The organism is Nostoc sp. LEGE 12447, from assembly GCF_015206985.1.
Classification (GTDB): domain Bacteria; phylum Cyanobacteriota; class Cyanobacteriia; order Cyanobacteriales; family Nostocaceae; genus Nostoc.
In genome coordinates this window covers 230,687-288,357 of the sequence record NZ_JADEXT010000001.1, presented here as the reverse complement: position 1 = coordinate 288,357, position 57,671 = coordinate 230,687, and the positions used below count along the sequence as shown (strand labels likewise).

The 57,671-nt window shown below is 42.0% G+C and carries 42 protein-coding genes and 1 pseudogene (2 of these 43 running past the window's edge); 28 read left to right on the top strand and 15 right to left on the bottom strand.

The features are described 5' to 3' along the window. The 7 genes from uxaC to IQ274_RS37670 all read left to right on the top strand — a co-directional run. Positions 1 to 1,132, top strand: partial view of a glucuronate isomerase gene (gene uxaC / locus IQ274_RS01205; protein WP_193867113.1) — the 3' portion only. Its footprint begins 287 nt before the window's first position; the window shows 1,132 of its 1,419 coding nt (coding positions 288–1,419); its start codon lies beyond the left edge, outside the window; it ends in the stop codon at positions 1,130 to 1,132. A gap of 437 nt (positions 1,133 to 1,569) precedes the next feature. Next, entirely contained in the window at positions 1,570 to 2,406 is an 837-nt protein-coding gene (locus IQ274_RS01200; protein ID WP_193867111.1) for an SDR family oxidoreductase, read from the top strand. 2 nt (positions 2,407 to 2,408) lie between these two features. Continuing rightward, on the top strand, positions 2,409 to 3,674 hold the full coding sequence (locus IQ274_RS01195) for a lactate racemase domain-containing protein (protein WP_163928951.1): 1,266 nt from the start codon (positions 2,409 to 2,411) through the stop codon (positions 3,672 to 3,674). Positions 3,675 to 4,267: 593 nt separating this feature from the next. After that, on the top strand, positions 4,268 to 4,408 hold the full coding sequence (locus IQ274_RS01190; protein ID WP_175586638.1) for a fasciclin domain-containing protein: 141 nt from the start codon (positions 4,268 to 4,270) through the stop codon (positions 4,406 to 4,408). Between the two features lie 47 nt (positions 4,409 to 4,455). After that, on the top strand, positions 4,456 to 4,890 hold the full coding sequence (locus IQ274_RS01185) for a response regulator (protein WP_228057969.1): 435 nt from the start codon (positions 4,456 to 4,458) through the stop codon (positions 4,888 to 4,890). Positions 4,891 to 5,455: 565 nt separating this feature from the next. After that, on the top strand, positions 5,456 to 8,755 hold the full coding sequence (locus IQ274_RS01180) for a chemotaxis protein CheB (RefSeq protein WP_322745165.1): 3,300 nt from the start codon (positions 5,456 to 5,458) through the stop codon (positions 8,753 to 8,755). 13 nt (positions 8,756 to 8,768) lie between these two features. Beyond that, positions 8,769 to 9,689 carry an ATP-binding protein gene (locus tag IQ274_RS37670; protein WP_322745164.1) on the top strand — a complete coding sequence of 307 codons (921 nt, stop codon included), beginning with the start codon at positions 8,769 to 8,771 and terminating at the stop codon, positions 9,687 to 9,689. Between the two features lie 523 nt (positions 9,690 to 10,212). Here IQ274_RS37670 and IQ274_RS01175 read toward each other — a convergent pair. Next, complete coding sequence (locus tag IQ274_RS01175; RefSeq protein WP_193867109.1) at positions 10,213 to 12,546, bottom strand: NACHT domain-containing protein; 2,334 nt, start codon at positions 12,544 to 12,546, stop codon at positions 10,213 to 10,215. An 836-nt stretch (positions 12,547 to 13,382) separates the two neighbouring features. Further along, entirely contained in the window at positions 13,383 to 13,874 is a 492-nt protein-coding gene (gene ruvC, locus IQ274_RS01170) for a crossover junction endodeoxyribonuclease RuvC (RefSeq protein ID WP_012411616.1), read from the bottom strand. A gap of 174 nt (positions 13,875 to 14,048) precedes the next feature. Between ruvC and IQ274_RS01165 the strand changes: the two genes are divergently transcribed. Both IQ274_RS01165 and tsaE read left to right on the top strand, forming a co-directional pair. Continuing rightward, the gene (locus IQ274_RS01165; protein ID WP_163938339.1) at positions 14,049 to 15,437 is read left to right on the top strand and encodes a gluconeogenesis factor YvcK family protein; all 1,389 of its coding nucleotides are present in this window, start codon (positions 14,049 to 14,051) and stop codon (positions 15,435 to 15,437) included. Positions 15,438 to 15,444: 7 nt separating this feature from the next. Beyond that, positions 15,445 to 15,900 carry a tRNA (adenosine(37)-N6)-threonylcarbamoyltransferase complex ATPase subunit type 1 TsaE gene (tsaE, locus tag IQ274_RS01160; RefSeq protein WP_193867255.1) on the top strand — a complete coding sequence of 152 codons (456 nt, stop codon included), beginning with the start codon at positions 15,445 to 15,447 and terminating at the stop codon, positions 15,898 to 15,900. Positions 15,901 to 16,548: 648 nt separating this feature from the next. Here the strand turns inward: tsaE and IQ274_RS01155 are convergent. Continuing rightward, complete coding sequence (locus IQ274_RS01155; protein WP_193867107.1) at positions 16,549 to 17,724, bottom strand: patatin-like phospholipase family protein; 1,176 nt, start codon at positions 17,722 to 17,724, stop codon at positions 16,549 to 16,551. Positions 17,725 to 18,347: 623 nt separating this feature from the next. Next, entirely contained in the window at positions 18,348 to 19,667 is a 1,320-nt protein-coding gene (locus tag IQ274_RS01150) for a dihydroorotase (protein ID WP_193867105.1), read from the bottom strand. A gap of 270 nt (positions 19,668 to 19,937) precedes the next feature. Between IQ274_RS01150 and lepB the strand changes: the two genes are divergently transcribed. The 4 genes from lepB to IQ274_RS01130 all read left to right on the top strand — a co-directional run bounded on the left by lepB (position 19,938) and on the right by IQ274_RS01130 (position 27,430). Then, positions 19,938 to 20,591: a signal peptidase I gene (gene lepB, locus IQ274_RS01145; RefSeq protein ID WP_163928825.1), complete on the top strand. Its 654-nt coding sequence runs from the start codon at positions 19,938 to 19,940 to the stop codon at positions 20,589 to 20,591. Between the two features lie 123 nt (positions 20,592 to 20,714). Further along, positions 20,715 to 21,497, top strand: a complete 783-nt coding sequence (locus tag IQ274_RS01140; protein ID WP_193867254.1) for an MOSC domain-containing protein — start codon at positions 20,715 to 20,717, stop codon at positions 21,495 to 21,497. A 528-nt stretch (positions 21,498 to 22,025) separates the two neighbouring features. Continuing rightward, positions 22,026 to 25,598: an ATP-binding protein gene (locus IQ274_RS01135; protein WP_193867103.1), complete on the top strand. Its 3,573-nt coding sequence runs from the start codon at positions 22,026 to 22,028 to the stop codon at positions 25,596 to 25,598. Continuing rightward, on the top strand, positions 25,595 to 27,430 hold the full coding sequence (locus IQ274_RS01130) for a GGDEF domain-containing response regulator (protein ID WP_193867102.1): 1,836 nt from the start codon (positions 25,595 to 25,597) through the stop codon (positions 27,428 to 27,430). Before IQ274_RS01135 ends, IQ274_RS01130 begins: the two co-directional genes overlap by 4 nt. On the opposite strand, the pseudogene tnpA reads toward IQ274_RS01130, so the two are convergent. Then, positions 27,421 to 27,816 (bottom strand): annotated as a pseudogene (gene tnpA, locus IQ274_RS01125) (IS200/IS605 family transposase); the annotation flags it as partial. The gene IQ274_RS01130 and the pseudogene tnpA overlap by 10 nt on opposite strands. Positions 27,817 to 27,921: 105 nt before the next feature. On the opposite strand from tnpA, the gene IQ274_RS01120 reads away from it, so the two are divergent. Together IQ274_RS01120 and IQ274_RS01115 are read left to right on the top strand one after the other, a co-directional pair. Next, on the top strand, positions 27,922 to 29,127 hold the full coding sequence (locus IQ274_RS01120) for an RNA-guided endonuclease InsQ/TnpB family protein (protein WP_193867100.1): 1,206 nt from the start codon (positions 27,922 to 27,924) through the stop codon (positions 29,125 to 29,127). A gap of 147 nt (positions 29,128 to 29,274) precedes the next feature. Further along, entirely contained in the window at positions 29,275 to 30,711 is a 1,437-nt protein-coding gene (locus IQ274_RS01115; protein WP_193867099.1) for a response regulator, read from the top strand. A 245-nt stretch (positions 30,712 to 30,956) separates the two neighbouring features. On the opposite strand, the gene IQ274_RS01110 is transcribed toward IQ274_RS01115, so the two are convergent. The 3 genes from IQ274_RS01110 to IQ274_RS01100 are packed head-to-tail and all read right to left on the bottom strand — an operon-like array spanning position 30,957 to position 36,529. Further along, entirely contained in the window at positions 30,957 to 32,576 is a 1,620-nt protein-coding gene (locus IQ274_RS01110) for a response regulator (RefSeq protein WP_193867098.1), read from the bottom strand. Positions 32,577 to 32,578: 2 nt separating this feature from the next. After that, on the bottom strand, positions 32,579 to 35,803 hold the full coding sequence (locus tag IQ274_RS01105) for a PAS domain-containing protein (RefSeq protein ID WP_228057991.1): 3,225 nt from the start codon (positions 35,801 to 35,803) through the stop codon (positions 32,579 to 32,581). Positions 35,804 to 35,845: 42 nt separating this feature from the next. Next, complete coding sequence (locus IQ274_RS01100; RefSeq protein WP_193867096.1) at positions 35,846 to 36,529, bottom strand: response regulator; 684 nt, start codon at positions 36,527 to 36,529, stop codon at positions 35,846 to 35,848. A 161-nt stretch (positions 36,530 to 36,690) separates the two neighbouring features. Here IQ274_RS01100 and ldpA point away from each other — a divergent pair, with 161 nt between their 5' ends. The 5 genes from ldpA (at position 36,691) to IQ274_RS36225 (ending at position 40,968) form a co-directional block, all read left to right on the top strand. Then, complete coding sequence (ldpA, locus tag IQ274_RS01095) at positions 36,691 to 37,902, top strand: circadian clock protein LdpA (RefSeq protein ID WP_193867095.1); 1,212 nt, start codon at positions 36,691 to 36,693, stop codon at positions 37,900 to 37,902. Between the two features lie 156 nt (positions 37,903 to 38,058). Further along, positions 38,059 to 39,792 carry a R3H domain-containing nucleic acid-binding protein gene (locus IQ274_RS01090; protein WP_163928846.1) on the top strand — a complete coding sequence of 578 codons (1,734 nt, stop codon included), beginning with the start codon at positions 38,059 to 38,061 and terminating at the stop codon, positions 39,790 to 39,792. Positions 39,793 to 40,231: 439 nt separating this feature from the next. Next, on the top strand, positions 40,232 to 40,411 hold the full coding sequence (locus IQ274_RS01085) for a hypothetical protein (RefSeq protein WP_193867094.1): 180 nt from the start codon (positions 40,232 to 40,234) through the stop codon (positions 40,409 to 40,411). A gap of 5 nt (positions 40,412 to 40,416) precedes the next feature. Continuing rightward, a complete protein-coding gene (locus IQ274_RS36230; RefSeq protein ID WP_228057966.1) occupies positions 40,417 to 40,659 on the top strand; it encodes a hypothetical protein in 243 nt (80 codons plus the stop codon). Positions 40,660 to 40,689: 30 nt separating this feature from the next. Next, positions 40,690 to 40,968, top strand: a complete 279-nt coding sequence (locus IQ274_RS36225) for a hypothetical protein (protein ID WP_228057965.1) — start codon at positions 40,690 to 40,692, stop codon at positions 40,966 to 40,968. A gap of 53 nt (positions 40,969 to 41,021) precedes the next feature. Here IQ274_RS36225 and IQ274_RS01075 read toward each other — a convergent pair whose 3' ends face one another. Together IQ274_RS01075 and IQ274_RS01070 are read right to left on the bottom strand one after the other, a co-directional pair. Then, complete coding sequence (locus tag IQ274_RS01075) at positions 41,022 to 42,215, bottom strand: Coenzyme F420 hydrogenase/dehydrogenase, beta subunit C-terminal domain (protein WP_193867093.1); 1,194 nt, start codon at positions 42,213 to 42,215, stop codon at positions 41,022 to 41,024. Between the two features lie 92 nt (positions 42,216 to 42,307). Next, complete coding sequence (locus IQ274_RS01070) at positions 42,308 to 43,078, bottom strand: pentapeptide repeat-containing protein (protein ID WP_163928852.1); 771 nt, start codon at positions 43,076 to 43,078, stop codon at positions 42,308 to 42,310. A 495-nt stretch (positions 43,079 to 43,573) separates the two neighbouring features. On the opposite strand from IQ274_RS01070, the gene IQ274_RS01065 reads away from it, so the two are divergent. Together IQ274_RS01065 and IQ274_RS01060 are read left to right on the top strand one after the other, a co-directional pair. Beyond that, positions 43,574 to 43,840 carry a type II toxin-antitoxin system HicA family toxin gene (locus IQ274_RS01065; protein WP_193867092.1) on the top strand — a complete coding sequence of 89 codons (267 nt, stop codon included), beginning with the start codon at positions 43,574 to 43,576 and terminating at the stop codon, positions 43,838 to 43,840. Next, the gene (locus IQ274_RS01060) at positions 43,824 to 44,036 is read left to right on the top strand and encodes a type II toxin-antitoxin system HicB family antitoxin (protein WP_190936956.1); all 213 of its coding nucleotides are present in this window, start codon (positions 43,824 to 43,826) and stop codon (positions 44,034 to 44,036) included. The genes IQ274_RS01065 and IQ274_RS01060 overlap by 17 nt, the downstream gene beginning before the upstream one ends. 166 nt (positions 44,037 to 44,202) lie before the next feature. Here IQ274_RS01060 and IQ274_RS01055 read toward each other — a convergent pair whose 3' ends face one another. Continuing rightward, entirely contained in the window at positions 44,203 to 45,264 is a 1,062-nt protein-coding gene (locus IQ274_RS01055) for an L-histidine N(alpha)-methyltransferase (protein ID WP_193867091.1), read from the bottom strand. Positions 45,265 to 45,469: 205 nt separating this feature from the next. Between IQ274_RS01055 and IQ274_RS01050 the strand changes: the two genes are divergently transcribed. From IQ274_RS01050 to IQ274_RS01035, 4 genes are all read left to right on the top strand, one after another. Continuing rightward, positions 45,470 to 47,263, top strand: a complete 1,794-nt coding sequence (locus IQ274_RS01050; protein WP_193867090.1) for an ABC transporter ATP-binding protein — start codon at positions 45,470 to 45,472, stop codon at positions 47,261 to 47,263. 238 nt (positions 47,264 to 47,501) lie between these two features. Further along, positions 47,502 to 49,301, top strand: coding sequence for an ABC transporter ATP-binding protein (locus IQ274_RS01045; RefSeq protein WP_193867089.1), 1,800 nt, complete (start codon positions 47,502 to 47,504; stop codon positions 49,299 to 49,301). 39 nt (positions 49,302 to 49,340) lie between these two features. Further along, entirely contained in the window at positions 49,341 to 49,595 is a 255-nt protein-coding gene (locus IQ274_RS01040) for a TIGR03643 family protein (protein ID WP_193867088.1), read from the top strand. A gap of 15 nt (positions 49,596 to 49,610) precedes the next feature. Next, the gene (locus tag IQ274_RS01035) at positions 49,611 to 49,841 is read left to right on the top strand and encodes a dihydrofolate reductase family protein (protein WP_228057964.1); all 231 of its coding nucleotides are present in this window, start codon (positions 49,611 to 49,613) and stop codon (positions 49,839 to 49,841) included. A 137-nt stretch (positions 49,842 to 49,978) separates the two neighbouring features. On the opposite strand, the gene IQ274_RS01030 is transcribed toward IQ274_RS01035, so the two are convergent. Continuing rightward, entirely contained in the window at positions 49,979 to 51,970 is a 1,992-nt protein-coding gene (locus IQ274_RS01030; RefSeq protein WP_163928861.1) for an ABC1 kinase family protein, read from the bottom strand. Between the two features lie 276 nt (positions 51,971 to 52,246). On the opposite strand from IQ274_RS01030, the gene recN reads away from it, so the two are divergent. Together recN and IQ274_RS01020 are read left to right on the top strand one after the other, a co-directional pair. Beyond that, a complete protein-coding gene (gene recN / locus IQ274_RS01025; protein ID WP_193867253.1) occupies positions 52,247 to 53,995 on the top strand; it encodes a DNA repair protein RecN in 1,749 nt (582 codons plus the stop codon). A 693-nt stretch (positions 53,996 to 54,688) separates the two neighbouring features. Next, positions 54,689 to 55,009, top strand: coding sequence for a hypothetical protein (locus IQ274_RS01020; RefSeq protein ID WP_163928863.1), 321 nt, complete (start codon positions 54,689 to 54,691; stop codon positions 55,007 to 55,009). Between the two features lie 195 nt (positions 55,010 to 55,204). On the opposite strand, the gene IQ274_RS01015 is transcribed toward IQ274_RS01020, so the two are convergent. The 3 genes in view from IQ274_RS01015 to IQ274_RS01005 are tightly spaced (at most 19 nt apart) and all read right to left on the bottom strand, a layout consistent with a single transcriptional unit that may run on beyond the window. Next, a complete protein-coding gene (locus IQ274_RS01015) occupies positions 55,205 to 56,473 on the bottom strand; it encodes an MFS transporter (RefSeq protein ID WP_193867087.1) in 1,269 nt (422 codons plus the stop codon). Then, positions 56,439 to 56,912 (bottom strand): MarR family winged helix-turn-helix transcriptional regulator, encoded by a 474-nt coding sequence (locus IQ274_RS01010; protein ID WP_114083091.1) that lies wholly within the window; start codon positions 56,910 to 56,912, stop codon positions 56,439 to 56,441. The genes IQ274_RS01015 and IQ274_RS01010 overlap by 35 nt, the downstream gene beginning before the upstream one ends. Before the next feature lie 19 nt (positions 56,913 to 56,931). Then, a protein-coding gene (locus IQ274_RS01005; RefSeq protein ID WP_193867086.1) for an ABC transporter permease crosses the window boundary here: on the bottom strand, positions 56,932 to 57,671 show its 3' portion. 115 nt of this gene lie beyond the right edge of the window; only the last 740 of its 855 coding nucleotides appear in the window; its start codon lies beyond the right edge, outside the window; it ends in the stop codon at positions 56,932 to 56,934.

Below are 57,671 nucleotides of genomic sequence, written 5' to 3'. Positions count from 1 at the left end.
CCGGAAAATCTGGCAATTGTTCGCCGAACATTTTTATTTATTCCAGGGTACTCCATCAGGGTTGTGGCTCAAAGACGAATTAACTAATGTCTTTGGGGTGGATGAAGCTTTAAATTCTCATAATGCTGGACGTATCTATGATTATCTGGAAAGTTTATTAGCCTTAGCTGAGTTTTCCCCTCGTGCTTTATTCAAACGCTTTAACATCGAAGTGCTTTGTACTACCGATGCAGCCAGTGATAACCTAGAGAATCAGCGATCGCTCCATGCAGAAGGTTTTACTCAAATCAGACCGACTTTTCGACCAGATGCAGTAGTTAACCTAGATGCTCCTGCTTGGCGAGAAAATCTCACCAAATTGGAAAGCAGTATCGGTAGAGAAATTAGTAGTTACGCTACTTTTGTGCAAGCTTTAGAAGAACGTCGGGCAATATTTAAAAAAATGGGTGCAACAGCTACCGATCAAGGTGCAGCTACGCCTTATACCACACGTCTTTCTGACCAAGAAGCAGAAGCTATCTTTGCTAGAGCATTAATCGGCAAACTGAATCTAGGCGATGTAGAGCAGTTTACCGGTCATATTTTTATGGAAATGGCTCGGATGAGTGTAGAAGATGGTTTGGTGATGCAAATGCATTGTGGTGTTATGCGTAACCATAACCCAGCTCTGTTTGAGAAATTTGGATCTGATAAAGGTGCCGATATTCCCCTCAATATAGAATGGACTCGAAATCTGCACCCATTGTTGTCAGCTTATGGGAACGATCAGCGCTTCCGTTTAATTATTTTTGGTATGGATGAAAGCACTTATAGCCGAGAGATGGCTCCTTTAGCTGGCCATTATCCTACTATATTGCTCGGGCCACCCTGGTGGTTTCACGACAGCGTAAATGGCATGGAACGCTACTTCAATCAGGTAATGGAAACTGCCGGAATTTATAATACTGCTGGGTTTAATGATGATACCCGCGCTTTTGTTTCTATTCCGGCTCGTCATAATGTTTGGCGGCGGGTAGCTTGTAATTGGTTAGCTGGATTAGTAACACGGGGATTGGTTGATGAAGAGGAAGGGTATGATATGGCCCGCGCTTTAGCTTACGACCTTGCTAAAAGTGCTTACAAATTAGACTAATACAAATCAAGCTGCTAGAATTAGCCCTTTCAAAGTGACTCGTAAAATAAGATTGTTTTTTCTCAGCGCCGCGCCATTTGCTACAAGTCGGGGAACCCGCCCAATGCACTGGCTTCTCTGTGTCTCTGCGGTTTAAAAGAAATTTATTTAACCACAGAGGCAAGGCAGCGCGGTCTTCTCCCAAAGGGAGAGGCTAGCGCCTTTCCTTCTCTACGAGAGGCTGCGCCCTAAGCGGAGCTATGCCGCAGGCTTTACGGAACGCTACGCGAACGCGGAGCGTCTCGTAGAGAAGGGGGTTTCCCCCATGAGCGACTGCCGCGCAGAGGACACAGAGTAAAGACCTTAAACAGGAATTTATTAATCAAAATTTTTACCCACCTTCAAAGGGCTAGTCCTAATACTGATTTCTTTAATTACGAATTACGAATTGAAATAAGATGTCAGATTTGATTTTAAATAAACTTTTTAGCCTAAAAGATCGGGTAGCAGTAGTCACAGGCGGTTCTGGTGTACTTGGTGGAGCAATGGCAAAGGGTTTAGCCCTTGCTGGAGCGCGGGTAGTCGTTCTAGGCCGCAATGAAGCACGGGCGAGTGCAGTAGTAGCTGATATTACTGCTAACGGTGGAGAAAGTATGGCTGTACTGGCAGATGTTAGCGATCGCTCCCAATTAGAAATAGCCAGAGATAAAATCATACAGCGTTGGGGTCAAATAGACATCTTGATAAACTCGGCTGGCGGTAATATTCCTGCTGCCACAATTACCCCTGATGCCACTATTTTTGATATGCCACATACAGCTTTTGAGGAAGTAGTTAGCCTCAACTTACTCGGTACTCTATTGCCTAGCCAAGTTTTTGGTCAAGCAATGGTTGAAAGAAATCAGCCATCTGGTTGTATTGTCAATATTTCTTCTATGTCTGCCATTCGGGTGATTAGTCGAGTGGTTGGCTACTCAGCCGCTAAAGCCGGGATAGATAACTTTACTCGTTGGTTAGCCGTCGAACTTGCCCAGAAGTATGGGGATGGAATGCGAGTAAATGCGATCGCGCCAGGTTTCTTTATTGGAGAACAAAATCGAGATTTACTCTTAAATGCAGACGGTAGTTTGACCGTGCGCGGGCAAAAAATTATCGAGCATACCCCAGCCGGACGCTTCGGAACACCGGACGAATTACTCAGTACTTTGATTTGGTTATGCAGTTCTGGTTCTAGTTTTGTGAATGGGGTAGTTATATCGGTAGACGGTGGGTTCAGTATCTACAGTGGAGTTTAATCATGTATTCACTAGCTGTAACTAACGGAACACTTTCCGACGAGCAAATTTCTGGGCTAGTTCATCAAGCTTTGGCAGATCGTCAATTAGATGGACAGCGTATTTTAGTATTAATTCCAGATAGTACCCGCACTGCTCCCATCCCGCAAATGTTTCGATTGCTGCATCAGGAGTTGGGTAAAAGAGTTCCAGCTCTAGATTTTTTGATCGCTCTGGGTACACATAATCCTATGAGTGAAGAACAGATTAATCACCTAGTGGGGGTGACATCAAAAGAGCGAGAGACAACCTTTAAAAAAGTTCGCATCTTTAACCACCTATGGAATGAGCCAGATACCTTTATTTCCTGTGGAGTAATTTCGGCAGATGAGATAGCAGAAATTAGCCGGGGAATGCTACATCAGTCCGTTGAAGTCAGGGTTAACAAGCTTGTAACACAGTACGATCTAATAATGATTTGCGGCCCTGTGTTTCCCCACGAAGTTGTCGGTTTTTCTGGTGGAAATAAATACTTTTTTCCCGGTATTGGTGGTCAGGAAGTAATTGATATATCCCACTGGTTAGGTGCTTTAATAACCAGTTACGAAATCATTGGTACATCGGGAATAACACCAGTTCGGCGCTTGATTAACCGAGCCGCTAACCTAATTTCTACACCGAAACTTTGCTTGGCGATGGTGGTTGCACCCAAAACAAATCAGCTAGCAGGACTTTACATAGATAAACCAGAGTCAGCCTGGGAAGCAGCCGCAAAATTATCCGACAAACTGCATATTACTTATGTAAATCAGCCTTTTAAACAAGTGCTTTCAGTAATGCCCGAAATGTATGATGACATTTGGACGGCCGCAAAAGGAATGTACAAGCTAGAGCCAGTAGTGGCTGACGGAGGCGAAGTAATTATATATGCCCCTCACATTACTGAGTTTAGCTACACACACGGTGAAATTCTATCTCAAATTGGCTATCATGTACGGGATTATTTCCTCAAACAGTGGGATAAATTTCAAGTCTATCCCGGTGGAGTGCTGGCTCATAGTACTCACTTAAAAGGTATGGGTACATTTGATCCTATAGAAGGGGAACAAGCGCGGATTCGTGTCACTTTAGCCACTGGTATTTCTGCTGAACGCTGTGCTGCTCATAACTTAAACTATCGCGATCCAGCGACCATTAGACCTACAGAATGGGCTAACCGTGAGGATGAAGGTATCTTACTTGTGCCGAAAGCTGGCGAAATATTATACCGTCTAACCAGTGATAAGTAAGCTGTCAATTTAGAGATGGCATAGATTTGTACTAGTAGTCTGCCAACCCAAAATTGTTAGGTGAGGGCTGGGAAAAGGGGAAAGGTTAAAGGTTAAAGGAGTAAACATCTTTTCCCTTTCCCCCTTGCCCTTTACCCCGCCAAGTTTCCTTGGCGAACTACTAGCTATTCATAACCCAATCCCCAAGGATAGCTAAAATCTTTAGGGAGACATGAACATTTAATTGTGCAGATATAGCAACTGCTGATGTTGAGCTTCAGGTATGATTGCCTATCAGACGTTCCAAGGATGAATTATCTAGAGTGTTCAATATCATAATTTTTTTGCTAAATTTATACAAAATATACAAATTATACCCTAATCAAACATTTGTTGAAACATGATCTTTAACAATAGGATGTTAAAGTAAACATTGTTAATAAAAATTCTTTTGAGTGGGTCAAATAAATAGTTAATATTGGCGATGCTGCCATGAAAGCTAGTGTCTTTAGAGGAACTCCAAAAAAGAAATTATCCAATTTTTTGAATCAAAACAACTTTTCCTCCCCCAGCTAATAGCTCCCCTGCCCTAAAAGCAATGGGATATTTTTTGGTTGGAAGTCCCTAATATCCTAGTTGCTGCAATCAAAGCTGCTCAGGAAGTAGACACTTTCAAAAGTAATAGCCCGTTCACCGTTTTTGTGCCTACTGAGGAGACATTTATTGAACTTCAATCAAGCACAATAGATGTATAGCTTAAGGACATTGCAAAGCTCAATAAAGCCTCATTTTTGAAACTGTGATGTATATAAATAATAAATTTCCTACTCATCCTTCATTTCTTCAAGGGCTGCGAGTACTCCTTGTAGATAATGATGTCAATTTTTGCAATTCTTTAACAGCGATGTTGCAATCCTATGGTGTGAAGGTGCAAGAGGCATTTTTAGTCCAGCAAGCTCTGGAAATATTTGTGCAATGGCAACCTGATATCCTCTTAAATGGTATTTCCTCGCCAAAGGAGGATAGCTATGCTCTGATTCGCCAAATAAGAACACTTACGGGAGAGCGAGGCAAAGCAGTGCCAGCCATCGCTCTGACAGGCGCTGTAACTGAAGATATGTATCAACGTTCTCTCTTAGCTGGGTTTAGTCTATGCGTTGCTAAACCTATAGTTATTGATGATTTTGTTGCTGTACTTGGCATTTTAGCAATTGCCAATAATCTTCATTTGCGCTAATGCTAACTAGCTCTAATTAATGTCTTAAATATAGTAGTCTAAATTTTGATAAGTAATGATATGGCAATACGGTTCGGATAAGCATTTTTAACTTTCCTTATGCTCTGGGGAAAGGGAAAGGGATATATTCAAAGCTTTCCCCTTCATTGTCAAATTTTTAACTTCCCTAAACTTTATGAATATAGTGTTTTCTCATAAATCATTTAGGATTGCTATACTAATAAACTTGATAAATGATAGGATTAATACAAGGAACTATAAAATGTGTGTTTCATCTCAATTAGTTTTACTTTTGAATAGCGGAACTATTGGTATTGCATTTATTCTAGCTTGTTATTTTTTGGCAGTGATTTAGATCGAGAAAAATTAAAATTGTTTATAGTTTATATTTGTTGAATATTCAGATAAATATTTTTTTGTTTTTCGTAAATAAAATTAGGGTGCTGTTAAGAAAGTAGCAAAGGTCAAAAAATATATTTTCTTCCTGCCTCCTACTTTTATTTGGTAAACCAACTTAAAATATAAACCTTAGTCGCCAAAGCATTGCGGTACTAAACTTCATCCTATGACATCCGATCAACCCTCTGAGCAACCTGTATCTGAATCTACCGCTAATGAAGCGTTCGACGTAGAGCAGCAAGATATTGCAAATGCTTTATTTCCCATCGTTGGCATTGCCGCCTCTGCGGGTGGATTAGAGGCATTTACGCAGGTACTTAAGCACTTGCTTACCGATACAGGGATGGCATTTGTGCTGATTCAACACTTAGACCCTAACCACAAGAGTCTGTTGAGCGAGATTTTAGGAAGAACAACTACAATGCCCGTCAATGAAGTGCGAGACGGCGTGACTGTGGAACCTAACCAGGTCTACATTATTCCGCCTAACACTAAGATGATGCTGTCTGGTGGGGTGTTGCAACTCACGCCGCGAGAGAAAGTTCATGGTAAATATATGCCTGCTGATGCGTTCTTTACTTCATTGGCAGCAGATCGAGGGCACAAAGCGATCGCAGTTGTTCTATCTGGAGCAGATGGAGACGGTTCACTAGGGCTGAAGGCAATCAAAGCAGCTGGAGGCGTGACTTTTGCTCAGTGTGAAGACACAGCAAAATTCGATAGTATGCCCAATACTGCTGTTGCCACCGGGAATGTGGATTTTGTGCTACCGCCGCAAAAAATCGCCGAGGAACTTGTAAACCTCAGTCGCAATCCTTTTATTTCTAACTCTTTGCCACCGATCGCAGTTGATAAATTGCCCGAACAGGGAGATGCCCTGGCGACTATATTTGTATTATTGCGATCGCAAACTGGCGTTGACTTCAGCCACTACAAGCCCAACACCCTCGATCGCCGAATCCAGCGGCGAATGCTGTTGTATAAACTAGAACGCTTGGAGGATTATGCCGAGTATTTGCAAAACAATCCCAGTGAAGTCAAGGCGCTCTATGAAGAAATTCTGATCCACGTCACCCATTTTTTCCGCGATCCCGAAGCATTTGAACTGTTGAAAGAGCGAGTCTTTCCTACCATCATCGAAAACAAATCAGCAGAGTTGCCGATTCGGATTTGGGTAGCTGGGTGTTCGACGGGCGAAGAAGTGTATTCCATCGCTATCTCCTTGCTGGAGTTTTTGTCAAATAAAGTAACCTCGCCGCCGATCCAAATTTTTGCCACAGACATCAGCGAGATCGCGATTGACAAAGCGAGAACGGGTATTTATGCAGAGAATCAAATGGTGGAAGTCTCACCAGAGAGCCGCCGCAGATTTTTTAATGCCCTTGAGGGCGGTGGATATCAAATTAGCAAAGCTGTCCGTGAACTGTGTGTGTTTGCCCGACAAGACTTGGGCAGCGATCCCCCTTTTTCTAACTTAGATTTAATTAGCTGCCGGAATGTACTGATTTACTTGGACGAAACGTTGCAAAAACGGATATTGCCCATCTTTCATTACAGTCTTAATCCGACTGGCTTCTTGCTGCTAGGGACTTCAGAAAGCACAGGTAAATATTCGGATTTGTTTATTCAGATTGACAAAAAGTATAAAATCTATACCAAAAAGCTAACTGCAATTCGTCCAACTTTTTCGTTCATTACTAGCAATTATCCGATAGTAAAAGTGGACGAATCAAAGCCGACCGATGAATTCTCATCGGATGAGTTTGATTTAGAGAAAAAAACTGACCAACTAATCTTGAATCACTATGCCCCAGTAGGTGTGGTGATTAATGACAAGATGGACGTGCTGCAATTTCGGGGAGAAATCGATCTCTACCTCAAACTTGTACCTGGGAAACCGAGTCTTAACTTATTCAAAATGGTGCGCGAGGGTTTGCTCATCGAGCTACGGGCGACAATTTATCAGGCACAACGGCAAAAAATTCTAGTTAGAAGAGAAGGGTTACGGATTGAAGAGGGCGGTCTTTCAAAAATCATCAATCTTGAGGTGATTCCATTCAAGCCTGGGACTGGCGAAGAACTCTACTTTCTGGTTTTATTTGAATCAGCCCCACTCACAATTAACAACCCCAGTACAGTAAATCCTGAGAGCGAAGAGCAGTCAGACTTAGCGCAGGAGATTGTTCAGCTAAGGCTTGAACTTGCAACCGCCATCAAAGAGCGGGCTGCAACTCAAGAATATCTACAAGCGGTGATCCAAGAGCAGGAGCATATCAATCAAGATTTGAAAGTTGCCAATGAAGAAATCCTGTCGAGTAATGAAGAGTTGCAAAGCACCAATGAGGAGCTAGAAACTGCCAAAGAAGAGATTCAGGCAACTAACGAAGAACTCAACACCACTAATGAAGAACTTCGTAGTCGAAATCTGGAATTACACCAAGTCAACAACGATCTCACGAATTTACTTGCCAGTATTAATATTCCCATTTTGATATTGACTTTGGACTTACGCATTCGACGTTTTACGCCAATGGCGCAGCGACTTTTCAATTTGATTCCCACCGATGCTGGACGACCTTTGAGCGACATCAGAGCAAATCTCGATGTTCCTGAGTTAGAAACTATAATTTTGGAGGTTCTTGACACACTCAGCATCAAAGAATTAGAAGTCCAAACTCTGGGGGGACATTGGTACAACCTCCGCATCCGTCCTTATCGCACTACAGAAAACAAGATTGACGGTGTAGTGTTGGTGTTAATAGATATTGATGTTCTCAAACGCAGTGCCGCAACCTTAGAACAAGCCCGGAATTACGCTGAAGCGATTGTGGAGACGGTACAAGTGCCGTTAATCGTGCTTGATTCTGATTTGCGGGTGAACAAAGCCAATCGCTCGTTTTATGAAACATTTCAGGTTTCACCATCAGAGACAGCCCAATCTCTGATTTTTGAACTAGGGAACGGTCAATGGAACCTGCCCGAACTGCGATCGCTCTTAGAAGACATCCTTGCCAACGATACCAGTATTCAAAACTTGGAGGTAGAGCATCGTTTTGAGCGGATTGGGCAGAAAACCATGCTGCTCAATGGTTGGAAAATTATTCAAGAGGGAGATGCCCACAGGATTTTGCTGACCATTGAAGATATCAGCGATCGCAAACAGTTAGAGTTAGAGCGATCCGAGCTTCTAGCACAAGAGCAGTCAGCCCGTCAACAGGCGGAAATTGCCAACCGAGCCAAAGATGAATTCCTGTCGAACCTCTCCCATGAACTTCGTAATCCGCTCAATACTATACTGGGCTGGGCGCAACTTTTCCGTACCCGCGATTTAGATTCTTCAGCAGTCACTCGTGCCTGGGAAGTGGTGGAGCGGAGTGCTAAGGTGCAAGCTCAGTTAATCGATGATATGCTGGATGTCTCACGGATTACGAGTGGCAAGCTTCATTTAAATACTCGTCTAATGTGATCTAGTTTCAGTAGTGGATGCCGCCATTGAGTCTATCGAATTGTCCGCAGAGGCGAAAAGCATTCAAATTATTTCACAGTTGAACTCGGCGACAGTTATCGGAGATTTTGATCGCTTACAGCAAGTTCTGTGGAATTTACTTTCTAACGCGATTAAGTTTACTCCACCCGGTGGACGAGTGGGAATCATGCTCGAAGCTGTATATACTCATGCTGAAATTCGAGTCAGCGACACAGGAATTGGCATCCGGGCAGACTTGCTGCCTTATGTTTTCGATCGCTTCCGCCAAGGAGATTCCAGCAGCAGCAAAACCAGTCAGGGACTTGGATTAGGCTTGTCAATCGTCCGTCATCTTGTCGAACTTCACGGTGGAACAGTTCAAGCGCAAAGTCCAGGTGAGGGACAAGGAACCACGATTGTTGTCAGGCTGCCTCTGCGCTCAATGCCACCGGAGATTACACCGCCAAGTTATTTAGAGCCGATCGTTTTGTCAGAGACTCAGCACACATTAAATGGTAAAAATCCACCCTTGAGCCTTGAAGGATTATGCATCTTGGCTGTAGACGATCAAGCGGATAGCCGCGACTTAATCAAGTCGATGTTAGAAAATTTCGGGGCTGAAGTAGTGGTTGTGCCATCGGCAAGGGAAGCGATCGCTGCTTTAACTGAATCTCCTGGCAAATATGATGTGCTTCTAGCAGATATTGGAATGCCAGAGGAAGATGGTTTCTCCCTGATTCGTCAGGTAAGAGCGCTTGAAGCTGAAGCTGGGGGACAAATTCCAGCAGTAGCAATTACTGCCTATGCCACCGAACAAGAGCGGCAAAAGGCAATTGATGCTGGTTTCCAAATGCATCTAGCTAAACCGATTGACCTTACTCAATTAGTATTGATGATTGCAAATTTGACTGAACGAGGCACAGATAATTCGTAATTCGTAATTCGTAATTGAGGTACAGAGCAACTAATTTTAACGTGAGTTCGACGAATCTCTCCCTCCCAGCCTCCCTCTCCGAAACGGAAAGGGAGGAGTAGCGAAAAATTCAGCTTTTGCTCCCCTCTCCGTGTCGGCTACCGTGTATACACAAGTTGAGTTGGGAATCACATGGACACAAAATAACGGAAAATTATTTTTAAAATCCAAGATTATCCGTTAAACCTCTATCAATAAGCTGACACTATTGATAATTAGCTTGCTCAGTTCAAAACCTTGCCTACTAAGGCTTGTATCTTACCAGGCAAGGATTTTAGAACTTGTGTATACACAGTAGCTCCGTGTCGGAGAGGGGTTGGGGGAGAGGTCAAATAATACTTGTCGAACTCACGTTAATTTTAATTATGAAAAAGTAAAAAATGTGCGGTGTCCAGATCCTCGACTTTTCAAAGAAGTCGGGGATTTAATTTTTCACGAATGATTTAGAATTGCTTGGGTACAAGAAGCAGAAGGGAAAGACTCACTACAACTTCTCCTTTGCTCCCTGCCCCATGCCCCCTGCCCCCTGCCATTCCTGCTTGGAGAGTTCTTTTCTCGGCAACAACAAACTAGCTTCAATCTCCTGGCGCACAACGCCTGTTACCTCACAGTTGCTATTGAGGCAATCGAGAAGCAACTGATTGGCATCGTAATATTGTTGCAATACTTGCTGTTGCTGTGGGCTGAAGTGCCAGTGATGTTCAATGTTTCGATGCTTGGCGATCGCAGTTTTTAACTGTTCCATCCAAGCAGGATAACTTGTTTGCCACCATGTCTGAATGCTTTCTCTACTTTGTTCTGGATCGGGCAGTAGGTCTTTAAGTTGTTGTAAAGCTTGATGTAAGCCAGCATCTTGAGCGATCGCTAAAGCATAACTCAAAGCATCGTCGCAGGCATCGGCATCGGCAAAATTAGATTTGCATTCCATTACTAGGTTATCTAATGCCGCATCCAAAAAAATATCCTGATCAAGGATGCAGACAAGAGCAAAGGGCGATATCAAGTGAGGAGTTCGAGCCAGAGTAAGGTAAAACGCACGAATCGCAATAGGCTGGGGGGGAGTGGCAAGGGACTTGTGATTTGCCCAAGTTAGAAATTTTTGCAAATATGGATCTTGAGCCACTAGCGCATCAACTTCTTGCTTCATCAACAGTACTAAGAAATCTGCACTCCGCAGCATGGCAACCGTTAACAAAAAGATTTCGCGCCATCTGGGTTCAGTAATATGACTCACCAGACGTTCTAACGGTCGTTCTAATGCTTGTAAATTATAACTGGCAACGATTTTTCGAGCAGTCAGATATTCTTGAAACGTCAAATAAGAGAAGGAGAAAATTCCCCGCACTCGTTCTGCTAGTAATCCATGTTGTAACTCTATCGCCTGAAGTACCCCTTCACTATCTAATTGCAATTCCTCTGGTTCCGTCGAAGCATTCGGTAAATCACAGATATAATCGCTAATGTATTGTTCAACAATGCGTTGTTCAAAAAAGTAATTACCCTGGTCAAATGTCGCGCTAGCAACCTGACTCAGCAACTTCAGATTTTGTGATAATAAGAAACCTTCGTACACTTCATCCCGTTCAATTGCTTTGGTTTCATCCCATTTGCCCAGCAGGAGGTATAAACATTGCTTATAAAACGCAATTTTTTGGTTTGGGAATTTGTTCTGGTGATGAAAAACCCAGCAAGCGAGATGTAAAAACAAGGGGGAGACGGCAAGTCTACGAAATTGTAAGTTTTCCGGTAAATCTAGTTTCTTAATAAACTCAATTGCCTGTCCTTGTTTATTCTGGATGTTCGTTTTTGTAAGTGCTGTAAACCACTTCTGAGCAAAAGCAACAATTTGGTCTTGACTAAATGGGGCAATTTCAACATCTGTAAAGCGTCTAAGGTTAAAAGCTTTAGCCGCCGTGCGGCAGGTGACGACAAATATATTCTTTTGATACTTTTCAGAGAATCTGCGAATCTCATTGGCGACACCCTTCCTTTCTTGATGAAGCACTTCATCTAATCCATCCAGCAACAGCAACACTCTACCTGACAACAACAAAGTTTCCAGCACAGATGGATCTGCAATCCCACAGGTAAGGAATTCTTTGCAAATATAGTTAAGTAAATTGAACTCTCCTGCTTCTCTAGATTCGTCGGCAAAATCTCTTAAGGTGACAAAAATGGCAACCCGATTTGCAGCAAATCTACCTCGGTTGCATTGAATCGCTAGATGTTGTAAAAAAGTGGTTTTACCTGCTCCCGGTTTACCCAACACCCGTAGCTTTGAGTAAGTTTGAACTGCCGTGATCCCTGCGATTTCTATTTGGGATACTTCACCTAAACCAAAGCGATCAAATTCTTTTGATGTAAACTTTTGCAAGTCAGAAAACTCTAACCACTGAAGGCTTGCAATCTCCTCCAAAATGTTGACATCTATGTAAATGTCGTCGATTCTAACGGGGCGACTAACATCTAATAACTGCAAAGTGCCGCACTGGTCTTGAATTTTGTCAAAGCGTTGCGATCGCACAAATTGTACTAGAGCATCAATATCTAAAAATTCAGCAGCACTAAGTTCTTTTGATTCAGAAAATTCTTCTGGAGGATTAGCCGCAATCTCACGCCAATTCAACGACAACACCGAACAAATTTCTATAAAGATATGACGGTCAACCGAACGCCCAGTAAAAAACCGCCAAATTGGTTGGCGAGTCTTTAAGTTGACTTCAAAAGCCAAATTATCTTGTGTCCACCCTTTATGAGCGAACGCTTTTTTGGCTTGTTCAATCCCGGTAACTGATGCTTCGAGCGATCGCTTGACCATAGAAGCTTACACATCGGATAAAAATTCTTCAAGTTGACATTATTGCAATATATAATTTCGGAACTACTTAGAAACTAAGTTAGCTATTTTTAAGTGCTAATAATTTATTTAAAGCATCTTCGGACAATATCCTATCATTGCATTTTTCAGTAAAATTTGAGTAATTAAAGTATGTTTTATAACTTTGTATTGGGTGGCCGAGAAAGTTTTTGTATATCTATTACCTCTAGTGGTGCGGCAAGTCTCAAATTTATGTACGATTGAGTACTCATTATTGTAACACTTCTGTATACTTTTGTATAAAGTTAGCTTGTTATAATTAATGTTTAAATAACTTAGCTCAAGCTTATGATTTAGAGGTTTATGTGCCGACATGAGGCTTAGATTCTCAAGTCCTTTTATTGTGTTGCTAACTGGCTTTTTAAATATAATTGGCTCTAAGATGTATTATTAACGCAAACGTATTTAAAACATAAGATTTTTTCTTTATTTAAATAGTTATAGCGTTTTATTGTCAAGCCTACTTATTAAGCAAAATCCTTATTAACAAGAAATAATACATGTGCAATTTTGCCAGCATCAGAAATTCAATTCCGTGCAAATGCTGGATGAATAAATGGTGAAACACCACACCCAATTGAAAATTTGCTGCAAAACAATCAGTGTCGGATCTGAATCCCTCACTGATAGCGTAGCGGTAGCGAGTCCACGTACTCTTACAGAGAAGCAAGCTACGCGCAGCGTCTCGTAGAGAGCGTCTTGATTCTGATGAATGTATTCTCACTTAAGAAGTTTATTGTTTGTTCATTTTAGAACTTTATTCTTTGTGTACACACTTACAACTGATAAGAAGCGGTCAAAGCTACCGCCAAAGCATCCGCAGCATCATCTGGCTTGGGAATTTCATCTAAATCTAACTCCCGTGCTACCGCCTCTTGCACATCTAACTTATCTGCATTGCCATATCCCGTTAAAGCTTGCTTAATTTGAGCCGGAGTAAACTCTACATAAGGAAGACGACGCTGACCCAACACCAAAATTAATACACCCCGCGCCTGTGCAACCAAAATTGTACTTGACATCCGATAGAAGAATAGTTTCTCGATCGCAACCAAATCTGGTTGAAATTCCTCCATCACGGTGTGTAAATCATCAAACAAGGTACATAGCCTCAGTCCCATTTCTACATCTGCTGACGTTTTAATTACCCCGAAATCCAGCATATTTACTGTAGTTTCTGGCACCTTGTTGGCAATTTGTGTGCAGGTAATTACCCCAAACCCTAAAGTTGCCAGTCCTGGATCTAATCCTAAAATTCGTTTTTCCATTCAATTCACTTTTACTAAACCAGGGTATTGTTTAACTAGGAATACTGGCAATCTTGACCACTTGCTCTTAGTCTAATGGAATTGACAAATATAATAGTTTCACGCCTAGTGTTAAAAACCAAGTGGTGTACATTTTCTGTTAATTATTGTTTGTAGCACTGCTGTAAATCAGGTATGTCAATTGGTTTTCTCAGACAAGCCCTCAACGCCCTGCAAAAGCAGTCGCGTTCTCGAACTTCCTATCGGGTTAACCAGTGGTTCAAATGGTTATCCCCTGGACTATCGGTAAAACGTTGGTTGTTGATAAGTATTGGGGGTGTACTGCTGGCGAGTTTGGGGTTAGCTATTTGGGTTAAGCTGACCCCAATTTTTTGGATGATCGAGTTGTTTAGGGGTTTCCTTGGAGTAATCACCAACATCTTACCCAACTATATCAGTGGGCCTTTGGTGCTGCTTGGGGGATTGCTGTTAGTGCTTTGGGGACAAACTCGTACTGTTGGCTCAATTACTAAGGTACTAAGGGCAGAAGGCGGAGAAGAACTCATCGATGTCTTGCTGGCACATCATCGACTGTACCGAGGCCCGAAAATAGTAGTAATTGGTGGTGGTACGGGTCTTTCTACGTTGTTGAGGGGACTAAAAACCTACAGCGCTAATATTACTGCTATTGTCACTGTTGCTGATGATGGTGGATCTTCTGGGCGGTTGCGTCAAGAATTTGGAGTGTTACCACCAGGGGATATTCGCAATTGTTTGGCTGCACTAGCAGATGAAGAAAAGTTGTTAACAGAATTGTTTCAATACCGTTTTCGGGCTGGAGATGGGTTAACGGGTCACAGTTTTGGCAATTTGTTTTTAACGGCAATGAGTGATATTACTGGAGATTTAGAACAAGCAGTTGCAGCCAGTTCTAAAGTGCTAGCGGTACGGGGACAAGTACTACCGGCAACTCTCAGTGATGTTCGCCTCTGGGCTGAATTAACCGATGGTCGCCGCATTGAGGGCGAGTCTAGCATTCCTAAAGCTGGAGGGAAAATTGTCAAAATTGGCTGTATTCCTGATAATCCGCCGGCAGTGCCAGCAGCGATTAAGGCAATTAAAGAAGCTGATTACATCATTATTGGGCCAGGTAGTCTTTATACAAGTCTGATTCCTAATTTATTAGTACCAGAAATTGCCGATGCGATCGCTCAAACAGATGCCCCCCGTATTTATATCTGCAATATCATGACTCAGCCAGGAGAAACTGAAGGCTACACTGTTGCAGATCACATTAGAGCAATTGATGCTGCTTGTGGGGAAAGACGGCTATTTGATGCTGTGCTAATCCACAAAAAATCTCCCTCAGAGCAATCACTCATCCGCTACGCCGAACAAAACTCCCATCCCGTTTTCCTAGATAGAGAAGCCGTAACTCAACTAGGGCGAAGGATTGTTGCAGCTAATGTTTTATATGAAGATGAAACGGGTTTTGTCCGTCACAATCCGCAGAAACTAGCACAAGTGTTGTTGCGGTGGTACGGTAGAGGTCATTATGGAAAAAGGAGAAATATCACGTCTTGACTCGGTTATGAAAATTTTTCTTGCAGATACAGAGGCGACGCTACGCTTAGGTATTAGTCTCGGTGAATCCCTGACTGCTGGCAGTGTAATTTTACTAGAAGGTGATTTAGGCGCTGGTAAAACTACCTTAGTTCAAGGTATTGGTAAGGGTTTGGGAATTGCTGAATCTATTGTCAGTCCCACTTTCACCCTGATTAATGAGTACACAGAAGGACGGCTCCCCCTTTACCACCTAGATTTATATCGCTTAGAACCACAAGAAGTTGCAGCCCTAAATTTAGAAAGTTATTGGGAAGGTATTGAGGTCATACCAGGAATTGTGGCAGTTGAATGGGCGGAACGATTGCCCTACAAACCAGATAGTTATCTAAGTGTGACTTTGACTTATGGGGATGGAGGTACTCGTCAAGTCGAACTCATACCATTGAATTGTGCCCTTAGTGAAGCCATTGCTGCTATCTAAGCTCATATCCCGACCGAAGTACAAGAGATTTCACTTTTTTAGATCGCAACACTAAAAAATTTTTGCTAATAGTTGAGGGAGAACTTCACACTCCTTCTATCTGCCACTACCACGCTCACCACTGTAAATCACTAACATTGTTATCTCTATCCAAATTAAGTGAAAAATTTTTGTAACAGCAGCTTTATTGCTGCAATAATCAGTTAAAAAACTGATTTAGATAGTGTATGAATTAAGAAAAGGTAAACTGTTGTTGGGTTAAATGAGAGTTTTTGCAGCACCTAGTCAGCTTGATTTAACCTGATTGGTTCTCTACTCTCATTAAGAGAACAAATCTGGATTATTTAGCAGTCAAAGCTAATAGAAAAAAGTTAAATAACATCAAGCTATCTAGAAGTTATCTAACTTTTCCTTATACTCAATATACCCGAACTAAAGTCACAATATATACACAATAATACTGATTTATATAATAATTAAAAAATTAATTTAAGTAATTGTAAATACCAATAAATTCTTCGGTTGACATCTGTAATTATCACTGTTAGCAGTTTTAAATAAAACATCTCGTATTTTTACGATAGTTATGTAAAAATACGAGATGTTTTATCTTGTATTAGTTAACATTAATATATCTACGTGGATGCACTAGTTTTCTCTAATGAAAGAAGCGATCGCCTTTTTTATCGGTAAGCCAGAGTCATCCCTGGTATAGTAAGTAAGACCTTGATCGATGAATGCCGAGGTAGTATCTATTAACTGCTGAATAATCTCTGGACTAGTATTATCTATTTCTTGAGTAACTTTTTTGCCTGTAAATCGGTTTTTTCGCTCTTCTGGAGGTAACACAATACGAGGATCTTTATAAGTTTCTTTTGGCTTAGGTTTAAATGTCTCATTTAATTCAAACTGAAGACGCAAGTAACGTTTAGACTCGTATCCACCCATGATTTGCCGGCAAATTGTGCTATCAATCTCTGATGTAGGTTCCATAAAGATATTAGTCAAATTTTGTACCCAGTCTAAGCCTTTCCATTTACTTACTTGCTTATATTGATATGGTTCACCAGTTTGACCTGTGCCAAGAGAAAGGATAGAAATATCTTCCAATCGCAGATTATTTAGTTTATATTTTTGCTTTATTTCTGGAGATACTGTAGACTGGCTGATCCTCATAACTAAACTCAAAGCTGCAAGACAGGGATTGTTAGCAGAAACTCCTCCATCAATGTGTGGAAATTCCCAATCGCCAAACTTTTCTTTATCTACAGGTTCTAATTTATATGGCGGGAAAAAAGTAGGTGCAGAGGCAGAAGCGGTACATATCTCCCATAAATAACAGTCATCGTACCATCTGTCTCCTAGATCGGGATGACAGTTTGTAAAAAAGGTTGTATTGCGATATAGCGTATCGTAAGCCAAAATCAAGATAATAGGTTTTTCAACATCTTTTATTCTTGTGTATTTATAAGCATCTTTGAGGACACTAATAATTCCATCATGAGAATATTTAGATGCTGAAAATACATCAAGAATTGATTTGATGAAGGACGGCAAATTTTTATAGAGTTCTTTTCTATTCGCCGGAAAGATATCTTTACCTTTATCTATATACATTTTAATAAGTTCATCACTTGTCTTTCCTACAGCAATCCCCCCTGTCAATATTGAACCAGTAGAAGTGCCAGCAATGAGGTCAAAGTATTCGTGTAAGAAGTTCCCTTTACCCTGGTTTCTAATTTCTTGTTCTACTTGTTTAAGCATTCGGGCTGCAATAACTCCCCGAATACCGCCACCATCTAAAGCTAAAATTTTGAAGGACATAGCAATTCTCCTTGATTATTTCTACGGTTATCTTTTCGGGCATAGTTTCTGGTAAATACATGACCTGGATGAAGGTCAATACTTGTCGGGTTTTGGGGAAAAGGGGAAAGGGGAAAGGGGAAAGAAAAAACCTTTAACCTTTACCCCAAACCCAATTCTGAGTTAAAAATCCAAAACCCGAGCAGTATTGGGATGAAGGTCATATATGTTTCATTTTGTTTACTCCTATCCAGCTGTAAGATTTAACGAACTGCCTTCACTACGAAACACCACGCGTAGCTTGCTTTCCCATAAAGGTACGCGCAACATCTCGTTGCACACCAAGCAGGGAAAACGAAGATTAAATAGGTAATCTTATAGCCGTAAGCAGGGAGTTATTGAAGATTTGACTTCAAACACTTATAAATAAATTCAGAGTTTCATGTTGCAATTTTTGATACAGCAACAAGTCAATACCCTTTGGTTAAAAGGGTAAAGAAGGAAAAACAAAGATTTTCGTCTTTTAGCTTTAACCAAACCGCATTGGTCTAGTCTTAACTCTAGATAGATGAAAATCTTGCCTATTCAAGTATGGCTTTGATGTATAAATATCTGTCTACTACGTAAGCTTAAATAAATATTTGCTACAAGAAAGTTAAAGCTTGACCCCGGACTTGCGTATTTACCTGGCCTTTGTCATAAACTATTTCACCGCCGACAATGGTAGTTGTCGCCCAGCCAGTGAGGTTCCAGCCTTCAAATGGACTCCAATGGCATTTGGTTAAAAGTTCTTCGCGCCGGACTGGACGGTATGTATTTAAATCTACAAGCACTAAATCGGCATCATAACCAGGTGCGATCGCTCCTTTATTGGGAATACCATAAGCCACAGCTACATTCTTAGACATCCAGTTGACAACTTGGGAAACAGTACACTTTCCCTCCATCGCCGCAGTTAACATCAAAGCTAGGGAAGTTTCCACCCCAGGCATTCCTGAAGGAGTATTGGGGTATTCTTGAGCTTTTTCTTCTAAGGTGTGGGGTGCGTGATCTGTAGCGATGAAATCAATCACGCCATCGCGCAAAGCTTGCCAAAGGACTTCGTTATCGTGGGGCGATCGCAAAGGTGGATTCATCTGTGCTAAAGTACCAATCTTTTCATAAGCACTGGTGTTTAACACCAAATGCTGTGGCGTTACCTCTGCTGTCACCCAACTAGGTTTCTCCTGACGCAATAAATCTGCTTCTTCGGCTGTTGACATGTGAAGAATATGCAGACGACGGTGATATTTTTGAGAAAGTTTTAATGCCAGTTGGGTTGCCAACAAAGCCGCTTGATTATCTTGAATTTGCGAGTGAACGGCTGGATCGTGAATGTTGGCAAATTCTTGGCGACGTTGGTTGATTCTAGCTTGGTCTTCGGCATGAACAGCAATTAAGCGATCGCCTTTAGCAAATATCGTCTCCAATGCTGTTTCACCATCAACTAGCAACTGACCGTGCATCGACCCCATGAAAATCTTAATACCCGGTGTGGGCTTGGCCAAAAGCAAGTCTGGAAGATTCTCTGCTGTTGCCCCAATAAAAAAGCCATAATTAACCAAGCACTTTTGTGAGGCCCGTTCTAGCTTGTCGTTTAAAGCCTGCTGTGTCGTTGTTAAGGGGCGCGTATTGGGCATTTCTAAAAATGAAGTGACTCCACCTTTAGCGCAGGCACAACTAGCGGTGAATAAATCTTCCTTGTGTTCTAGTCCAGGTTCCCGGAAATGTACCTGCGGATCAATCACTCCCGGCAACAAAGTTAACCCTTCTGCGTCAATTTCAGTGACTACAGCTGTTTGGGAGATTTCTGGCGCAACTTCGACTATTTGGCGATCGCGGGTCAACACATCCCCAATCATCATTTCACCATTGGGTAGGACTATGCGAGCGCGACGGATCAGTAAAATTTGTGGAGATGACATAAGGCTAACTTTTTTAGGCAGGGAGCTATATATTACAGATAACTATGCTTTTAGGTTAAACTTAGTCGCGCTCTGAGTGTTAAATTTTTTGCTGACCGTTAAAAAAAAGTTTATTTTTAATCTATGAAGAACCCCATTTATCAATAATCTAAAATTGGTAGTCAAGATGCGAACATAACCAGGAAATTAAAATTTTCCCGTTAAGATTAACAGATAAAGTCTCACTAGGCGAGTTAATTACCTACATCTTTCCTTCAGTTAAGTAATTTCATGCAAAATCAAGTGTCTGATAACAACTCTAGTCAACAACCCGATAATTCCTGGATCGCAGAGCTAGGTAGAACAATTGTATTGAGTATTGTTCTAGCTCTGGGAATTCGTACCTTTGTTGCTGAAGCACGCTGGATTCCTTCTGGGTCAATGGAACCCACTCTGCATGGTACGCCAAACCAGTGGGAAGCAGACAAAATCATTGTCGATAAGTTGAAATATAAATTTGCTGACCCGCAGCGTGGAGATATCGTAGTATTTTCACCCACGAAAGAGTTACAAAAAGAACAATACCAGGATGCTTTTATTAAAAGAGTAATTGGCTTACCTGGAGAACAAGTACAACTCAGAAATGGCAAGGTCTATATTAACAACAAACCCCTTCCAGAAACTAATTATCTCAGTTCTGGTCAAAGCACAGTTATTAATGTTTGCCAATCAGGGCCACAGCCACCTTTTTTGGAAAAACCCCAGACTATACCAGATGATTCATATCTAGTACTAGGTGATAATCGTAACAATAGTTATGATGGACGCTGCTGGGGTGTTGTCCCTCGCCAGAATATTATTGGAAGGGCTGTAGTTCGTTTTTGGCCTCTAAATCATGTCGGGGGAATAGATAAAGTACCACCATATCCCCAAACAACCCCATAACAGATAATTTAGCTTGATGCTTTTGCTCAAGAAGAATTTAGTAAGGTAAATAAATCATAAAATAATTTTAGATTGGTGATTTAACAGTCCCTAATCTAAAATCTAAAATCTAAAATTGCTATGATGCCTTACCTAGCCAAGATTTTACTGTATCCAGTAAAATCACTGGATGGTGTTGAAGTTGAAAAGGTTGGAGTTCTTGCCAGTGGCGCACTACAGCATGACCGCGAGTTTGCCATCTTTGACGAGCGGGATAGATTTGTCAATGGCAAGCGTCATGCTAAAATCCATTTACTAAGGGTGCAATTTGCACTTTTCAATAGAACTATTTCGCTACAAATCCCAGGCGGCGATTCACAACAAGTTTTTCATCTGGATGACGAACGGCAAGCCCTAGAAGCAACTTTGAGTAATTATTTTGAGTTTGCTGTTACATTAAGGCAAAACTCTCTGATGGGCTTTCCTGACGATACATACTCGCCAGGCCCAACGGTAATTAGTACAGCAACGTTGACAGAAGTAGCTTCTTGGTTTCCCGATTTAAGTGTAGATGAAATACGCCGTCGGATGCGTGCCAATATCGAGATTGATGGTGTACCAGCATTTTGGGAAGATCGGCTATTTAGCGAACAAGGTGATTTAGTCTCCTTTCGAGTAGGAGATGTAGATTTTTTTGGGGTTAATCCATGCCAGCGTTGTATAGTTCCAACACGCGATTCTTACTCAGGGGAAGCTTACCCAAACTTTCAAAAAATCTTTGCAACCCAGAGGCAAGCAACTCTGCCTAATTGGGTTGCTTCATCGCCTTTTAATCACTTTTACAGATTGAGTGTTAATACTCAATTGCCTATATCCTCAGCCGGAAAAATTTTACAAATCGGTAATGAAGTTGACATACTTGTATAAGAAAATTAATATTTATTTACAATAAAAAGCACTAAGTAAATTTTCTTGGATTTTTTTTGTTATTACTATGTATTTGCATGAAAATTTTAAAATTGTTGTAGTTAGATATAGATTTTTGTGCAAGTCCAGAGGTTTCGAGACTGGAAAATCAAGACCTCAGCAATTAGAAATTAAATTTAGGATTAGGTGCTAATGGCAACCTGAATTTTAGAATGGCATACTGTAGCTTATCGGTTAAATTTCAGTTGTTCTGAGTAAATGTACTGATACATTGCCAGATAAAACTGAGCGAATTAAGCCGTAATGTTTACAAATCGGCTATGCCTACGCAAAATTTGAAAATTGGAGGTTGGAGAAACTTAACTAGTCAGACAAGTATCCAAACAAAATTTTTAATGCTTTTTTTATACTCAATTTTCTCAGAGATGTCATGATCGAAGTGATGACATACCGTAATTTTTTTGGTATTAAATATAGCTGGCATAGCAAAAATGCCCCAAATATATGCTGGGGAAAAATTAAACAACAATGTTATCCAAACTTCAGTCCGTCAAATCTCTTAATTGCTTAGTTGGCAAAGTTTACGCCAGTATGCCCCTAAAGTATGTTCTGATTGTCCCCTTTATATTGCAAATTTGCGGGGCGGTGGGGCTTGTGGGCTATCTTTCGTATCAAAACGGACAAAAAGCGGTAAGAGAGCTTGCTAGCCAATTAGAAAATGAAATCTGCGATCGCATTGAACAGCATCTTAATAACTATTTAACAACTCCGAAGCAAATAAATCAAATTAACTTAGATGCGGTTGATCTAGGTATGCTCAACCTTTCTGACTTTAAAACTGCCGGAAATTACTTTTGGAAACAAATGCAGGTTTTCAATGTTGGCTACAACAGCTTTGCCAACCCCAAAGGGGAATTTATCGGTATTGAACGTTTAGATAATGGCAAGCTGTTGATTAATGAAGTTAGTCAAAAGCATGGTATTGGGAAACTTTATATTTATGATTCAGACTTGAAGGGAAATCGTCGCCAGCTTCAGCAAGTTAAAGATTACGATCCTCGGACAGAAGCGTGGTATGCAGATGCAGTCAAGGCTGGCAAACCCGTTTGGAGTCAAATTTATCAATGGGAAGATAAACCAGAAGTTTTATCTATATCTTCCAGCTATCCTGTTTACGATAAGACCCGCAAGCTTGTTGGGGTGATTAGTGTTGATTTAATTTTGTCACAAATCAGCAATTTTTTAACCAAATTAAACACCGAACAATCGGGTAAAACTTTTATTTTAGAGCGTTCTGGGTTAATAGTGGCTTCTTCTACCGAACCACCATATAGCATCATTAATGGTCAAATAAAACGTCGAACAGCATTAGAAAGTCGAAATTCTTTAATTAGGCTCACAACCCAGTCTTTGATCAAACGCTTTGGTAGTCTTGGGTTTGTGGTGGGGAAGCAACAGCTAACTTTTAGCGCCGATGGTATGCGTTATTTTGTACAAGTAAAAAGTTGGAAGGATGAACTGGGTTTAGATTGGCTAATCGTAGCGGTGATTCCTGAAGGCGAATTTATGGAGCAAATTAATGAGAACACCCGCATCACCGTTTTACTGTGCATAGTTGCTTTTTTAGTGGCTACAAGAATCGGGATTTTAACTGCTCGCTGGGTAATTAAGCCGATTTTACAATTAAACACATCAGCTAAGAAAATTGCTCAAGGTGAATGGGAGCAAACACCAAAAATTCAGCGCTCCGATGAGTTGGGGGAACTAGCCAAGTCATTTGAAACTATGGCAAAGCAGCTGCAAGCATCCTTCAGTGTTTTGGAGGCAAAGAATGCTCAGATGCAAGTTTTAAATGAAGCTCTATCTGAAAGTCAGAGTCGGCTAACTCAATTTTTAGAAGCTATGCCAGTAGGTGTATTTATCATAGATGCTGAAGGTGAACCTTATTACACAAATCATATTGGGCAGCAAATTCTTGGTCAAGGAGCGATCGCAGAAGTTAGAAGCGAACAATTGTCAGAGGTATATCAAGCTTACCTTGCCGGCACAGATCAACTTTACCCCAGCGATCGCCTACCAATTTTGAGAGCATTGCTTGGGGAAAGTACCAGGATTGATGATATGGAAGTTCGCCATTTTGACAAGATTATTCCCGTTGAAGTTTTGGGCAACCCCATCTATGATGAATCAGGAAATTTGGCTTTTGCGATGGCTACCTTTTTTGATATCAGCCAACGCAAACAAGCAGAAAACTTATTAGCAGAATATAATCGCACCTTAGAAGCTCAAGTCAAAAAACGTACTGAAGAGTTCCAGCAAGTGATTGAGCAACTGCAAACTACCCAAGAAGAACTGATTCAATCGCAAAAAATCGCCGCCCAAGAACAGCAAGCAGCCGTTCGGGAAGCAGCGCGAAGCGCCGCCGCCAACCTCGCCAAAAGCGAATTTCTCGCGAACATGAGCCACGAATTGCGTACCCCACTCAACGCCATTCTTGGCTTCACCCAAGTCATGAGCCGAGATTATTCGCTATCTAGCGAACACCAAGAAAACTTGGCAATTATTAATCGTGCTGGCGAACATCTACTTAACTTAATTAACGACATTCTAGAAATGTCTAAAATCGAAGCTGGGAGAATCACATTAAATCGTAGTAGCTTTGACTTAATTCATCTATTGAATAACCTAGAAGAGATGCTGTATTTGCGTGCTGCATCTAAGAGCTTACAAATAGTATTTGAGTATGCACACGACATTCCTCAGTACATAGAAACCGATGAAAATAAACTATTTCAAGTCTTGCTCAACCTCTTGGGGAATGCTATCAAATTTACTGATATTGGCAGAGTAACTCTACGGCTGAGATGGGAGCAGGGCGAGGAAAATCTTTCTTATAACCCTCGTCTCTTGTTCGAGGTACAAGACACTGGTTGCGGTATTACTCCACAAGAAATTGGCTTGCTGTTTGAGGCTTTTGAGCAAACCGAAATCGGTAGAAAATCTCAACAGGGAACAGGGCTAGGTTTAGCAATTAGCCGTAAATACGTGCAACTGATGGGGGGAGATATTACAGTCAGCAGTACTCCTGGTATAGGTAGTACATTTGCCTTTGATATTCAAATTGCTTTAGCTTGTCCTAGAGAAATGCCGATAAACCAAATTAAATCTCAAATTCTATCTTTAGCGCCGACTGAAAAAGCATACCGCATCTTAGTGGTTGATGATGCTAAAGAAAGCCGTCTACTGCTAGTTAAAATTCTGACATCTCTGGGCTTTGAAGTCAGGGAAGCTACAGATGGTGTGGAAGCAGTTAGTAATTGGGAATCTTGGCAACCAAACTTGATTTTTATGGATATGCGAATGCCGATCATGGATGGCTACGAAGCTACAAGAATAATTAAAGGTAAACAAGTAGGGTATGGCACAGCCAGTAGATTACGGAGGTTCCCAAAATTTAAACAACTGACATCATCGGGGAACCAGTATCTTAACGGAGGGTTAACCGATTCAGATGACTGTGAAGTTCTCAAAACTATATACAAAGCCTCTCCCACACCAGAAATAGCTGGTGTCGTGGAACACAATCATGATGCTTCTGGTGCGGCCATTTTGCGATCGCCAAAAGCCCTAGCTCCCTGTTTCGACTTCCTGGAAACAGGGCAGGGTTGTTTGAATAAACACACAATCGTTATTGCCCTAACTGCTAGCGCCTTTGAGGAAGAACGTCAGAAGATTTTATCTATTGGCTGCGATGATTTTATTCGCAAGCCATTCACACAGGAAGTATTATTGGAAAAACTGAGCCAACATCTGGGTGTAAAGTATACCAATCAAGTAGAAAACCCAAATACAGCAGTTGCCGAGCAAGCTACACAGATATTTGTTAGTTTTGCTGAACTCCTGAGTCATTTATCACAAATGTCACCTGAGTGGCTTCAAAAGATCCACTATGCCGCAGCCAGCTGTAGCGATGAATTGATTTTAGAGTTAATCAAGCAAATTCCCTTAGATAATGTTCAGGTATCGCAAGTTCTTAGGGATTTAGCAAATAACTACCAGTTTGAGAAAATTATGGAATTGACTAGAACAAACGTAGAATGAATTACGAGCATTTAGACCCTAATAAAAAAGATATTTTGATCGTTGACGATATGGCGGACAACCTGCGGGTTTTATCCTCAATATTGACAAGGGAAGGGTATAACGTTCGTAAAGCCTTGAACTGGCAAATGGCACTGACAGCAACTCAAACAGTATTGCCGGATCTGATTTTGCTTGATATTATGATGCCAGAAGTAGATGGCTATGAAATTTGTCAGGCATTTAAAGCTTGGGAGCTAACAGCCGATATTCCGGTAATTTTTATTAGCGCTTTAGATGATGTTTTTGACAAAGTTAAAGCCTTTAAGGTAGGTGGTGTAGACTACATCACTAAACCTTTTGAGTTTCAAGAAGTTTTAGTGCGCGTGAAAAATCAACTGGCATTGAGGTCAGCGCGATTAGAAATATTGAAACTCAATGTAGAATTGGAACGTCGGGTAACACAGCGAACTGAGGAGCTAGAAAAAGCTCTCCAAAAACTTCAAAAAGAAATCAATTCCCGCCAAAAATTGCAAAGTAAACTATTAGATATAGCGCTGCATGATTCGTTGACTGGATTACCAAACCGAGTGTTGTTTATGAGGCGACTAGACAATGCTCTCAATCGAGCAAAACAAGAATCTAGTTATCAGTTTGCAGTACTTTTTTTAGACTGCGATCGCTTCAAAGTTGTCAATGATTCCCTTGGTCATTTGGTAGGAGATGAATTGCTGATTTCTATCGCTCGTCGCCTGCAAGCGTGTCTCATACCTATTGATACTCTAGCCCGATTGGGTGGTGATGAATTTGGAATTCTCTTAGAAAAGATTACGGATATCAATATAGCAATCCAAGTTGCCGATAGGATTCTAAAACAGCTATCACTTGCTTTTAAACTATCAAGATATGAAGTCTTTATGAATGCTAGTATTGGCATTAGTTGGGGCAATAAAGATTACGATCGGCCAGAGTATTTGCTGCGGGATGCTGATACAGCAATGTATCGGGCTAAGGCTCAAGGAAGAGCCAAATATCATGTTTTTAATCCAGCGATGCATCAAGAAGCTATTCAGCTTTTAGAATTAGAGAATGATCTCCGAAGGGCTGTTGAAAGGCAGGAATTCCTCGTTTATTATCAGCCAATTGTTTCTCTAATTACAGGTAAAATTTCTGGATTTGAAGCATTGGTGCGCTGGCAACATCCAACTCGTGGTCTAGTTTCTCCTACAGAATTTATTCCTGTCGCAGAAGAAACAGGTTTGATTAATGCCATCAATACTTGGGTATTACAGTCAGCTTGTCATCAACTAAGCATCTGGCAACATCAGCCAGTGACACCAGAACCTCTAACGATTAGTGTCAATTTGAGTGCTAGGTTATTTTTACAACCCAATTTTGTAGAACAAATTGACCGAATTATTTATGAAACTAAAATAAATCCTATATATTTAGAATTAGAAATAACAGAAAGTGTAATTATGGAAAATACTAATGCAATTAAGATAATTTTTCAACAACTAAAACAGCGAAGTATAAAGTTGGTTATGGATGACTTTGGTACAGGATATTCTTCTTTAAGTTACCTGCACAGCTTTCCTTTAAATGCACTCAAAATTGATAAATCTTTTGTCAAACGTATGCAGGATAATAAAGAAAATATGGGGCTAGTACCAGCAATGATTGGCATTGCCAATTCAATGGGTATGAGTGCGATCGCTGAAGGTGTCGAAACAGAAGAACAATTAGCCCAGTTGAGAAGTCTAAATTGTAATTTTGCTCAAGGATTTCTGTTTTCTGAACCCATAGAAGAACAATTGGTTGTTAAGTTGCTTGCCGCATCACCTCAATGGTAGCTATCCACTAAGCACTTGGCAAAATAGTTTTTAACTGCTTCAGTTGAGATATTGCCAGCAGTTGAAACAAAATAACTGGGTGTCCACAAGGTAGGAAGTTTCAGTAATTCGGGAAACTATTTTCTTAGGTGATGTGATGCTCTAGCTTTAATCAATCTAATGATTTTACTAGGTTCGTCACTAGGTTTTGCGTTCACGAATAAATGCAGATGGTTGGGCATAATTTCCATTGCAATGATTCGCCATCTGTTTTCGTGACACACTTCACAAATAATCTGCTCTAATCTTTCTGAAATTGCCCCAACCAATACCTTTTTACGTCTTTTGGGGATAAATATAAAGTGATAATTCAACAGAGATACAGCATTTTCATGTCTGTATTCCTCTGGCTAAAATTTTCCCATAATCAGGTTAAAAACGCTTATCTTTTGTCTACAGATATTGTATTCTAGACATTAACTATAAACAAAAGTCTAGGGGGTAATTAAGGAGTGCTGGTGTTGGAGTACAAAATCAAAGGTTTTAAGTTGCAGTATCAAGCCATAGATGAAGCTATTATAACTACACAGTTCATCAGGAATAAAGCTATTAGATATTGGATGGATGCACCAAGAGAAGCCAATATTAATAAAATTGCTCTTAATAATTACTCAACCGCACTACGAAAAGAATTTAAGTTTGTGGAAGAACTAAATTCAATGGCTTGCCAATCCGCAACAGAAAGAGCTGTGATCGCTATTGATAGGTTTTATGGTAATTGCAAAGGTAAAATTCCAGGTAAAAAGGGATATCCACGCTTTCAGAAAGATAACCGTTCCGTTGAATACAAAACTTCTGGATGGTCATTGTATCCCACTAAGCGACGTATTACCTTCACTGATCAAAAAGGTATTGGTGAGGTTAAACTACTCGGTAAATGGGATATTAACACCTACCCAGTCAAGTCAATTAAACGAGTGAGGTTAGTCAAAAAAGCCGATGGGTACTATTGCCAATTTGCAATTAAAACTGAATCATTAAGTGAGTCAAGAATTGCCGATGATGAAGTGGGTTTAGATGTTGGTTTAGAATATTCTTACTCTGACTCTAATGGGCATCATCAACCCAATCCCAGGTTATTGATAAAAGCAGAAAAATCAATTAAACACGCTCAACGTCAGATTTACAAAAAGGAGAAAGGTAAAAACCAACGACGAAAAGCTATACAGAGATATGCTCGAAAACACTTAAAAGTAAGTAGACAACGGAGTGAACATGCTAAGAGAATAGCGCGTAACGTATGCAAGGCTAGCGCCTTAGTGGTTTACGAAGATTTAAGGGTCAAGAACATGGTAAAAAATCATTGTCTTGCTAAATCAATTAATGATGTTAGCTGGGGTTTTTTTCGTCGTTGGTTAGAATATTTTGCAGTCAAGTTTAATACAAAAGTTGTTGCCATCAATCCGAGAATGACATCTCAAAAATGTAGTGATTGTGGTGCAATAGTTAAAAAATCTCTTTCAACTCGTACCCATAAATGTAGTTTCGGATGTGAGCTTCAAAGGGATGTGAACGCTGCAAAAAATATTCTGAATCTTGCAAAAGCTAGGGACGGGCAGTCACAAAGGAACGCTACTGGACTAGCAACCTCTACTCTACTTGGGGAAACCCTGGTTGAGCAAGTGGCTAGGGTGAAGGTAGAATCCCCGTGTCTTTAGACCGAGGAGTGTCAAAAAACTCTCTAGCCACTGTGGGAGTTAAACTATAAATACAAGTATTTTGGTGAAATAGAGCAAAAAAATCAGGGTAATTTTAAATAAGCATTTACTATCCTCAATCATTACAAGCATAGCTTTTAATACATAATGCATTTCAATCAAACTAACCATCATAAAAAAAATATTTTGGTGGTCGATGATACCCCAGATAATTTGAGGCTTTTATCGGCAATGTTGACTGCACAAGGTTTTGAAGTTCGCAAAGCTTTAAACGGTAAAATGGCACTAACTGCATGTCAAATGGTTTTGCCGGATGTGATTTTGCTGGATATCAACATGCCAGGGATGGATGGCTATGAAGTTTGTCAACAACTGAAGGCTGACGATAAAACTTGTGAAGTCCCAGTAATTTTTATCAGTGCCCTGGATGATGTTGTGGATAAAGTAAAAGCTTTTGATGTTGGTGGTGTAGATTATATTGCCAAACCTTTTCATGGGGCAGAGGTTGTGTTGCGAATTGAAAATCAGATTAATTTACGTTTGCTCCAAGTTAGACTGCAAGAAAAAAACTTTTTATTGCAAGAGGCTCTTGACAACTTAAAATCCGCTCAAGTTCAACAGATTCAGAATGAAAAGATGGTGGCGCTGGGGCAGCTAGTGGCTGGGCTGGCTCATGAAATTAACAATCCCATCAGTTTTATTTATGGTAATCTCCAATATGCTGGTCAATATGTGCAAGACCTAGTAAATCTCATTGAAGTTTATCAAAAAGAATATCCTAAACCCACACCAAAAATTCAGCAAATATCCCAAGATGTAGACCTGAATTTTGTGATTAACGATCTACAAAACCTCATAGGTGCAATGTATAGAGGCTCCGATCGCATTCGGGAAATTGTCGTGGCGCTACAACACTTTTCTCGGCATGATGAGGCAGAGATGAAGCGGGTAAATATCCATGAAGACATCGAAAACACTTTGGTGATGTTACAACATCGACTCAGAGAAGCAGCAGACCGTCCCGCAATTATTGTAGTGAAAGATTATGGTAACTTGCCCCTAGTTACTTGCTATGCGAGTGAACTAAACCAAGTATTTATGCATTTATTGAATAATGCTATTGATGCAATAGAAGAGGGAATGGGGAAGGTTGGGCCCCTGGGAATAAGGGGTAATGGGGAGTGGAGAGCGGGGAATCAATCTTTTAATCGTTATTCTCAAATGCCACTTGACGGGAGTCGCTCTAATTGGGGAGACACACCAGTTCCTGCACTCGGAGAAACCTCAAACCCGCAGTGGCTCTTCCCTACCCCCCAAATTAGGATTCACACAGAGGTGACAGACTTAAATACGATCAAAATTGCGATCGCAGATAATGGCCCTGGTATAGAAGAGGCGGTGCGATCGCGTTTATTTGACCCATTTTTTACCACAAAACCTGTGGGCAAAGGTAGTGGGCTAGGATTATCTATTAGCTATCAGATTATCGTCCAAAAACACCGAGGAAATATTACCTGCACCTCTTCTGTTGGGCAAGGAGCAGAGTTTGCAATTGAAATTCCCATTGAGCAACCTGAGCATTAGCCAACAGTAAACTCGTCAATGAAGAGGATAAGGGGCAGGGGACAGGAGGCAAGGGGGAGAAGCACATACATAAAAAACACAAATTAATTAAAGCCGTAATTAAAGCCGTGCTTCTAGCACGGGGTTGTAAACCCATCTTTCTGATAAATAAATTTATTTGCTCTGAAACTCTCTATTGCTGGGGAATTCCAGAATCTTCCTCCCTTGCTCCCTGCTCCCTGCTCCCTGCTCCCCTGCCTCTTTAATCACAGGCTTAACGGCAGTTGAACTATGAACGTTGCCCAGCCATGAGAACTAGTAACTTCAATTTTGCCTTGGAGATATTCTACTAACTTCTTCACTAATGCTAAACCTAATCCTGTGCCGCCATGTTGCCAGCGATCGCTCTGAGGAATTCGGTAAAATGGCTCAAAGATGCGAGATTGTTCTGTTGTGGGGATTATTACGCCAGAATTACTAATTGTAATTTGAAAGTAGGGGACTTGAGGGTTATCTAATAGATCAGATTCAGCATCCTCATTTATGAGACTTTTTGTGGGGTCGATTATCCGAACATCCATTCTAATCTGTCCTCCAGGCGGAGTATATTTACAAGCATTGTTGAGTAATTCTGAGACAATTTCGGTCAGGCTAGCCAAGTCTGAAACTAAAGGTGGTAAATTTGGCACAACACTAACTTCCAAAGTCTGTTCTTTAGCTTTCGCACTTTCTTCAAAATACTCGGCGACGTGAGGCAGCCAATGTTGAAGTTGAATTGAAGTTAATTCCAATGGATAGACATCTGCATCAATCATTCGGATATGCAACAAATTATCTACTAGATTCAGCTCTTGTTCGCACTGCTCACGCAGGATAGTTAAGTAGCGGGCTACAGATTCAGATCGAGAAAGTGTGCTTGAATTTAAGCTGCCCTGCCGCTCAAGAATATTTTCCAGGGCGGAGATTGCCATTTTGATATTTGACAAGGGCGTTCGCATTTCATGAGAAGTGGTTGCGAGAAAATCCTCTTTCAACTTGTTCAGGCGTTGGAGTTCTGCCACTTGAATTTCTAGTTGTTGGGCACGTTCGGTTGCGAGATTGCGTTCTTCGGTGAGCCGTCGTTGTGTGTCATCTCGAAAAACTAATACTGCTCCTGTAATGATGCCACTGTTGTCTCTGAGGGGAGTAGCACTATCAGCGACTGGTATAGTTGTCCCCTCTCTAGTAATTAGTAAAATTTCACTGCCTAGATAGATAGTAGTTTCTTGTTGGAGGGCTGTGATAATTGGATTTTGGACAGGGATCTGAGTTTGTTCGTCAATGAGTCGGAACACCTCTGTTAACATCCGTCCCTTGGCTTCATCCCATCGCCACCCTGTTAATGCTTCACCTGCCTGATTTAGGTACTTTACACGCAACTCAGGATCAACTACAATCACACCGTCCCCCATTCCTCTAAGGACAGAACTCAAAAATTGCTCGCGATCGTAGCGATTGAGTGCTGTTTGAATGGCAACGTAAAGTTCTTGTTCCTTGATGGGTTTGAGAATATATCCAAAGGGGGATGTCAGTGTTGCCCGCTCCACGGTACTTCTATCCGAATGACCTGTAAGGTAGATAACAGGAATTTGCAAATTACGCCAAATTTGCTCAGATGCCTGAATTCCGTCCATTTCGCCGCGTAACCTGATATCCATTAAAATCAAGTTTGGGCGTGACTCAGTTGCCTTTTCAATTGCCTCTTCTGCTGAATCGGCGATGCCTAAAACAGTGTATCCCAGAGACTCTAAACTTTCTTGTAAGTTGATGGCAAGAATATATTCATCTTCAACAACAAGGATTCGAATTGTCTCCTTTTTATGTGTGTTTGATGGGATGCCAATCATTTTTATATCCGGCTGTTTGTAAAAGTAATTTTGAACTGTGTTCCCTGGTGAGATGCAATTTCGAGTTTTCCTCTTAACTGTTTGACTAAACCCTGAACAAGAGTTATGCCTAGTGTTTTAGCTTTCTTGCTATCAAAATTTTCAGGTAAACCAATGCCATTATCTCGAATAATGAGTGTCAAAATAGACTCGGATTTTTGATAAAACTTAACCTCAATTTCACCCCTAATATTACCAACAAAGGCATATTTCAAAGCATTAGAAACCAGTTCGTTGATAATCAAGCCACAAGGAATGGCCGTTTCGATGTCAAGGCTAGCATCATCAACTTGAATCTTCAGGTGAATCTGGCTGGAATTGACGTTATAAGAATCAAATAAATGAGTTGTTAAATCTGGGATGTATTGAGCGAAATCAATATCAGCGAGGTCTTCAGATCGGTACAGTTTTTCATGAACTAGGGCAATGGAGGCAATGCGGTTTTGGCTATCGCGCAAAAGAGCTGTCACGACAGGATCTTGTGTCCGTCTGCATTGCATTTGCAGCAAACTGCTGACAATTCCTAAATTGTTCTTCACTCGATGGTGAATTTCTTTAAGTAATACTTCTTTTTCTTTAAGAGAGGCTATGATTTTTTCCTCTGCTTGCTTATGCTCGGTGATATCTTGGTGGACAGCTACAATGACGCTTCCATACTCAGGATGCCCAAAGATGGAAGCGTTTGACCTACACCAGAATGGGGTGCCATCTTTCTTAACATTATGAACTTCATAAGTAGCTTCACCATGTTGCAAAATAGCAGTCCTAATTGCCTGATTCACTTCTTCTGGTGTAGTATCTTCGTCACCGTAGTTCACAATCGACACATGCTGACCAGTTAATTCATCAGGTTCATAGCCAAACATCTGCTCAAATTTAGGATTGGTGTAGACGAACACGCCATCTATAGCACGAACTAGGCAAATTCCTTCTGCCATGTTGCGGGTAATTACTGCTTGCAACTCTAACATCTGTTCAGCACGTTTGCGATCGCTGATATCAATGATCAAGCCCAGCATCCGCACAGGGTCGCCTGCTTCGTTGTAAACGCCGCGTCCTTTCCCAGTCAGCCAGTGAACACTGCCATCGGGGTAAATCACTCGATATTCACCTCGAAAATTAATATGTTCTGCCAACGCATTGAATACAGCCTGTTCAATTCGCTCAACATCCTCTCGATGAACACAATCGCGCCATAGCTGATAGCTGGCTGCTGATGTTTCTGGCTCTAAACCTAACAAACGAAAATGGTTGTCGTTCCAGATAACTTCGCCTGTTTCAACATTCCAATCCCAAAGACCAATGTGGTTAAATTCTAAGGTTAGCCTTAGTTGTTCTTCACTTCTAGCTAAGGCAGCTTCGGCTTGTTTGCGTTGTGTAATATCTAGAACATATCCTAACAATTTAACTGCCTTCCCTTGAGGATCGTAAGCTATCTCTGCTTTCGCCTCAAGGTAGCGAACTGAGCCATCGGATAAAACAACTCGATACTCAATATTGAGAGGGGTTTTTTGAGTGATCGCTCGTTCAAAATTGGACTGGAACAGTTCCCTATCCTCTGGGTGAAGGATCTGGAGGAATTCCGGCTGGGTGGGTTCGCTTTGAGTTGGATTTAGACCAAAAATGTGAAAGGTTTCCCTTGACCAGCAACGCTTTTTCGCTTCTAAGTTCCATTCCCAACTGCCTATATGGGCAATTTGTTGAGTAGTGGCTAGTTGCGCTTCACTTTGGCGCAAGGTTTCTTCCGCTTTTTGGCGATCGCGTAGCGCAATTTCTCGTTCGGTGACATCTTGGGCAGTACCATAAAGGCGAATCACCTCTCCATCGGCGTTGAATTCTGTATGTCCAATGCCCTCAAAATAGCGATTAGAGCCATTCTGGGTGACACGGAGAATTTGTTTGTAGGACTCACCAGTGGCGATCGCCCGCTCAACTGCTTGGTGCAATTTCTCCCGATCTTCAGGGTGATACAATTGCAGATTTTCTTCATAGCTTGGTTCAAGAAGTGCGAATTCTCGATTGAAGAGATCAAAAAGCCCCTTTGACCAGGTAATTTTGCCACTGGCAAGTTCAAACTCCCAATTACCAAGGCGAGCAACTCGCTGTGATTCTTCTAGCAGGGCTTGACTTTTGCGTAAGGTTTCTTCACTGTTTTTGAGGTCGGTGACATCCACCACTAGTCCATCCCAAGCCACACGCCCATCCTGCAACTGGCGTGGTGTAGAACGAAAATGGAACCATTTGAGTTGACCACTAGGCGTTCGGATTCGTAATTGAATATCAAAGACAGACAGATTTAGCCGGGACTCTTCAACGGCTTCCTGTAGACGGGGAATATCCTCTGGGATAAACTGCCGATAAAGCAGAGATGAATCTCTGAGTGCATCTTCTACTTTGACTTCCATTAGTCTTTCAATGCCCCCACTCAGATAAGAAAAGCGATCGCTCCCATCCAGTTCGCGGATCACCCGATAAACTGCACCATTGGGCAGATTATCTCCAATCAAGTGCAACATCACTTTACGCTCATGCAAAACGAGTTCGGTTTGTTTGCGTTCAGTGATATCTCGCCCTTCTGGAATCAACAAAACGACTTTACCTGTCTCGTCTTGAAGCGGACGCAGTGAAAAATCGATTGTTGCTACTCGCTCATTTGCACCGAGAACATCAACTTCATAGCGGACAAACTTTCCCTTTGCAGCATGAGCGATCGCTTGTTTTAATTCTTCTTGAGTTTGTGGTGAAATTGTCCACCAGTGTGCTTCCCAAAAAGGGCGATCGATCACATCTTCCAACTGAAGTCCGCCAAAACTAAGTGCAGTCTGGTTAGCCTCCAGTAAAATACCAGATGGCGTTAGCAGTCCTGTGAATTGGAAAGTGTTATTAAAGATAGCGCGGAATCGGCGATCGCTTTCTTGCAATTTGGTAGTGCGTTCGTGTACTTTGGCTTCTAACTCGGTGTTGAGGGTTTGGAGGTTACGGTAAAGTTGGGCTTGTTGGATGGCGATCGCTAATTGTACAGTCAGTTGGTTGAGCAATTCCACCTCAAATGCCTGCCATTGCCGGGGAGCAGAACATTGATGCACAATAAATAGCCCCCAGAGTTCAACTGCTGAAGTCGCTATGTTTTCTACCAAAATGGGGACAATTAAATTCGCCTTTACCTGAAACTGTTCTAATAATTGCAGATGGCATTCACTTAAACCCCCTTCGTAGATGTTCGTAGTTGTTCAAATTTTTCCTTGGCGATATTTTTCCCCCTGGCTTTCTTGAAAACAGGTATCTTCAATCTCTAGTCCCAAACTTGGTTTCCATTCAGGTAACACCGACTCTGATACAATGCAACCCTGCATAAGGGGAGTGAATTGATATATTAGTACCCGATCGGCACTCAATAACTGGCGGACTTGTTGAACACTAGTAGTAAGAATGTCTTGAAGCTGCAAAGATTTGCGGATATGCAGAGCGATCGCTCCTACTAGGCGTTGTTGTTCCTGCTGCTGTTCTAGCTGCTGCATTAGCTGCTTGTGCTTGATCGCCCCATGAATCGTTCGGCAGAAATTTTCTCGGGTCAGTTTTCCCTTAACTAGATAATCATGGGCTCCACTCTTGAGAGCTTGGACTGCGATCGTTTCGTCTCCCTGTCCCGTCAGCATAATTACTGAAATTTGGCTGCTGGAAGTTTGCCTCTGTAGCTTAGTAAGAAATTCCAGCCCATCTAAATCTGGTAATAGATAGTCCAACAAAATCACATCCGGTATTTTCTCTTGGCAAGCTTGTAGCGCCTTATTTGCAGACTCAAATTCGGAAATATTATAAGTGTAGCGATCATCCCGCTCTAGGAAGCGCCGATACAAAGCTCTGTCTTCAGGAGAGTCTTCTACAAAAAATACAGTTATTGCATTGACTGTCATCTATATCAGCTCCTCAGAAAGCTGCGGCAGTAGGTGAGAAGAATGAATAATCAATAATACCCAATACCCAATGCCCCATTCCCAATCTCTAATTTAGGAAATCCGGATTTTTTCTTGATTACAGACTACTATTTTTAGTCGCATAAACGCATAATAGAATAGTGACTGATATGTTCGTCCCTTTACAATCTCTCAAACAAGGTGACTGGTTCAAGCTCATCTGCGGAGCTAGCTTCCAGCATTTGCCGGCAGTCAGAAATTTAACGTTAGCCTATACTTTGGCGGGCGCTGACTGCATAGATGTTGCAGCTGATCCAGCAGTGATTGCAGCAGCGCAAGCAGGGCTACAAGTAGCTAAAACTCTAGCTAAAGATGCCCAACAGCGAGGCTTTGACTACAAAGGCAACTCACCCTTTTTAATGGTCAGCCTAAACGATGGAGAAGACCCCCATTTTCGCAAAGCAGAATTTAATCCTACTGAGTGTCCTAGAGACTGTCCTAGACCCTGTGAACGAATTTGTCCGGCACAAGCAATCGTATTTGACAATATCAAAGAAGATTTTTCAGGAGTAGTATCCGAAAAATGTTATGGCTGCGGTCGTTGCATCCCAATTTGTCCTTATGGTATAATTTATACAGCTTCATACGTGACAACGCCAGGAGCGATCGCGCCATTAGTAATGTCAACAGGAGTAGATGCCGTAGAAATCCATACACAAGTAGGGCGGTTGGCAGAATTTCAGCGATTGTGGCAGGCAATTTCACCGTGGGCCGATCAATTAAAGGTACTAGCCATCAGCTGTCCCGATGGCGAGGGGATGACTGATTACCTAAGAGCAGTGTATGAACTGATTGCCCCACTCAAAAGTGCTTTAATTTGGCAAACCGACGGTCGTTCTATGAGTGGCGATATTGGCGATGGCACGACAATAGCCGCAGTGAAATTAGGGCAGAAAGTTTTGGCAGCAAAATTACCGGGATATGTGCAGTTAGCAGGCGGCACAAATAGCTATACCGTTGCTAAGTTAAAGACAATGGGACTGCTGAAGAGAGGGGAACAAGGAGGACAAGGAGGACAAGAGGGAATTTCTCCCTTGTCCCCCCCCTCTCCCTTGTCCCCCCCCTCTCCCTTGTCCCCCCCCTCTCCCTTGTCCCCCCCCTCCTCCATTTCCGGGGTCGCCTACGGTAGCTACGCCCGTGTACTGCTGTCACCAATTCTCGAAAAGTTAGAGAATAAGGAGGTAAGTAACACCAATATGAAGGCGACTGTTTGCCTAGAAGAAGATGAAGTATTACTTTGGCAAGCTGTAGAACTTGCCCATTCTCTCGTTTCCCAGATCAAGTCATCTCAGAGAAGGGAGAGTGAGCATTAATTAAGCATAATTACTAGGTACCAGAAGATACTGTAATTTATGTCTAATTTATGTTTGTATAGTCAAGGTAGGAGGTTTGAGCATTGAATGAGCGCTTGAGAACAGTTAGAAGCTGAAAGTATCTGATTTACTGTTGTTTCCGTCACCATAGAAAGCATGACGATTACAGACGATCTCCAAAAGTTATTAGACATTTTGCCCCAAGACCTGCAACAAGTACTAGAGAGTCATCCCAAACGAGATATTTTAGTAGAAGTGGTCTTGGATTTGGGTCGTCGCCCAGAGGCTCGCTTTCCTAATCAAGCTGAGTATCTGAGCGAAATACCCGTTACTCAAGAACAGATAGATGATTGCATTCAACGAGTCGGAATTTTTGGTGGAGATAATCGAGCAGGAATTGAGCAAACTTTGCATCGGATCAGTGCGATCCGTAACCGTACTGGTAAGATTATTGGCTTGACCTGTCGCGTTGGTCGGGCGGTATTCGGAACCATTGGCATGATCCGCGATTTGGTAGAAACTGGTAAATCGATTCTCATGCTCGGTCGTCCAGGTGTGGGCAAAACTACCGCCTTACGGGAAATTGCCCGTGTTTTGGCAGACGATCTGCATAAGCGAGTGGTGATTATTGACACCTCCAACGAAATAGCTGGAGATGGTGATGTTGCCCACCCCGCCATTGGTCGCGCTCGGCGGATGCAAGTGGCTCATCCAGAACAACAGCATCAGGTGATGATTGAGGCAGTGGAAAACCACATGCCAGAAGTCATTGTCATTGATGAAATTGGCACGGAACTGGAAGCTTTAGCGGCTCGTACTATTGCTGAACGGGGCGTACAGTTGGTAGGTACTGCCCACGGGAATCAGATCGAAAATCTGATTAAAAACCCTACCCTGGCTGATTTAGTTGGGGGTATCCAAGCTGTGACTTTGGGAGATGACGAAGCCAGACGGCGAGGCTCTCAAAAGACTGTTTTGGAGCGGAAAGCCCCTCCTACCTTTGAAATTGCTGTGGAAATGTTGGAACGCCAACGCTGGGTAGTACACGAAAGTGTTGCTGACACAGTAGATAATCTGCTGCGGGGTCGTCAGGCTACCCCACAAACGAGAACCGTTGATGACCACGGCAAAGTTGCGGTGACAAGGCAGTTAGCTGTTGTCAACGGTCGCGGTGGACAGTTAGGGACAGTGGAAGAATCTTTCCCACCGGCACGACCGTCTAATGGCTGGCGTTCTTCGGGACAAATGGTTGCACTGCCACAATTGCCTGTAGAACGGGTGACTGGGCGTAGTGAGTTTGATCGATTGCTGGATGAATCCTTCAATTATTCTGAGAGCATCGATTTAGATGCTGCGACAAGAGTGCCAGGGCCAAATGGTGAAGATTTGCCACTGCACGTTTACCCTTATGGCGTTAGCCGCCATCAACTAGAACAGGTAATTAGCGTGCTAACTTTACCCGTGGTATTGACAAAAGATATAGATAGTGCAGATGCAATTTTAGCACTGCGATCGCACGTCAAAAACCACGCCAAATTACGCCAAATGGCCAAAGCCCGTCATGTCCCCATCCACATGATTAAGTCCAGCACCATTCCGCAAATTACCCGTGGCTTGCGGCGGTTGCTGAACATGGACGACCCAGAAATGACCGATGACCTCGAACTGCAACTGTTTTTGCACAGTGGTAGCGATGATGAGATGGATGCCTTGGAAGAAGCTAGACTTGCTGTTGAGCAAATTGTGATTCCGAAAGGACAGCCAGTGGAGTTATTACCGCGTTCTCCCCAAGTCCGCAAAATGCAACATGAGTTGGTAGAACATTATCGCCTCAAGTCGCATAGTTTTGGCGAAGAACCAAATAGAAGATTGCGGATTTATCCGGCGTAACTTCTACCCCTAACCCCTCTTCGCAGTGCAAAGAGGGGTAAAGGAACAAACCGCAAAGACGCAAAGAGCGCAAAGGAAGTAAATACTTCAGCAATGCCAAAAAAACCGGTCATGAAGACCAGGTTTTTGTGGGGCCATATTTCCCCAAGGCTAGTTATAGAAGTTATTTATAAATCAGTATTCTACTAATTACTACCAAACTTAGATTATCAATTTCGGAAAATTATCGCTCAATTATCAAAATTTTCTCTCACTCACGTGTGCGATGCTTAAGTTGGGCTAGACCTACGCTCATGTCTGCTATTAGCTTGATATCAGTGCGTAGGGGCATTGCTCTCTACTGATTGAAATTTAGATTACAATGTCTGTCTGAGAATTTTGCTATTATTTGCTACTTTAAAATATATGCAAATAAATCATTGATGAAATTACCCGTTTATTGAGTACGGGAACAACGCAGAATGCGATCGCCTTAATACTTTCCCAACCTCTGCTACTCTCCAGCCTTGCAGGTTCATTGCTGGTAAATTTGGTAAGTGATGCGATCGCTAACATCAATAGCTTTGTATATACTTCCCTGCGCGTAGGCGTAGCCCGCCGTAGGAATCGCTCCCGTTAGAAGAATTGCGATCGCGCATTGATGTAGTTATGCAAGATTACGCTCGTTTTCCGACTACTGTGCGCGAAAATGTTGGCTTTGGGGATTTACCTAAAATGCAGGATGACGCTGCGATTACCGAAGCGATCGCCGAGGCTGGTTTGGCAAGAGTAATTGAGAAGCTAGATCAAGGTTTAGAAACCCTCTTAGGCAAACAGCTAGAGGGTGGTATTGATTTATCAGGAGGACAATGGCAGAGATTAGCGTAGGCGTAGCCCGCCGCAGGCATCGCTCGTGCTTTGTTGCGACTGTCTCCAGCCGAATTACTCATACTTGATGAGCCAACAGCAAACCTTGACCCCAAAACAGAACATGAGATTTACAATATTTTGCGTACTCTGTCCAAGGGGAGAATAGCCCTTGTAGTCAGCCATCGCCTCGCCTTAGCAAAACTAGCAGACCGAGTAGTAGTCCTAGAACACGGTCAAATTATCGAGGTAGGCACTCATGACGAACTCATCGCACTAGGCGGACAGTATCACTTAATGTTTACTCGTCAAGCTAGTAGTTACAACTGAGCGGGGAATGGGGAATGGGGAATAAGCAATGCCCAATTCCCAATTCCCAATTTTTATTCTGGTAACTTATATTGATCAACAATACGCTTGGCAAACTCTGGAACGTGCGCTTCTAATTTCTCTGGATGATTTCGCTTTACATATAAATAATTGCGAGTAAAGTGAGAATCAATGGAAAACCGCGCATATTCCAAACCTTTGGGACCGATTTTTTCGATAACCACACCCATGAGTTTAGCTGCCCACATGGGGAGGGTAACGCCTTTATCGTAAGCGGGAATACTTTGCTGTACAGCTTCCTTGCGATCGCCTTTAGACGTAACTGGTTGGGTGTCTAACTGGTCTTGCACCAAATCCAGCATTTCCTTACCAGTGTCATTTCTAACGACAATCCATTGCCAGCCGAAGGGTGCGCCCATGTAGCCAACAACTAAATCAGCTAGGGAGTTGACGTAATCAAAGCAACTCATACACGATGGGGCAAAGACATCTTTGAGTTTGTTGGTCTTCAAGCCAAAGAAAGGCACTGTTTCTGATGAGCCATCCTCATGTTTGAAGTGAACCCGGAAGTCTTGCATGAATTCGTAATGGACAACTGTCTCTGGCGAACGGCTGGTGGTTTCTAAGAATTTTTGTAGTCCGGCGCGGTTAACATTATCTACGCAGGGTGTACCCAAAACATACAGTTTTTCTAAACCCAGTTGTTTTTCTACGGCTCGTAATGCCTGGATTTGGCAACCAACACCAATTACCAACAGCCGCTTCATCCCCGATTTTTCTATCTGTTCCAATACCGAAAGGTTAGGGGAAAGCGTTGGTTTGTTTACCCGCGCTGCTAGTATTTCTTCTGGAGTTCGGGCGATGATGGGCATGGGTTGAAAGCGGTCTTCTTTGGTGTTTTGCACACAGACGACACCTTCAACTAAGCCGCGATTGAGCATTTCAATGGCAATGCTGCTAACAATACCCGTCCATTGTGCGCCTTCGATGGGCTGCTGTTTTCTCGCCGCCATCATGTCTTGGTGGACACCAAAGTATAGCTCATCAGGGTTGTCGAGATGGCGCGATCGCGTGTGGGTTTCTTCTTCAAGTTCGCCTATTTGCTGATTAATAAAAGCGCAGGCTTCCTTGACATAGTGAATATAGTATGTATCGCATAGTCCGCACTCGCTACAAAGTTCTTTAGCAGGGCGGCGGCTAGTAGGTTTTAAGGCTTTGGCTTTTTTGTGAGGAGAAACTGAGGTCATATAAATTTTTTGTTTTATCCAGTAATCGCTTTTATTACAATACCTTTACTGGCTATGAATTCTTTCAACTCTCCTCCTCAAAAAGAAAGCACTCAGAAAGGGAAGAACTGGAGCAAGACTGAGCCAAGGCTTCCCAAAAAGTCAACGAAACTGGGTTTACCAGGGCTTACCTTATCATTTACAGGTGTTTGCAGTTCTTTAATAAAGGCTTGGGCTGTTTGTGTTCCAAGGCCATTATTTTGGGATGTAAACAATTTTTCAGCAATTTGGGCATCTTGGAATGCACCTTGTCTATCTAGTATTTGGTAACGGGCGACACCACGAGCTAAATAAGCACCAGCATATTCTGGTTTAATAGCGATCGCTTGATTAAAATAACTGATTGCTTGCTGTTGGTTGCCTTTTTGACCTTCCGCTATACCTAAAGCATAAAATTCTTCTGGTGAAGCAATTTGTGATGGTATACCAACTGCACCTTGGAAGTTAGCACCATTTAAGTAAGCACCCTTCATTTCTGCGTTTGCTAGATAAGTATTTCTCAAATCAGCACCCGCCAAATTTGCCCCGCTAAATTTAGCTTCGCTCAGGTTAACACCAAATAAACTAGCGCCACTCAAGTTTGCACCCCGTAAATCTGCGCCACTCAAGTTTGCACGGCTAAGGTTAGCACCTGTGAGATTAGCTCCGCTCAAATTAGCTCCAGATAAGTCAGCCATTACTAAACCTGCATTAGTCAAATCACAGTTTTGACATTGCTTAGTTGCCAATAATTGGCTAATATGTTCAGAATTTGCTGCTTGTACGCTTGTTGTCAAACTAATCGTGGTTAAAAATGCGGCTGCACCTAGAATTCGGTTCTTCATATTCGCGTAATATTTCTTACTCAATATTCAACCTTGACTGAGATGGATTTATACCTCAGCATTATGATATGAGCAATCTTTACAATTTGACCTCTGTAGTTACCTATATCACTTGTAAATTTGGGTATAAGGGTTATAGGTTAGGTTTAATACACCGTGTTTGCTGGGGTATACCTTTTGTTGTGTCTGGCATACGATCGCATTTCTCTATTTTATAAACAAGCGATCGCATTGTAGAAAAATAACCAAGCTATGACTATCAAGCAAAATGATGTGCCTTCACAATAGTCAGAAATGAGGTAACAACCCTAAACTCAGTGCAAAACATTTCTTTAAATCAAGCATCTGTGACATCCAAATAGTTAGGATTTCCTTCAAGAAAGTAAATCAGTGGAGTGGTATACAAGTCAAGGGGCAAAAAGAAAGATTTGCTTTTGTATTCCCCGATTTTAAATAAATATGAGACTATAGAAACATTAAAGCAGTCAGAAAAACGTGAGTCAGCAAGACAAAATCTTAGACAAAATTCTCTCTGGGACTTCTGATACAGACATCCCTTTTGCCCAACTGTGGCAACTCTTATATAAACTAGGCTTTGAAGAACGTATTCGTGGCGATAATCGTATTTTTGTCAAAGCCGATGTTGAAGAAATATTGAACCTACAACATAAAAAAGGCAAAGCCAAAAGCTATCAAATTAAACAAGTTCGGGCAGTGATTCTCAAGTATAAGCTAGGAAGTAAAAATGATGTTTCGGTATGAAATTATTCTCTACTGGAGTGAATTAGATCAAGCCTTTATTGCTGAAGTACCAGAATTATCAGGCTGTGCTGCTGACGGTGATACTTATCAAGAAGCCCTGCATAATGTAGAATTAGTTATGCAGCAATGGATAGAAACGGCTAAGGATTTAGGGCGTTCAGTTCCTCAACCTAGACCACGTTTGATGTATATTTGATTGCTCCAAAAAGTAAGTCAAACTGATTTTTTAGTATCATCAGAAATATTTGACTTCATCTACCATAATCGTATCTATAGCAGTCCTAAATCATTGATGAAAAGTTAGAACACCGACTTCTTCGAGAAGTCGGTGTTCTAGACACCGCAAAGTATAATTGAAAAAGTTAGTTACTAACAACCTTACAAATTACCATGATATGTGATTTATATTTGTCAGTACTATATTGAATAAGTTGCAATCCAGAACGTTCTAATTCTTGCAACAGTTTAGGTATTTCATATTTATGATGTCGCCAAATAGTAATTTCTTCACCTTCAGAGATTTCAATTTTTTTATCTATCCCCATCTGACTGAAATTTATCGTGTAATCATGATTAAATTTCATGTTAGCAACTATACTATCGGTTTTTAAATCATACTTTCTCACTAATTCGCAATCTTCAGATTCAATCCCAATCTTATTTTTAACCCATCCATATATTTCTTCTACATGATACTTACAACCACCTCTGACGTTTCCATCCCATTTAGAGTTAGAGCCAATTTCATTAGTAAATACTAAGAAATCATTTTTGCTCATGCTCTCTCTAAAGTTTTTGAATACCTTATCTCTATTTTGATGGTTTCCAATAGTAACACCTAAGTGTAAAAATATTTTTGCTGTATTGTCAATTTCAAGATCAGGATTATTTTGAAATAAGGTTTTTGGGACACAATTATTTTCAATATCAATTGTGGAACTGACAAATTCGACTTTGGGAAACCATTTTTTAAAATTCTTCTTTGATAAAATCAGCAATTCTTCACTAATATCCAAGGCAACATATTTATTAACCTTATCCAATTTATTAAGTCTTTGAATAAAGTCTTTAACTGGATAGGAATTTCCTGCACCAACATCTACTATGTTGATTTTATTACCACTTTTAATGTTGTCATTAAAATATTTAAAGTTATTTTTTAAAAGCTCAATTTCTACATTGGATGTTCGATACCATCTAGGAATGACATATTTTTGATAAAAATCATCCCAAATTTTTGCACCTCTACCTTTATAAGAATACTTTAATGGGATTTCTCGTCTGATTTCTAAAGCAAAAATGATTCCTAAAATTTCTTCTTCCGAAAAAATAGAGTAGAACTCAGAACTTGGCTTTGCTGTGCGACTGATAGCAGTTGACATCTCTGAGGAAACTTGGGAATTGTCATGAAAATTTTGAGCCATTATTCTTGTTCTTTGGTTTTCTTCGGTATTTAAATGGATTAGCCGCAATGCTTGCCAAAGATGTATCTTCCCATGCCGTTGTCCCCAAATTTGAACCGAAATTTAAACTTTTCATCATAAATAGATCCCATATTCCCCATTGACCAGTTGTTTTTTTACAATCAAAGTGCGAGATAATTTTCCAAAGATAGAGGGGTGAATTCTAGTGGTTCAGCAACCAAAACTCCAGGAAACTTCGTCGATACAGTCAATGCAGCGTGTGCTGAAAAGTTTAAGCAGTTACCGATGGACTTCGCTAGGAGCATTGGTCAGCCTGTTACTGTTGACGATCGCAAATGCCGTTACCCCACAACTATTTAGATGGGGAATCGATCAGGGTATTATCCAAAAAAACCTCCAAGTTGTGCTGTACAGCGCCGCCTGGATGGTACTCGCCGCGATCGCTCGTGGTTTATTTAATTTTGGACAAAGCTATTTAGCAGAAGCAGCCTCTCAGGGTGTAGCTTATGACCTGCGGAACAAGATTTTCAGCAAAATTCAAAATCTCAGTTTCAGCTATCATGACCAGGCGCAGACTTCCCAACTCTTAACCCGTGTCACCAGCGACATTGAGCAGATCCGTACTTTTGTTGGCACTAGCTTAATTCAGGTCATTGGTGGAATTGTCACACTGGTAACTATTGCAGTAATTTTGCTGGTGATGAACTGGGAACTAGCACTGATCACCCTAACAGCAGTGCCCATATCAGCATGGTTGATGGCAAGATTTGTCGGTCGAAATAACAAACTTTTTCGGCAAGTACAAGAGCAATTAAGCAACCTCAATGCTGTATTGCAAGAGAACTTGTTAGGAATACGGGTAGTGAAAGCCTTTGTCCGGGAATCAGCCGAAAGGTCGCGTTACACAACCCTAAATGATGGTCTAGTTAGGGCAAACATGAAGACCATTAGTGCCATCCATAATACCTTCCCGTTTATCTTTTTGCTGAGTAACTTTGTCACACTGGCAGTTTTCGGCTATGGGGGAGCGCAGGTAATTGGGCGTAGATTTTCTATTGGCGAATTGGTAGCTTTTAACTCTTACCTAGCGTTGATTCTCCAACCAATTTTGTTGATTGGATTTGCTGCACCTGCGATCGCTCAATCAGCCGCTTCTGCTGAACGAGTCTATGAAGTTGTCGATGCAGAAGTAGAAATTCGCGATCGCCCCGGTGCTGTTCCATTTGACACCTGCGTTGGTAGAATCACCTTTGAAAATGTTTCCTTTCGCTATCCGGGAGCCACCACTGAAACTCTCAAAGAAGTTTCCTTTGAAACAAGGCCCAAAGAGCTAATCGCCGTTCTCGGCATGACTGGTTCCGGGAAAAGCACAATTATGAACCTGCTTGCCCGTTTTTATGATGTCACAGGGGGAGCAGTTCGCATTGACGGACGAGATGTCAAAGATTTCACGCTCAAAAGCCTGCGATCGCGGATTGGCATTGTATTTCAGGAAACCACCCTTTTCTCTGGCACAATCCGCGAAAATATTGCCTACGCTAAACCCGATGCAACCCTAGAGCAAGTGATTGAGGTTGCAAAAACTGCCCAAATGCACGATTTTATTATCAGTTTACCCGATGGCTACGAGACGATTGTGGGTGAACGGGGCGTAGGCTTATCTGGTGGACAAAAACAAAGAATTGCGATCGCTCGAACCTTACTAACCGATTACAGCATTCTGATTTTGGACGATAGCACCTCAGCCGTGGATGCCGCCACTGCTGCCCATATTCAAGCCGAACTTGATGGCTTAATGCGACAAAAAGCTTGTACAACTTTTGTAGTAGCTCAACGCATTAGCACAGTCAAGAATGCCGATCGGATTTTTCTTATGGATAAAGGTCGATTAGTCGCCCAAGGTACTCACGAAGAATTGATGGAAACCAGCCCCCTCTACGGTGCAATTTTGGAATCTCAGGTAAAGGCGAAAGAAAAAAACGATACAAAACTAACATAAATAACTAATCCACTTCAGCTAAGTATTTCTTCCTTCTCTTCCTTCTTTTACTTAGCGTCCTACCCTGCGGGAAGCCGCTCCGCGTCTATGCGGTTCGTTAAAAAAAATTGACTTTGACAAAGAGTTAAGACTCAACTGAACCGTATTAATAAATAGTCTTGTTCGAGACTTTTATAACAACTAATTAAAAGCAAAGACCTTGTAATCCAAAATCCCAAATCTAAAATCTAAAATTGCTATGAGAGGCACTATTCCCGTTGTTGCATCTGAGCAGGCGAGTAAGCAACTTTCTACCCTGCGGCGCTTTTTGCAATACCTGCTACTTTATCGCAAAGAAATTCCCATCGCCCTGACATTAGTATTTATTGGTGCTGTAACCCAAGCAATTGGGCCATTTTTCCTCGGTTGGTCAATTGATCGCCTAATTGAAAAAGGTAATTTACAGGGACTCCTACTGTTATTAGGTCTACTAGCCCTAAACTACGGACTTGGCATTTTAGCAATCCGGGGTCAAATTATTCGAGTCGGCTGGATTATGCAGCGATTGCTGGCTCAACTGAGGCAAGATATTTTTCTCAAAATCCAAAGTCTGCCCCTCAGCTTTTTCGATCGCAGCGAAGCGGGCGATTTAATGAGCCGTCTGCTGAATGATGTCAATACTGTCAATCAGGCATTTGGACTGACGATCGCCCAAATGCTGGGCAACATTTTCAGTTTAGTCGGTATCATCATTGCCATGCTCTCAATCAACCTGCAACTTGGCTTATTGAGCAACCTGGTTGTGCCACTGATGATTTTTACCACAAGTTTGTTTGCACGTTGGGCAAGAGCCAGGTTTCGCGTTACCCGACAGACGATTGGGGAGCTTTCCGCCAAGTTGGAAGAAGATATTGGCAGTGTCAGAGAAGCACAGGCATTTAATCGGGTACAGACAAACATCGCCCAATTTGACGTTCTTAACGCTGCTAATCGTGATGCCAACGTCGAAGCTGTAGCAATTACTTCGGCCTTTTTGCCCTCCATCGATTTTCTCAACACACTTGCAACCGCAGGTGTACTAGCTTATGGTGGCTATCTTGCCGTCACTGGAGCTGTAACAGTGGGCGTGGTGACATCCTTTTTACTTTACGTTCAGCAGTTCTTCCGCCCGATCCAGATTCTCAGCCAGTTTTACACCCAAGCTCAATCTGCCTTCGCCGGATTAGAGCGAATCTTTCTATTACTAGATGAACCATCAGAACTCAAAGATGCACCCGATGCGACAGAAATGCCGCCGATTCAGGGGGAAGTGAGATTTGAGAATGTCAAGTTTGGCTATAACCCAGATCAATTGGTTCTCAAAGGGGTGAATTTGCACGCCTATCCAGGGCAGATGATTGCATTAGTCGGGCCGACCGGTTCGGGTAAAAGTACAATTATTAACTTGATTTTGCGCTTCTACGATGTATCTGGTGGTGCAGTAAAAATTGATGATATTGATGTGCGTAGTGTTACCCAAGCAAGTCTGCGCCGTCAAATTGGCATAGTTTTACAAGATAATATTCTGTTCAGTGGTACTGTCGCCGAAAACATTGCCTTTGGCGCTCCTCATACTACCCAAGCTGACATCGAAGCGGCTGCACAACTGGCAAATGTACATGAGTTCATTACCTCACTACCACAAGGCTATACAACCCAATTGGGTGAACGAGGAGCGCCCCTGAGCCAGGGACAACGACAACTGATCAGTATTGCTCGTGCGGTATTAATTAACCCACGAATTCTGATTCTTGATGAAGCCACCAGCAGCATTGACACGCGCACAGAAGCGCTAGTCCAAAGTGCGATCGCTCGTTTGCTGCAAGGTCGTACCAGTTTTGTAATTGCTCACCGCCTCAGCACAGTTACTCAGGCAGATCAGGTATTAGTAATTCAGCAGGGACAAATTGTAGAGCAAGGTACTCACGCCGAACTCATCAATCGGCAAGGTGTATACGCCAACCTCTATGGTCTACAACTGGGTGCAGCAGACACAACGGTTCTTCAAAACGAAAACTAAAATATATATAGCTCGAATTTATCAATTGTCAGAAAAGAAATGAAGCTACCTAACCTCGATTCAGAAACTATAAATCGCATCATTGAGATGGCATGGGAAGATAGAACATCTTTTGATGCGATTGAGGCTCAGTTTGGACTGCTGGAAAAAGAGGTAATTGCCTTAATGAGGCGCGAAATGAAAGAGTCTAGTTTTCAGATGTGGCGAAAGCGAGTTACCAAACGCAATACAAAACATTTATCTAAGCGAGAATTTATTGCAGGTCGGTTTAAATCGCACAATCAAAAAACGTAACTAATTGAAAGTAAAATGACGAAAGTTACGCTCTATATTGCAGCTAGTTTGGATGGCTACATTGCTCACAGCGATGGCGAAATTGATTGGCTATCAATCCTTGACATAGAAGAGGAAGACTACGGTTATGGTGCTTTCTACGAATCCATTGATGCTATTGTTTTGGGCAGCAATACTCATGAAGTAGAACTTAGTTTTGATAAAATCGAAAAAGCCTTAACTGAGCAGTATTGCACTTCGTTCTGAAGTTGAATGCAAAACTAACCAAGAAACCGTTTGCGAAAGTGCAACTAGGGTTTTAGAAAAGCTGGAAGAGTTTGGTTATATAGTTATGAATGTTGATGAATTATGAGTTAAAGGAATTTTTTAACTCATAACTCTTACTACGATGCCAATAATTGCCGAATCAATCTAGCTACAGCTTTTTGCGTGAAGCGGTTGGCAATTTGTTGACCTAAACGTTGTACATCTGAATTTACCAATAACTGAGAAATTTGAGTCGCAAGTTGCAGTGGGTCAAAGCCTCGTGTTTCTCGGAGAATACCTAATATATGTTTGATATGCTCTAAGGTTTGTTGTTGCTCAACTGTCGCTGCTGGAGTTTCATTAACTGCTGTCAATCCAACTCGTTCCCGTAATAGGGAGGTGAAGTTATGCAAAACGTTTTTACTTAAAGCATCGAGTCCATTAACAGATTCATCTACTAGCTTGTCAAGGATAAAAGCACCACGTTCAGATGACAGAAATTCTATTCCCTGATTCAGCACTAAATTGAAGTCGTAGTCTTGACTGTTACGTGCATTACGTAACAAGTTCTCTAAGCGATTCCAGCGAAATCTGCCATCTTTAAATAGCAAATCTTGCAATGATGCTCTTAATTGCGGTGCTTGGTCTGTTAACAGGCGTTTAGAAACGTAGGGATAAGCTTCGCTGAGGACTTTAAAGTTGGGATCTATAAATATTGCAATCCCTTCGAGAGTAACAAGGGAACGAATAATTAAGGCATAGTAGGGCGGTACGCGGAAAGGATACTCATACATCAAAGCCGATAGTTCATCGGTGATGCTTTTAATGTTAAGGTCGGCAACGCTGGCTCCTTGGGCATCAGCAAAGACTCTGGCAAAAGCTGGGATAATTGGTGTTAAATCGGTTTCTGGCGATAAGAAGTCTAATTTAACGTAGTCTTTTGCTAATCCTTCAAAGTCACGGTTGACGACGTGGACGATCGCTTCAATTAAACCATAACGCTGTGGTGGCTTAATTTCACTCATCATTCCGAAGTCGAGATAAGCCAATTTGCCATCTGGTGTTGCTAATAAATTACCAGGGTGGGGATCGGCGTGGAAAAATCCATGTTCTAGCAACTGGCGCAAGGAACACTGGACACCCACTTCAATGAGATAACGAGCATCTATACCTTGGGCACTAATTTCTTCTGTCTGGGTTAATTTAATACCATTAATCCATTCCATCGTCAAAACGCGACGATTGGTATATTCCCAGTAAATTTTTGGTACGTAGATGTCTTTTATATGACCGTATAACTCGAAAAATCTTTCAGCATTTTCACCCTCGTGAATATAGTCCATCTCTTCAAAGATGCGATCGCCTAATTCATCGAGAATCCCAACTAAATCACTTCTTACCCGTTTGAATGTTTTCTGTACCCAGGCGGCGATGTTACGCAAGATATACAAGTCAATGGTGATCCGCTCTCTTAAGTCGGGGCGTTGGACTTTTACAGCAACTTCTTCACCAGTTTTTAGCTTACCTTTATATACTTGTCCCAAGGAAGCCGCAGCAATTGGCTGGGCCGAGAGTTCGGCGTAAACCTCTTCTGGAGGTGCGCCTAGTTCTTCTTTGATAAACTGGTAAGCAAGTTCGTTAGGAAAAGGTGGTAATTGGTCTTGTAGCTTAGTTAATTCTTCTAGATATACGGTAGGAACGAGATCCGGTCTAGTGGACAAAGCTTGTCCAATTTTGATGTAAGCAGGCCCCAGTTGAGTCAGCAATACTCGAAGCTGAGTAGCTCGGCGGCGGTCATTTTTGACGACAATTCCCCGTTTACTATCCGACCACAACCCAAAAGCAAAGGATAAAGTCGGCCCCAACACGGCGAAAATCCGCCGTAAAACTTGCAGGGGTCTATTTTGATAATGCTCCGCTATGCTCGCGGGATCGTAAAGCGTCTCAGGTTCGGCTGTTGTCCTGATCTTTTGGGCTGCTAAGAGTCTTGGCGAACGCACAACTAAGCTCGGTGTACCATTTTCTTCTGGCACTATATCTATAACGTCCAGTTCACCTCGGCTATCTGTGCCGTTGCGACTGTCCTCCTGAATCGGTCGGGAACTAGGGGGAAGTGTCTTAACAATCATGAAAAAGGCCACCAGTCAGAACGATCACATTAAGTATTGTAACAATATCTTTACGAATTGGGAATTAGAAATGGGGCATTGAGGATTAGAAATTAGCAGGGTTCAACTAATTTTTTCTATTACCCATTATCGATTACCCATTACTCAAAGGTTTGCTACACTTAAACGGGCATACTAGTTCAATAGTATTAGGTATTGCTAGTTGCTGGAAAATCATACTTATTGTCCTGTAAATTAGAAGTACCCGGCATCTGCCCTTATGGAGAATTTGGCTTGATGTTGCTTTGCCTGCGAATTGAAAACTTTGCCTTAATTGACCAACTGGAATTGGAATTTGGCGCGGGACTAAATGTGCTGACAGGTGAAACCGGCGCTGGAAAATCGATTATTTTGGATGCCATTGATGCCGCTTTAGGCGGTAAAGTCTCTAGTCGAGTCATTCGCACAGGGACAAGTCGAGCGATGGTAGAAGCAACTTTTACCTCAAATGCCCCCCTAGCCGCTTGGTTGACTGAACAAGAAATAGATTTGCTTGATGAAAACTCCGTAGTTATTAGCCGAGAAATCACAGCCACTGCTACTAATATCCGCAGTCGATCGCGGGTGAATGGTGTGTTGGTAAATCGGCAAATCATGGCAGGAATGCGTGATCGCTTGGTGGAAATCACCGCCCAAGGTCAAACTGTACAAGTGGGACAATCTGCACAAGTCCGCGACTGGTTAGATTTGTATGGCGGTGATTCTCTAATGCAACAGCGTCATAAAGTCGCCACGAGCTTCAGTACTTACCAACAGGCGCATTTAGCTCTAGAAAAACGCCGGACATCAGAACGGGAACGGTTGCAACAACTCGACTTGCTCACTTATCAAGTGCAAGAACTGGGAGCAGCTAATCTTAGCGAACCTAATGAATTGGAACAGTTGGGACAAGAACGGGAACGTCTGAATCATGTCGTCGATTTGCAACAGATGAGTTACAAGGTTTATCAAGCTTTGTATCAAAACGATCATGAAACCCCAGCCGCAGGAGATTTACTGGGAGATAGTGAGGCGATATTAAATGACATGGTGGAATACGATACCCAACTACAACATCTGTTGGAGTTGGTTAGGGACGCGCAAGCTGCGGTAATGGAAGTGGGAAGGCAAATTAATGCTTATGGGGATGGTTTGGAAGCCGATCCGCAGCGCTTGGAAGAGGTGGAAGAACGGATTCAGGAATTAAAGCAAATTTGCCGCAAATATGGGCCGACACTTACAGAAGCGATCGCTTATTACCAACGTATCCAAGCAGAATTAGCCCAACTTAACGACAGCGAACAATCTATCGAAAGTCTAGAACAGCAAGAAAAGGCGTGTTTTGAGAAACTTACCCAAGCAAGTAATCAGTTAACTCAATTGCGGAGTAAGGCGGCTGCTAATTTAGAATCACGTTTAGTAGCTGAACTCAAGCCTTTAGCGATGGAAAAGGTGAAGTTTCTGGTTGAGATAGTACCTGCTTTCCCCACTGTTATGGGAGCAGATAAAATAACCTTTACATTTAGTTCTAACCCTGGAGAACCACTGCAACCTTTAACGGAAGTTGCCTCTGGCGGGGAAATGAGCCGCTTTTTACTAGCGCTGAAAGCTTGTTTTTCTCAGGTTGATGTGGCTGGGACAATGGTTTTTGATGAAATTGATGTCGGGGTTTCGGGAAGAGTCGCCCAAGCGATCGCGGAAAAATTACACCAGCTAAGTCAACGCAATCAGGTATTATGTGTTACCCACCAGCCTTTAGTTGCGGCAATGGCCGATCAGCATTTTCGCGTCGATAAGCAAACTATCAATCAAGGCAAAGGTAAAAAAGCTAACAATGAGAACGCTGAACAGCGTACCGTTGTTAGAGTTACGACCTTGGATAATTTAACCAGTCGCCGGGAAGAATTAGCGCAGTTAGCTGGTGGTAAATCTGCAAGTGATGCGATCGCTTTTGCTGAATCTCTTTTACTACAAGCTGCTAACCACCGTCAAAAAATTAAAAATTAAAGATAAATCACTGGTCTGTCAACTTAGTTTTGAGCGTTAAAGGAACGAACCACAAAGAACGCATTCGCGTAGCGTCTCGTAGAGAAGATAAGGAAAAGGAAAATAAGAGAAATTGAAAACATAAAAACCTTAACCTGTGTAGGTTGGGGAGCCACTGCGTTGGGTGGGTTTCCCGAAGCTACGCTCTTAGCGTTCCCGCAGGGTAGCAAGTGGTGTTTGAGGAACGTAACCCAAGACAAGCGTTCATTGTTGGGTTTCACTTCCCTACAGAACGCTACGCGAACGTTCAACCTAAGCGTATTGGGATATGACCATCTAGAGGGATTTGTTAACCTAGTATACGGTTCGTTTAAAAAGATGTGTAGGGACAATTTGTCAAGTCTCATGCATACCAATTTAAATAAGTTTAACCTGCAAATTGCAGTAGAAAAAGTATCTAAATATTTGACATAAGCATCTAAAGATTTTTCATTGTAAAAATAACTTAATTTTTATATATTTTTTCAAGTAACTAGCGTTAATTAAAGGTTTTTTGGAAAGTAAATTTTATGAAACCACTATACAATACATTCCAAAAATATCAAGATTAGCAATTAAAAAAACAAAACAAAAGTTACTAAGAAAGCTTAATTATGCTTCCTTAGTATTTCTTGATTACACAAAATTTATCTACTAATAGGAGGATTGACTCTCATGGCATTTGATGCAAATTCCTTTCCTGTTAACGCCTTGGATAGTCTTTATCCTGGCAACCTCAGCGATCCGTTTGCACCTGGAGGAGCATTCGGCATACCAACGGCTGCTAGCTTCGACCTTGCTGAGTATGGTATTCCAACTGATGGCAACTTTAATTTGGGTAGCTTTGGCATTCCAAGTGAGGGCGGCTTTAATTTGGGTAATTTTGGTATTCCAAGTGAAGGCGGCTTTAATTTGGGTAGTTTTGGTATTCCAACTGATGGCATTATCCCAAATTTTGGTGCTAATGCGGGCGGGGGAAGTTTCCCAATTTTTTAGTAGCAATTCTATAACTTTTAGGGCAAATTGAAGTTAGATATAATCTCAAAAATTTGAGTTTTTCTATCTTTTAATTACGCAAGCTGCAACTTTCGCTAAACAAAAATCCCACTCTATGCAAAAGCTACTAGATTGTGATTCTTATCTTTTGCTGCGGTGGGACAAATATTATCTATGAAAAATAGATAAGTATTTCTATTTATACTCTTGCAAAGCTCCTAACTTACGAATTCCTGGCCAAATCATTGCCGTAGCAATTACCACCACAATTGTGCCAATTCCACCACCCACAACGGAAATCACCGGGCCAAATAAAGCAGCAGTCAAGCCGGACTCAAAGCCCCCCAACTCATTGGAGGCACTAATAAACACGCTATTAATAGCAGCAACTCGACCACGCAAATGATCGGGTGTTCTGATTTGAACCAATGTATGGCGAATCACAACGCTAATACTATCCAATGCGCCACCAAGAATCAGCATTAACATAGACAGCCAAAAGGAACGGGAAAGTCCAAAGATAATTGTGACAACCCCAAAGCCAACCACTGACCACAATAAGGCCGGGCCTGCTTTGCGTAACGGCGGTAAATACGCCAGAGTAATGGCCATAGTCAAAGCACCGATGGAGTGGGCTGCTTGTAGATATCCCAACTCCACTGGCCCCACGTGTAAAATATCTTTGGCAAAGATGGGTAACAATGCGATCGCACCACCCAACAATACTGCAAACATATCTAATGTGATTGCTGCTAAAATCAGCTGATTCTGCCAAACAAATTTAGCGCCAGCTGCAAGCGCTTGGAGTGAGATTGGCTCAGTTGAGCGAATAACTTTTTGCTCTTTAATCGCCAGGGTTAAAATAAAACACAGCAACGCTGCGATCGCTGCTAATACATAAACTCCTGTAGCACTTCCTAGTAGCGCAATCCCGAATCCCCCCAAGGCTGGGCCGATAACAGCAGCCAATTGAAAGCTACTACTATTCCAGGTGGCTGCATTGGTAAAAGCACTGACAGGTATTAATTGCCACATCAGAGCATCACTGGCAGGTTTGAGGAATGCCCTCGCTACACCTGTTAATACTAAGCAGGCGTAAATTAGGAAAATTGCACCTTGAGTATAGGAAAGTACTGCTAAAGCTAGGGAGCAGAGGGCTAGCAACATTACCGAGAGTAACATGGTCACTTTGCGATCGCGGCGATCTGCAACATCTCCGGCAATTAAGGTGAGAATAATCATTGGTAGAACTTGCGCCAGTCCTACACCACCTAAAGCGATCGCTGAGTTAGTCCGCTCATAGAGTTCCCAGCCGATCGCTACAGTTTGCATTTGCGACCCCACGAACAGCACCAGCCGTCCAATGGTAAATAGCCGATAGTCTCGAAACTTAAAGGCTGCAAAGGGATCGTGCTGTGCAACCTCAAAGTTATGGGGCTTTGAGTTCTGTTTTTTCGAAGACATTTTTTAGTAGAGTTAAGCCTTCTTCAATGTTGGAAATTTGGTCTTCTGAAAGACCTGTCAGCAAATCGGTAATATGAGCGCGAGTTTGATCTTGGGATTGCTTGAGATGGTGTTTTCCATCTTCAGTTAAATTGAGCAGCACCCGCCGCCGCTCTTGAGGATGGGCAATCCGTTTCACAAAGTCGCGTTGTACTAAGCGTTCTATGGTTGCTGATGCCGTGGCAGAGGTGACACCTAAATGCTCTGCCAGATCAGATAATGAAGCCCCAGGATTCCGGTTGATAAATGCTAGCGATCGCAATTGAGGTATAGATAAAAAAGCGGCACTATGGGCACGCATATCCGCTCGGATAAACCGCATCACTAATGGAACTGTCTCCATTACTCTAGCGGCACATTCTTCGGAAGTTGCACCTTGATTAGGTTTATCCAAGGTCATGGGCTTGTTGTTCTCCTAGTTACATGGCCACCCGTGGATAAAGTTTTCCACCAAGGATGGCCAAAATTATTAATGTGAATAAGAGAATTGTACAATCCAGACCAAAGCCATAGATGCTAGTGCCGTTTAACAGCATGGTGCTACGTAACCCGTCAACCAGATAAGTCAACGGATTTAAATGGGAAATGAACTTTAACCAACTGGGCATCAAAGAAATCGGATAGATGGCATTGCTAGCAAAAAATAACGGCATAGTTAACAATTGTCCAATACCCGTCATCCTTTCTCGGCTTTTCACCAAACAGCCAATAATTAATGAGAAAATACAAAATGTTCCCGCCCCCATTATCACTAGCAGCAGTACTTGGAGAATAGCTAGGGGATGAAGATTTAGTTTGACACCTAATAAAAATGACAATCCGTAAATGAATATTACCTGAGATAAGCACCGTACCCCACATGCTAAACCTTTGCCCAGCACCATCGCCACACGCGGTGTAGGACTAGCTAAAAATTTATGGACAATGCCTAAATCTCGCTCCCAGATTAGGGTCATTCCACCACTAAAAATTGCCACAAACAAAATACTCTGAGCCAAGATGCCAGCAGAAATGAAGTCCAAATAGGGTAAGTTTCCTGTTGGAATCGCGCGAGTCCGGGCGAAAACTTGCCCAAAGATTAGCAGCCATAAAGCTGGTTGTACAGCCCGAACGACTAAATCAGTGGGATCGTGGCGGAGTTTACGGATTTCCAATTCTG

Bases quoted from the DNA above. Each gene is read 5' to 3' on its own strand.
- IQ274_RS01040 (WP_193867088.1), top strand. From the start codon at position 49,341: ATGAAGCTACCTAACCTCGATTCAGAAACTATAAATCGCATCATTGAG.
- IQ274_RS01030 (WP_163928861.1), bottom strand. From the start codon at position 51,970: ATGATTGTTAAGACACTTCCCCCTAGTTCCCGACCGATTCAGGAGGAC.
- IQ274_RS01135 (WP_193867103.1), top strand. From the start codon at position 22,026: ATGTTATCCAAACTTCAGTCCGTCAAATCTCTTAATTGCTTAGTTGGC.
- IQ274_RS01035 (WP_228057964.1), top strand. From the start codon at position 49,611: ATGACGAAAGTTACGCTCTATATTGCAGCTAGTTTGGATGGCTACATT.
- IQ274_RS01070 (WP_163928852.1), bottom strand. From the start codon at position 43,078: ATGAAGAACCGAATTCTAGGTGCAGCCGCATTTTTAACCACGATTAGT.
- ruvC (WP_012411616.1), bottom strand. From the start codon at position 13,874: ATGGAAAAACGAATTTTAGGATTAGATCCAGGACTGGCAACTTTAGGG.
- lepB (WP_163928825.1), top strand. From the start codon at position 19,938: ATGCAAAATCAAGTGTCTGATAACAACTCTAGTCAACAACCCGATAAT.
- IQ274_RS01045 (WP_193867089.1), top strand. From the start codon at position 47,502: ATGAGAGGCACTATTCCCGTTGTTGCATCTGAGCAGGCGAGTAAGCAA.
- IQ274_RS01175 (WP_193867109.1), bottom strand. From the start codon at position 12,546: ATGGTCAAGCGATCGCTCGAAGCATCAGTTACCGGGATTGAACAAGCC.
- IQ274_RS01140 (WP_193867254.1), top strand. From the start codon at position 20,715: ATGCCTTACCTAGCCAAGATTTTACTGTATCCAGTAAAATCACTGGAT.
- IQ274_RS01055 (WP_193867091.1), bottom strand. From the start codon at position 45,264: ATGGCTCAAAATTTTCATGACAATTCCCAAGTTTCCTCAGAGATGTCA.
- IQ274_RS01200 (WP_193867111.1), top strand. From the start codon at position 1,570: ATGTCAGATTTGATTTTAAATAAACTTTTTAGCCTAAAAGATCGGGTA.
- IQ274_RS01150 (WP_193867105.1), bottom strand. From the start codon at position 19,667: ATGTCATCTCCACAAATTTTACTGATCCGTCGCGCTCGCATAGTCCTA.
- IQ274_RS01060 (WP_190936956.1), top strand. From the start codon at position 43,824: ATGATGTTTCGGTATGAAATTATTCTCTACTGGAGTGAATTAGATCAA.
- IQ274_RS01100 (WP_193867096.1), bottom strand. From the start codon at position 36,529: ATGACAGTCAATGCAATAACTGTATTTTTTGTAGAAGACTCTCCTGAA.
- recN (WP_193867253.1), top strand. From the start codon at position 52,247: ATGTTGCTTTGCCTGCGAATTGAAAACTTTGCCTTAATTGACCAACTG.
- IQ274_RS01075 (WP_193867093.1), bottom strand. From the start codon at position 42,215: ATGACCTCAGTTTCTCCTCACAAAAAAGCCAAAGCCTTAAAACCTACT.
- IQ274_RS01115 (WP_193867099.1), top strand. From the start codon at position 29,275: ATGCATTTCAATCAAACTAACCATCATAAAAAAAATATTTTGGTGGTC.
- IQ274_RS01165 (WP_163938339.1), top strand. From the start codon at position 14,049: ATGTCAATTGGTTTTCTCAGACAAGCCCTCAACGCCCTGCAAAAGCAG.
- IQ274_RS01110 (WP_193867098.1), bottom strand. From the start codon at position 32,576: ATGATTGGCATCCCATCAAACACACATAAAAAGGAGACAATTCGAATC.
- IQ274_RS01195 (WP_163928951.1), top strand. From the start codon at position 2,409: ATGTATTCACTAGCTGTAACTAACGGAACACTTTCCGACGAGCAAATT.
- IQ274_RS01130 (WP_193867102.1), top strand. From the start codon at position 25,595: ATGAATTACGAGCATTTAGACCCTAATAAAAAAGATATTTTGATCGTT.
- IQ274_RS01015 (WP_193867087.1), bottom strand. From the start codon at position 56,473: ATGTCTTCGAAAAAACAGAACTCAAAGCCCCATAACTTTGAGGTTGCA.
- IQ274_RS01185 (WP_228057969.1), top strand. From the start codon at position 4,456: ATGTATATAAATAATAAATTTCCTACTCATCCTTCATTTCTTCAAGGG.
- IQ274_RS01010 (WP_114083091.1), bottom strand. From the start codon at position 56,912: ATGACCTTGGATAAACCTAATCAAGGTGCAACTTCCGAAGAATGTGCC.
- IQ274_RS01020 (WP_163928863.1), top strand. From the start codon at position 54,689: ATGGCATTTGATGCAAATTCCTTTCCTGTTAACGCCTTGGATAGTCTT.
- IQ274_RS01155 (WP_193867107.1), bottom strand. From the start codon at position 17,724: ATGTCCTTCAAAATTTTAGCTTTAGATGGTGGCGGTATTCGGGGAGTT.
- IQ274_RS01180 (WP_322745165.1), top strand. From the start codon at position 5,456: ATGACATCCGATCAACCCTCTGAGCAACCTGTATCTGAATCTACCGCT.
- IQ274_RS01090 (WP_163928846.1), top strand. From the start codon at position 38,059: ATGACGATTACAGACGATCTCCAAAAGTTATTAGACATTTTGCCCCAA.
- tsaE (WP_193867255.1), top strand. From the start codon at position 15,445: ATGAAAATTTTTCTTGCAGATACAGAGGCGACGCTACGCTTAGGTATT.